The organism is Lysobacter sp. Soil_C_15 (genome assembly GCF_057657315.1).
Window position 1 is genome coordinate 152,940 of sequence record NZ_JBDGIR010000002.1, and the last position, 41,523, is coordinate 194,462.

The 41,523-nt window shown below is 70.1% G+C and carries 37 protein-coding genes; 20 read left to right on the forward strand and 17 right to left on the reverse strand.

Annotated elements, in window-relative coordinates; translation table 11 throughout:
* Positions 1–411 precede the first annotated feature (411 nt).
* The gene (locus AC3A57_RS04725) at positions 412–4,890 is read right to left on the reverse strand and encodes a DEAD/DEAH box helicase (RefSeq protein WP_487577843.1); all 4,479 of its coding nucleotides are present in this window, start codon (positions 4,888–4,890) and stop codon (positions 412–414) included.
* A gap of 389 nt (positions 4,891–5,279) precedes the next feature.
* Between AC3A57_RS04725 and AC3A57_RS04730 the strand changes: the two genes are divergently transcribed.
* On the forward strand, positions 5,280–7,772 hold the full coding sequence (locus AC3A57_RS04730; RefSeq protein ID WP_487577844.1) for a heavy metal translocating P-type ATPase: 2,493 nt from the start codon (positions 5,280–5,282) through the stop codon (positions 7,770–7,772).
* Entirely contained in the window at positions 7,769–8,239 is a 471-nt protein-coding gene (cueR, locus tag AC3A57_RS04735; RefSeq protein ID WP_487577845.1) for a Cu(I)-responsive transcriptional regulator, read from the forward strand. Before AC3A57_RS04730 ends, cueR begins: the two co-directional genes overlap by 4 nt.
* A 359-nt stretch (positions 8,240–8,598) precedes the next feature.
* Here cueR and AC3A57_RS04740 read toward each other — a convergent pair whose 3' ends face one another.
* The 3 genes from AC3A57_RS04740 to AC3A57_RS04750 form a co-directional block, all read right to left on the reverse strand.
* Positions 8,599–8,886 (reverse strand): hypothetical protein, encoded by a 288-nt coding sequence (locus AC3A57_RS04740; protein ID WP_487577846.1) that lies wholly within the window; start codon positions 8,884–8,886, stop codon positions 8,599–8,601.
* Between the two features lie 9 nt (positions 8,887–8,895).
* A complete protein-coding gene (locus AC3A57_RS04745) occupies positions 8,896–9,051 on the reverse strand; it encodes a hypothetical protein (RefSeq protein ID WP_487577847.1) in 156 nt (51 codons plus the stop codon).
* A 1,278-nt stretch (positions 9,052–10,329) separates the two neighbouring features.
* Positions 10,330–11,160: a TorF family putative porin gene (locus AC3A57_RS04750; protein ID WP_487577848.1), complete on the reverse strand. Its 831-nt coding sequence runs from the start codon at positions 11,158–11,160 to the stop codon at positions 10,330–10,332.
* 201 nt (positions 11,161–11,361) lie between these two features.
* Here AC3A57_RS04750 and AC3A57_RS04755 point away from each other — a divergent pair, with 201 nt between their 5' ends.
* From AC3A57_RS04755 to AC3A57_RS04775, 5 genes are all read left to right on the forward strand, one after another.
* Positions 11,362–12,504, forward strand: coding sequence for a polyamine ABC transporter substrate-binding protein (locus AC3A57_RS04755; RefSeq protein ID WP_487577849.1), 1,143 nt, complete (start codon positions 11,362–11,364; stop codon positions 12,502–12,504).
* A 3-nt stretch (positions 12,505–12,507) separates the two neighbouring features.
* Positions 12,508–13,668, forward strand: coding sequence for an ABC transporter ATP-binding protein (locus AC3A57_RS04760; protein WP_487577850.1), 1,161 nt, complete (start codon positions 12,508–12,510; stop codon positions 13,666–13,668).
* Between the two features lie 211 nt (positions 13,669–13,879).
* Positions 13,880–14,737, forward strand: a complete 858-nt coding sequence (locus tag AC3A57_RS04765) for an ABC transporter permease subunit (RefSeq protein ID WP_487578396.1) — start codon at positions 13,880–13,882, stop codon at positions 14,735–14,737.
* Positions 14,734–15,549, forward strand: a complete 816-nt coding sequence (locus AC3A57_RS04770; protein WP_487577851.1) for an ABC transporter permease subunit — start codon at positions 14,734–14,736, stop codon at positions 15,547–15,549. Before AC3A57_RS04765 ends, AC3A57_RS04770 begins: the two co-directional genes overlap by 4 nt.
* 123 nt (positions 15,550–15,672) lie before the next feature.
* Positions 15,673–16,560 (forward strand): hypothetical protein, encoded by an 888-nt coding sequence (locus tag AC3A57_RS04775; protein ID WP_487577852.1) that lies wholly within the window; start codon positions 15,673–15,675, stop codon positions 16,558–16,560.
* 543 nt (positions 16,561–17,103) lie between these two features.
* Here the strand turns inward: AC3A57_RS04775 and AC3A57_RS04780 are convergent.
* Together AC3A57_RS04780 and AC3A57_RS04785 are read right to left on the reverse strand one after the other, a co-directional pair.
* The gene (locus AC3A57_RS04780) at positions 17,104–17,535 is read right to left on the reverse strand and encodes a DUF6196 family protein (RefSeq protein ID WP_487577853.1); all 432 of its coding nucleotides are present in this window, start codon (positions 17,533–17,535) and stop codon (positions 17,104–17,106) included.
* Between the two features lie 129 nt (positions 17,536–17,664).
* Positions 17,665–18,414: a SapC family protein gene (locus AC3A57_RS04785; protein WP_487577854.1), complete on the reverse strand. Its 750-nt coding sequence runs from the start codon at positions 18,412–18,414 to the stop codon at positions 17,665–17,667.
* A gap of 256 nt (positions 18,415–18,670) precedes the next feature.
* Here AC3A57_RS04785 and AC3A57_RS04790 point away from each other — a divergent pair, with 256 nt between their 5' ends.
* Positions 18,671–18,934 carry a hypothetical protein gene (locus AC3A57_RS04790; protein ID WP_487577855.1) on the forward strand — a complete coding sequence of 88 codons (264 nt, stop codon included), beginning with the start codon at positions 18,671–18,673 and terminating at the stop codon, positions 18,932–18,934.
* A 30-nt stretch (positions 18,935–18,964) separates the two neighbouring features.
* Here the strand turns inward: AC3A57_RS04790 and crcB are convergent, their stop codons facing one another.
* Both crcB and AC3A57_RS04800 read right to left on the reverse strand, forming a co-directional pair.
* Positions 18,965–19,351: a fluoride efflux transporter CrcB gene (gene crcB, locus AC3A57_RS04795; RefSeq protein WP_487577856.1), complete on the reverse strand. Its 387-nt coding sequence runs from the start codon at positions 19,349–19,351 to the stop codon at positions 18,965–18,967.
* A gap of 75 nt (positions 19,352–19,426) precedes the next feature.
* Positions 19,427–20,827, reverse strand: a complete 1,401-nt coding sequence (locus AC3A57_RS04800; protein WP_487578397.1) for a replication-associated recombination protein A — start codon at positions 20,825–20,827, stop codon at positions 19,427–19,429.
* Positions 20,828–21,132: 305 nt separating this feature from the next.
* Here AC3A57_RS04800 and AC3A57_RS04805 point away from each other — a divergent pair, with 305 nt between their 5' ends.
* Complete coding sequence (locus AC3A57_RS04805; RefSeq protein ID WP_487577857.1) at positions 21,133–21,663, forward strand: glycoside hydrolase family 108 protein; 531 nt, start codon at positions 21,133–21,135, stop codon at positions 21,661–21,663.
* Between the two features lie 110 nt (positions 21,664–21,773).
* Here AC3A57_RS04805 and AC3A57_RS04810 read toward each other — a convergent pair whose 3' ends face one another.
* Positions 21,774–22,766 (reverse strand): hypothetical protein, encoded by a 993-nt coding sequence (locus tag AC3A57_RS04810; protein WP_487577858.1) that lies wholly within the window; start codon positions 22,764–22,766, stop codon positions 21,774–21,776.
* A 472-nt stretch (positions 22,767–23,238) separates the two neighbouring features.
* On the opposite strand from AC3A57_RS04810, the gene AC3A57_RS04815 reads away from it, so the two are divergent.
* Positions 23,239–23,727 carry an N-acetyltransferase family protein gene (locus tag AC3A57_RS04815; RefSeq protein ID WP_487577859.1) on the forward strand — a complete coding sequence of 163 codons (489 nt, stop codon included), beginning with the start codon at positions 23,239–23,241 and terminating at the stop codon, positions 23,725–23,727.
* Between the two features lie 39 nt (positions 23,728–23,766).
* Here AC3A57_RS04815 and lolA read toward each other — a convergent pair whose 3' ends face one another.
* Positions 23,767–24,414, reverse strand: a complete 648-nt coding sequence (gene lolA, locus AC3A57_RS04820) for an outer membrane lipoprotein periplasmic chaperone LolA (RefSeq protein ID WP_487577860.1) — start codon at positions 24,412–24,414, stop codon at positions 23,767–23,769.
* 287 nt (positions 24,415–24,701) lie between these two features.
* Between lolA and AC3A57_RS04825 the strand changes: the two genes are divergently transcribed.
* On the forward strand, positions 24,702–24,926 hold the full coding sequence (locus AC3A57_RS04825; RefSeq protein WP_221672622.1) for a DUF6289 family protein: 225 nt from the start codon (positions 24,702–24,704) through the stop codon (positions 24,924–24,926).
* 190 nt (positions 24,927–25,116) lie between these two features.
* Here AC3A57_RS04825 and AC3A57_RS04830 read toward each other — a convergent pair whose 3' ends face one another.
* Both AC3A57_RS04830 and AC3A57_RS04835 read right to left on the reverse strand, forming a co-directional pair.
* Complete coding sequence (locus tag AC3A57_RS04830) at positions 25,117–27,480, reverse strand: DNA translocase FtsK (protein WP_487577861.1); 2,364 nt, start codon at positions 27,478–27,480, stop codon at positions 25,117–25,119.
* Positions 27,481–27,865: 385 nt separating this feature from the next.
* Positions 27,866–28,936, reverse strand: a complete 1,071-nt coding sequence (locus AC3A57_RS04835; protein ID WP_221672620.1) for an alanine dehydrogenase — start codon at positions 28,934–28,936, stop codon at positions 27,866–27,868.
* A 399-nt stretch (positions 28,937–29,335) separates the two neighbouring features.
* On the opposite strand from AC3A57_RS04835, the gene trxB reads away from it, so the two are divergent.
* The 5 genes from trxB (at position 29,336) to AC3A57_RS04860 (ending at position 33,999) form a co-directional block, all read left to right on the forward strand.
* On the forward strand, positions 29,336–30,289 hold the full coding sequence (gene trxB, locus AC3A57_RS04840; RefSeq protein WP_487577862.1) for a thioredoxin-disulfide reductase: 954 nt from the start codon (positions 29,336–29,338) through the stop codon (positions 30,287–30,289).
* Positions 30,290–30,387: 98 nt separating this feature from the next.
* The gene (locus AC3A57_RS04845) at positions 30,388–31,581 is read left to right on the forward strand and encodes a GNAT family N-acetyltransferase (RefSeq protein ID WP_487577863.1); all 1,194 of its coding nucleotides are present in this window, start codon (positions 30,388–30,390) and stop codon (positions 31,579–31,581) included.
* Complete coding sequence (gene aat, locus AC3A57_RS04850) at positions 31,578–32,342, forward strand: leucyl/phenylalanyl-tRNA--protein transferase (RefSeq protein ID WP_487577864.1); 765 nt, start codon at positions 31,578–31,580, stop codon at positions 32,340–32,342. The genes AC3A57_RS04845 and aat overlap by 4 nt, the downstream gene beginning before the upstream one ends.
* Before the next feature lie 148 nt (positions 32,343–32,490).
* Positions 32,491–32,709 carry a translation initiation factor IF-1 gene (gene infA, locus AC3A57_RS04855; RefSeq protein ID WP_031372296.1) on the forward strand — a complete coding sequence of 73 codons (219 nt, stop codon included), beginning with the start codon at positions 32,491–32,493 and terminating at the stop codon, positions 32,707–32,709.
* A 933-nt stretch (positions 32,710–33,642) separates the two neighbouring features.
* Positions 33,643–33,999 carry a hypothetical protein gene (locus tag AC3A57_RS04860; RefSeq protein ID WP_487577865.1) on the forward strand — a complete coding sequence of 119 codons (357 nt, stop codon included), beginning with the start codon at positions 33,643–33,645 and terminating at the stop codon, positions 33,997–33,999.
* Between the two features lie 131 nt (positions 34,000–34,130).
* On the opposite strand, the gene AC3A57_RS04865 is transcribed toward AC3A57_RS04860, so the two are convergent.
* The 5 genes from AC3A57_RS04865 to clpS all read right to left on the reverse strand — a co-directional run bounded on the left by AC3A57_RS04865 (position 34,131) and on the right by clpS (position 37,871).
* Entirely contained in the window at positions 34,131–34,337 is a 207-nt protein-coding gene (locus AC3A57_RS04865) for a hypothetical protein (RefSeq protein ID WP_221672614.1), read from the reverse strand.
* A gap of 39 nt (positions 34,338–34,376) precedes the next feature.
* Positions 34,377–34,574 (reverse strand): hypothetical protein, encoded by a 198-nt coding sequence (locus AC3A57_RS04870; protein ID WP_487577866.1) that lies wholly within the window; start codon positions 34,572–34,574, stop codon positions 34,377–34,379.
* A 105-nt stretch (positions 34,575–34,679) separates the two neighbouring features.
* Positions 34,680–34,874 carry a hypothetical protein gene (locus AC3A57_RS04875; RefSeq protein WP_487577867.1) on the reverse strand — a complete coding sequence of 65 codons (195 nt, stop codon included), beginning with the start codon at positions 34,872–34,874 and terminating at the stop codon, positions 34,680–34,682.
* 302 nt (positions 34,875–35,176) lie between these two features.
* Positions 35,177–37,459 carry an ATP-dependent Clp protease ATP-binding subunit ClpA gene (gene clpA / locus AC3A57_RS04880; protein WP_487577868.1) on the reverse strand — a complete coding sequence of 761 codons (2,283 nt, stop codon included), beginning with the start codon at positions 37,457–37,459 and terminating at the stop codon, positions 35,177–35,179.
* 91 nt (positions 37,460–37,550) lie between these two features.
* On the reverse strand, positions 37,551–37,871 hold the full coding sequence (gene clpS, locus AC3A57_RS04885; protein ID WP_221672610.1) for an ATP-dependent Clp protease adapter ClpS: 321 nt from the start codon (positions 37,869–37,871) through the stop codon (positions 37,551–37,553).
* Between the two features lie 149 nt (positions 37,872–38,020).
* Here clpS and AC3A57_RS04890 point away from each other — a divergent pair, with 149 nt between their 5' ends.
* Genes AC3A57_RS04890 through hflD form a run of 4 tightly spaced genes read left to right on the forward strand, consistent with a single transcriptional unit; the run spans position 38,021 to position 40,818 of the window.
* On the forward strand, positions 38,021–38,560 hold the full coding sequence (locus AC3A57_RS04890) for a type III secretion system chaperone family protein (protein ID WP_487577869.1): 540 nt from the start codon (positions 38,021–38,023) through the stop codon (positions 38,558–38,560).
* 1 nt (position 38,561) lies between these two features.
* On the forward strand, positions 38,562–39,068 hold the full coding sequence (locus AC3A57_RS04895) for an NUDIX hydrolase (RefSeq protein ID WP_487577870.1): 507 nt from the start codon (positions 38,562–38,564) through the stop codon (positions 39,066–39,068).
* A 35-nt stretch (positions 39,069–39,103) separates the two neighbouring features.
* The gene (gene mnmA / locus AC3A57_RS04900) at positions 39,104–40,210 is read left to right on the forward strand and encodes a tRNA 2-thiouridine(34) synthase MnmA (RefSeq protein ID WP_487578398.1); all 1,107 of its coding nucleotides are present in this window, start codon (positions 39,104–39,106) and stop codon (positions 40,208–40,210) included.
* On the forward strand, positions 40,210–40,818 hold the full coding sequence (gene hflD, locus AC3A57_RS04905; protein ID WP_487577871.1) for a high frequency lysogenization protein HflD: 609 nt from the start codon (positions 40,210–40,212) through the stop codon (positions 40,816–40,818). The genes mnmA and hflD overlap by 1 nt, the downstream gene beginning before the upstream one ends.
* The last annotated feature ends 705 nt before the right edge of the window (positions 40,819–41,523 follow it).

Below are 41,523 nucleotides of genomic sequence, written 5' to 3' on the forward strand. Positions count from 1 at the left end.
GCGACAGCCGCAGCGACGGACGCGAGCGATGCGGCCGAAGCCCGGCAAGACGGTCGCGTATTGCAGTCGCGTACCGAACGGCTTGGCGTTGCGCGTCTTCGGCTTGAGCGCTCGCGTGCACCGCTGCGGTTGGTCGCGGCTTACGCCGCTCCTACAGGGGGGCGCGTCCGGACGATCTAACCGCCGCGACCGCTGGCGTCAGCCGCGACCGATTTTGTAGGAGCGGCGTGAGCCGCGACAGCCGCAGCGACGGACGCGAGCGATGCGGCCGAAGTCCGGCAAGACGGTCGCGTATTGCAGTCGCGTACCGAGCGGCTTGGCGTTGCGCGTCTTCGGCTTCAGCGCTCGCATGCACCGCTGCGGTTGGTCGCGGCTTGCGCCGCTCCTACAGGGGCGGCGCGGGCGTGGCGGTCACGGCCGGGCTAGATTGCGCAGCGCTTCGTCCAGGCTGGCCGCGGCCGCGGCGGCGGCGCCGCTGGGGCGGCGGGTCAGGCGCTGCTGCACTTCGCGCCGCAGCTCGGCCGGCAGCGGTTCGAACTCCTCGACTTGCCCGGCCAGCAGCGCGGCGATGGCGACGCCGTCGCGGAAGGCGATGCGCGCGCCCGGGATCCGCGCCACCTTGGTGCCGGCCAGGACGCTGCCGGTGAGGTTCAGCGGGTCGGCCGCGGACACGCAGACGATCTCGCCGTCGCGCTCGCGCTGGCGCACTTTGCGCAGGGCCGCGACCGCGTCCGGCAGGGCGAACTGTTCGCCGCTCATGCCGGCGACGAAACGGCCGCCGCGGATCTCGCCGCGCGCTTCCAGGCGCCGATAGACCCGCAACAGGTCCCGCCACGGCGGCAGCCAGCCGGCCTCGCGCTGGATCAGGCGCCAGAACACCACTCCGTAGCGCTCGAGCAGGCGCCAGGCGATGTGCTCGATCGCTTCGCCGCGACGCGCAGCGGCTTGGGCGGGGCCGTCGCCGGCATCGGCGACGGCATCCTCCTGCGGCCGGGTCAGGGACCAGCGCCCGGCATCCTGCAGGTCGGTCAGCATCGCCCGCCGGCGGCGGTGACCGTGGGTGGCCGCGCGCTTGGACGCCGGCACCAGCAGGCCGCGCAGGCCGGCGAAACTGTCGCAGGTGATGCGGCCGCGCACCACCAATTCGCCCAAGGCCTCTTCCAGCTCGGTGCGCAGCAGATGCGCGGCGCGTTCGAGCTCGTCGAAGAACGAGGCCCCGCGCGCCTGCAGCACGTCGAGCACGCGCTGCGCGCGCGAAGACACCGGCGCCGGGTCGGACCCCGCGTCGGCGCTGAGCCGCCAGTCGCCGAGCGCGCGCCGCGGCAGCAGCACGATCGGGGTCTGGCGCACGCTGGGCACCCCTTGCGGCGCGCTGTCGGCGCCGGCGGCCTGCGGACGCAGCCTGGCCCAGGTCACCCGTCCGGCGGCGCACAGCTCGTCCAGCCATTGCGAGTCGTAGTCGGCGACGCGCGCCGGCAGCAGCTCGCTTTCCCACACCGAAGCCGGCGCCTCGAAACCTTCCAGTTGTTCCAGCACCGCGCGCAGCGCCTGCGGCCCGTGCATGCGCTCGGCTCGGGCCAGGTGTTGCCAGTCGAACGCGAAGCGGGCGAAATCGCGCGGTTCGACCGGCTCGATCTCGCGCCGCAGGCGGCCGACCGTGTAGCGGTGGATACGCGCGAGCAAATGCCGTTCGCACCATTCCTCCTCGCCGCCGAGCAGGCTGTCGCGGCCGAACCGGCCGCGCATTACGTAGCCTTCGCTCTCCAGGCGCAGCAGGGCCAGGTCGAGCTCGCCGCGCGGCCGCCGCATCGCCGCGGCCAAGGCGGGCGCGGTGACCGGCCCCAGCGCGGTCAGGCGCGCGCGCAGCAACTCGGTCAACGCGTCCTCGCCGCTCCAGGCCGTGGCCAGGAACTCGGCCGGCACGGTCACCGCGGTCTCGGCCGCCGCCTGCGGGAACAGCGCCTGCGCCTGCGGCAGGGTTTCGGTCGCCACCCAGCCGCCGATCGCGTCGTCGGCGCCGTGCAGGCGCAGGGCGGTGGCGCGGCCGGCGCCGGCCAATGCTTCCAGCCAGCCGTTCCAGTCGTGCGCATCGGCCTCTTCGACGGCGACGAAACCCAGCCCCATCAGCGCCTCGTGCATCTCGTCGGCGTCGCGCACCTCCGGCCAGGCCTCCTCGCGCACCGCCTCGATCGCCTGCGGGTCGAGCCGGCCCAGGTCGCCGGCGCCGTCGGCGTCGGCATAGCGCCGCGCCATCACCGCCTGAGTGCGGCGCTCTTCCAGCGGCGCATCGTCGAGGAAGGCATAGGGGCGCGCATTGATCGCCTCGGCGGCGATCGGCGACGGCGCGGCCACGTCGCGGCCGACCACCCGCACCTCGCCGGCCTCCAGCCGTTGCAGCAGGCGCAGCCAGCCGGCGCTGTCCATCGCCTCGTACAGGCAGTCGTGCAGGGTCTGCGCGACCAGCGGATGGTCGGGCACCTCGCGTTCGCCGGCCAGGTTCTCGGCGCAGGCGACCTGATCGGGGAATACGGTAGCCAGCAGGTCCTCGCTCTTCATCCTTTGCAGCTGCGGCGCGACCTTGCGTCCGCCGACGAAGCGCGGCAGCGCCAGCGCGGTGGTCGCGTTCCAGCGCCAGCGCACCGGGAACAAGGGCGCGTCCAGCAGGGCCTGGGTCAGCACGTCGAGCGCGCTGGCCGAATGCAGGTAGCGCGCGACCTCCTCCAGCGGAAAGCTGTGGCTGGTCGACAGCGACAGCACGATCGCGTCCTCGGTCGCCGCCGCCTGCAGTTCGAAATTGAACTTGCGGCAGAAGCGCTTGCGCAGGGCCAGGCCCCAGGCGCGGTTGATCCGGCTGCCGTAGGGCGAGTGGATCACCAGCTGGGTGCCGCCGGACTCGTCGAAGAAGCGCTCGAACACCAGCACGTCCTGGCTCGGCACCACGCCGAGCGCGGCGCGGGTGCGGCCCAGGTAATCGATCAGCTGGACCGCGCTTTCGCCGTCGCAAGCGTAGCGCTGCTGCAGCGCCTGCGCCGCCGCGGCGGGATCGGGATGCTGTTCGAGCGCGGCATCCACTCCGGCGCGCAGGCGCGACACCGAATGGGACAGCTCGTCGCTGCGCCCGGGCGCCTCGCCGAGCCAGAACGGGATGTTCGGCGGCTGGCCACGGGCGTCCTCGACCCGCACCCGCCCCGGCTCGACGCGCAGGATCTTGTAGCTGGCGTTGCCGAGCTGGAACACGTCGCCGGCCAGGCTTTCGATCGCGAAATCCTCGTTGACCGTGCCGATGCTGTGCGCCTCCGGCTCCAACAGCACCGCGTAGTCGCCGGTGTCGGGAATGGTGCCGCCGGACATCACCGCGGTCATCCGGCTGTCGCGGCGCGCGCGCAAGCGGCCGTGCACGGCGTCGCGGTGCAGATAGGACGAGCGCGGCCCGCGCCGGGTGGTGAAGCCGTCGGCGAGCATGCGCACGATCGCGTCGAACTCGGCCCGGTCCAGCCCGGCGTAGGGCCAGGCGCCGCGCAGGCAGTCGTACAGCGCGTCCTCGCTCCATTCCCGCGCCGCGACCTCGGCGACGATCTGCTGCGCCAGCACGTCCAGCGGCGCGCGCGGAATCTGCAGCGCGTCGAGTTCGCCGCGGCGGACGCTGTCGAGCAAGGCCACGCATTCGACCAGGTCCTCGCGCGACTGCGGGAACAGCCGCCCCTTGGGCACGCCGCCGACGTGGTGGCCGGCGCGGCCGACGCGCTGCAGCAAGGCGGCGATCGAACGCGGCGAACCGAGCTGGCAGACCAGATCGACGTCGCCGATGTCGATGCCCAGCTCCAGCGACGCGGTCGCCACCAGCACCCGCAGTTCGCCGCGCTTGAGCCGTTGTTCCGCGTCCAGGCGCAACTCGCGCGCCAGGCTGCCGTGGTGCGCGGCGACCGCGTCCTTGCCCAAGCGTTCGCCGAGATGGCGCGCGGCCCGTTCGGCCATGCGCCGGGTGTTGACGAACACCAGAGTGGTACGGTGTTCGCGCGCCAACGCGGCGAGGCGGTCGTAGACCTCGTCCCATTGTTCGTGCGACATCACCGCGCTCAGCGGCGAGCCCGGCAGCTCCAGGGCCAGGTCGCGGCGTTTGGCGTAGCCGATGTCGATCACCGCGCAGTCCGGCGCGCCGTCGGCGCCCACGCGTCGCGTGCCGACCAGGAAACGCGCGACTTCGTCGATGGGCTTTTGCGTCGCCGACAGGCCGATCCGCTGCGGCCGCGCTTGGCCCAGCGCGCCCAGCCGCTCCAGGCTGAGGCTGAGGTGGCTGCCGCGCTTGTCGTCGGCGACGGCGTGGATTTCGTCGACGATCACCGTGCGCACCGCGCCGAGCATGGCCCGGCCGGATTCGGAGCCGAGCAGCACGTACAGCGATTCGGGCGTGGTGACCAGGATGTGCGGCGGCTTGCGGCGCATGCTCTGGCGCTCGCCGGCCGGGGTGTCGCCGGTGCGCACCGCGGTGCGGATGCCGGGGTCGCCCAGGCCCATCGCCTGCAGCGCCGCGCCGATCCCGGCCAGCGGCGCTTCCAGGTTGAGGTGGATGTCGTTGGACAGCGCCTTCAGCGGCGAGACATAGACCACCGCGACCTCGTCGCGCAGCCCCTGCTCCAGGCCTTCGCGGACCAGGGCGTCGATCGCGGCCAGGAAGGCGGTCAGGGTCTTGCCCGAGCCGGTCGGCGCCGCGACCAGGGTGTCGCCGCCGGCGCGGATCGCCGGCCAGGCCAGGGCCTGGGCCCCGGTCGGAGCCGGAAAGGCCGCGCGGAACCAGGCCGCGACCGCCGGATGGAAGGCGTCGAGCACGGCGGCGTCGATGGCCGCGGCGGCAGGGGCTGCGCTGTCGGGAATATCGCTGTCGGAAACCATGCGTTCGCCGCGTCGCCGCGGCCCGGTGAGGACGGAGCGGGCCGCCAGGGCGGCCCACGGGAGCAAACTGGCTGGAGCGGACTGCTAGTAGCGGGCGCGTGCGGCGAACTCGCGGGACCGAGCGGCCGGATCCGGTTGCGCGGTCGAACTCCACGCCGGATCGGCTGCAGCGTAGCGCCGCCCTTCCGGCGGAGCGGCGGGTCGGCTGAGGAAGCATCCCCGCCCCGCTCAACATTGGGCCGATTCTGCGCCGCAAAACCGCCGCCGCTGCCTGCCGGCCGGCACCGCTGAACGGTTCAGCGCCGGCCCTGGCGAATCCGGCTTGACCTTCCCATCATGGGAAGCCCAAGACTGCCTCGCAATCCGAACCGTCAGCGAAGGACCCTGCGATGCCATCCGCCGCGAACCCCACCGTCACCGCCACGCCGCCCGGCGCCCACGCCGCCGCCCCCACCGTCCGCCTGCGCTTCGGCGTAGCCGGCATGACCTGCGGCTCGTGCGTGGCGCGGATCGAAAAAGCCTTGCGCGCCATGCCCGGCGTCAGCGAGGCCAGCGTCAACTTGGCCACCGAAACCGCCGAGCTAGCCTCCGCCGGCCCAGTCTCAGCCGTTGAGATCGAACGCGCGGTGGCCGCGGCCGGCTATTCCGTGACCCGCGACGAAACCGAACTGGCGCTGCGCGGCATGACCTGCGGCTCCTGTGTCAGCCGGATCGAGAAAGCCCTGAACGCCGTGCCCGGCGTGCTGTCCGCCGAGGTCAACCTGGCCACCGAGCGGGCGCGGGTGCGGCACTTCGGCGGGCTCGATCCTGCGACGCTGATCGCCGCGGTCGAGCGCGCCGGCTACGCCGCCGCCGTGGCCGATGCCGATGCGGCCGACGGCGACTCCGGCGCCGCGGCGGCGGCGGGCAGCGGCGAGGCCGCGCCGCGCGCGCCGCTGAGCCGCGAGACCCGGCACCTGTGGCTGGCCGCGGCGCTGACCTTGCCGCTGGTGCTGCCGATGGCCGGCCTGCTGTTCGGCCGGCACTGGATGCTGCCGGGCTGGCTGCAGCTGGCCCTGGCCACGCCGGTGCAGTTCTGGCTCGGCGCGCGCTTCTACCGCGCCGGCTGGCACGCCCTGCGCGCCGGCAGCGGCAACATGGACCTGCTGGTCGCGCTCGGCACCAGCGCCGGCTACGGCCTGAGCCTGTACCACCTGTGGCGCGGCCACAGCCAGGCGCTGTACTTCGAGACTTCGGCGGTGATCGTCACCCTGATCCTGCTCGGCAAGTGGCTGGAAGCGCGCGCCAAGCGCCAGACCACCGCGGCGATCCGCGCCCTGCAGGCGCTGCGCCCGGCACGGGCGCGGGTGCTGCGCGACGGGATCGAACGCGAGCTGCCGATCGCCCAGTTGCGGGTCGGCGACCTGGTGGTGACCCTGCCCGGCGAGCGCATCGCCGCCGACGGCCGCATCCGCGAGGGCCGCAGCCATGTCGACGAGTCGCTGATCACCGGCGAATCGTTGCCGGTGCCGCGCCACGAAGGCGACCGCGTCACCGGCGGCGCGATCAACGGCGAAGGCCGGCTGATCGTGGAAACCCTGGCGGTCGGCGCCGAAACCGCGTTGGCGCGGATCATCCGCCTGGTCGAGGACGCGCAGGCCAAGAAGGCGCCGATCCAGCGCCTGGTCGACCGGGTCAGCGCGGTGTTCGTGCCGGTGGTGATCGGCCTGGCCCTGATCACCCTGCTCGCCTGGGGCCTGGGCACGGGCGACTGGAACCGGGCCATCCTCAATGCGGTCGCGGTGCTGGTGATCGCCTGCCCCTGCGCGCTGGGCCTGGCCACGCCGACCGCGATCATGGCCGGCACCGGCGTGGCCGCGCGCGCCGGCCTGCTGATCAAGGACGCCGAGGCCTTGGAGATCGCCCATCGCATCGACACCGTCGCCTTCGACAAGACCGGCACCCTGACCGAAGGCCGGCCGGTGCTGGCGCAATGGATCGCCGTCGACGGCGACCGCGACGCGCTGCTGGCCCAGGCCGCGGCGCTGCAACGCGGCAGCGAACACCCGCTGGCGCGCGCCACCCTGGACCGCGCCGAGGGCCTGCGCCTGGCCGAGGCGAGCGAGTTGCGCGCGGTGCCGGGGCGCGGCCTGCGCGGCCGGATCGGCGAACGCGGGTTGCTGCTCGGCAGCGGCCGCATGCTGGCCGAGGCCGGCATCGCCGGCGATGCGCTGGCGCAGGATGCGCAGCGCCTGGCCGACAGCGGCCACAGCGTGTCCTGGCTGGCCGCCGACGACGCGCACGGCAAGCGCCTGCTCGGCGTTCTCGGCTTTCGCGACACGCCGCGGCCGCAGGCGCGCGCGGCGATCCAACGCTTGCAGGCGCTGGGGCTGCGCACGGTGATGATCTCCGGCGACGCTCCGGGCGCGGCGCAGGCGGTCGCGCGCGAACTGGGCATCGACGAGGTGCGGGCGGAGGTGCTGCCGGAGCAGAAGGCCGAGACGGTGACGCGACTGCGCGGCAACGGCGCGGTGGCGATGGTCGGCGACGGGGTCAACGACGCGCCGGCCCTGGCCGCGGCCGACGTCGGCATCGCCATGGGCAGCGGCACCGACGTGGCCATGCAGGCCGCCGGCATCACCCTGATGCGCGCCGAGCCGGGCTTGGTCGCCGACGCGATCGACATCTCCCGCCGCACCACGCGCAAGATCCGCCAGAATCTGTTCTGGGCGTTCGGCTACAACGTGGTCGGCATCGCCCTGGCCGCATTCGGCTGGCTCGACCCGATCGTCGCCGCGGCGGCGATGGCGTTCTCCAGCGTCAGCGTGTTGGCCAATACCCTGTTGCTGCGCCGCTGGCGCCCGTCGGCCCGCTCGACGCTTACCGATGGAGCCGCCGCATGAGCCGTACCGCGCGCACCGCGCCGCCGCCCGAACTGGCCCAGGCCAAGGCCGAAGGCCTGCACAACATCGGCGAGGCCGCCGCGCTCAGCGGCGTCAGCGCCAAGATGATCCGCCACTACGAGGGCATAGGCCTGATTCCGCCGGCCGGACGCAGCGTCGCCGGCTATCGGCTGTACAGCGACAACGACCTGCACCGGCTGCGCTTCATCAAGCGCTCGCGCACCCTGGGTTTCTCGATGCGCCAGATCGAAACCCTGCTCGGCCTGTGGGACGACCGCGCCCGCGCCAGCGCCGAGGTCAAGCAACTGGCGCAGGCGCATGCGCGCGAACTCGGCGAGAAGATCCGCGAGATGCAGGCGATGCAGCGGACGTTGGAAGCGCTGGCCGAACGCTGCCACGGCGACGACCGGCCGGATTGCCCGATCCTCGACGACTTGGCGGCGGAGTGCTGCGGCCCGCCGAAGTGATGCTTCTTGTAGGAGCGGCGTGAGCCGCGACACCCGCAGCGGTGTACGTGAGCGCGCCGGCCGAAGATCGCGGATACGCGGGCACAGGCAGTGCCGCAACCGACCCAGCGCCCGGGCTTCGGATAGCGCGCGTCGAACACCGCCTGGATGGTCGCGGCTGACGCCGCTCCTACAGTCCAGCGACGCGGCGAAAGAAAAAGGACCGGACGCGGGCTGCGTCCGGTCCTCGCGCATCGCCGACAGGGCCGGTCGGCAACGCGGGTCGCCGCTCATGGCCGGCGACGGGCCCCTCATGCCGCGGCAGCGGCACGGTCGAGCTCAGGCGCGCGGTGGCGACGCCAGCGCGCAGCGCGTCGGACTCAGACGCGCCGCTCCAGCGCCGCCAAGGCCTGGCGCGTCTCCTCGCCATCGCGCCGGCCCATCGCTTCGGCGGCATCGGCCAGCCAGCGGTTGGCCGGCGCCTCGCCTTCGCTGCTCAGGCGCCGGCGGTACTCCGGCACCAGTTGCGCCAACTCCTCGCGCAGCCGCTGGGCGCGTTCGTCGTACTGGCGGATCAACGCGTGCTCGTCGGCATCGTCGATCGCACCGGCCTCGCGCAGGCCGCGCACGCGTTCCAGCCACTGCTCGCGGCGTTGTTCGGAGTCCATGCGCGGCGCTCAGCGGAAGCCGAGGTCGTAGGCCGCGCCGAACACGTTCTTGGCCACTTCGGGCAGGTCCGAATCCTGCGCCGCGTCGTTGGCCAGGCCGAGGTACTGGGTCGCCGCATCGGCGATGAAATCGCCCAGCATGCCGCCGAGCTCGCGACCGATCATGGTCCCGAGCGGTCCTGCGATCGATCCTAGTCCTGCGCCCAACGCTTGACCGATGCCGCTGGCGAAATCACCGAACAAAGACATGGCGAGCTCCTTTCCGTGGGTGACGCCGCCAGTGTCTTCGCGCGGGAATCCCGGTCAATCTGGGAATGACCCTAGGAAAATCATGAACAGGGCCGTCTTTTTGGGGCAGCAGCAGCGCGAGCCGCGACCGCGGACCGTATGCGGCGGCGAAAGCAACGGCAGAGCAAGAGCAAATCCCCCCGTCCTCTTTTTCAAAAGGGGGGAACAGCGAAGGCGAGGCAGGCTGTCGTAGGAGCGGCGTAAGCCGCGACCGTCGCAGCGGTGTTTCGATAGCGAGGCATCCGAAGCCAGCTACGCCTTGGCGGGAGGCCGTCCGGTTGCCGCGCACTTCGGCGGCTACGCTCGCGCGCACCGCTGCGGTGGGTCGCGGCTTACGCCGCTCCTACAGGCGCAGCGACCGGCTCGCCTCAGAACGCAAAACGCAAAGAGCAAAAGCAAATCCCCCTGCCCCTTTTTCAAGGAGGGAACAGCGAAGGCGAGGCAGGCTGTCGTAGGAGCGGCGTAGGCCGCGACCGTCGCAGCGGTGTTTCGATAGCGAGGCATCCGAAGCCAGCTACGCCTTGGCGGGAGGCCGTCCGGTTGCCGCGCACTTCGGCGGCTACGCTCGCGCGCACCGCTGCGGTGGGTCGCGGCTTACGCCGCTCCTACAGGCGCAGCGACCGGCTCGCCTCAGAACGCAAAACGCAAAGAGCAAAAGCAAATCCCCCTGCCCCTTTTTCAAGGAGGGAACAGCGAAGGCGAGGCAGGCTGTCGTAGGAGCGGCGTAAGCCGCGACCGTCGCAGCGGTGTTTCGATAGCGAAGCATCCGAAGCCAGCTACGCCTTGGCGTGAGGCCGTCCGGTTGCCGCGCACTTCGGCGGCTACGCTCGCGCGCACCGCTGCGGTGGGTCGCGGCTTACGCCGCTCCTACAGGCGCAGCGACCGGCTCGCCTCAGAACGCAAACGCAAAGAGCAAGTGCAAATCCCCCCGCCCTCTTTTTCAAAGGGGGGAACAGCGAAGGCGAGGCAGGCTGTCGTAGGAGCGGCGTAAGCCGCGACCGTCGCAGCGGTGTTTCGATAGCGAGGCATCCGAAGCCAGCTACGCCTTGGCGTGAGGCCGTCCGGTTGCCGCGCACTTCGGCGGCTACGCTCGCGCGCACCGCTGCGGTGGGTCGCGGCTTACGCCGCTCCTACAGGCGCAGCGACCGCCTCGCCTCAGAACGACCAGCTCAGCGCCAGCGCGACGCGGCCGTCGGCCAGGCGGGCATCGTCCAGCGCCTCGGACAACTCGGGGCCGTAGCTGGAGGTGTCGGTGTACTGCAGCTGCGCCTGCACCGGGCCGAATTCGCGGGTCAGCGCGATCAGATAATCCTGGTAGCTGTCGCCGGCCGCGTCGTCGAGGTCGTAATGGCCGACCTGCAGCTTGAGGCCGAAGCCGCTCTCGCCCAGCGGCCATTCGCCGCCGGCGTTCCAGTAATAGCCCTTGCCGCCCAGGCCGAAAATGTCCGGCGAATAGGCCAGGCCGACGTGGTAGTGCTCGGCGAAGCTCAGGGTGGTTTCCAACTCGGTGTAGTCGTAGTCGTAACCGCGGCGCGCGCCCGGATAGGCGGCGCGGGTCAGGACCACGTCCAGTTCCAGCCCGGGACGCAGTTCGCCGGCCCAGCCGAGGTAACCGTCGAGTTCGTAGTCGATGCCGTCGTCTTCCTCGCCGGCCGCGGTGAAGTCGATGCTCGACGCCCACAGCCCGGCGTAGAAGCCGCTGCGATGCTCCAGGTTGACCTCGGCCTGCAGCGCCGGGTCCTCCTGGGTCTGGGACACGCCGCGCCAGACGTAGTCGCTGAGCAGGCCGACGCCGCCGTGCACCGCCCACGGCGCCTCGGCCTCGGCCGGCGCGGCTTCTGCAGGCGCCGCCCCGACCGGCGCGGTCGCTGCCGGCTCGACTGCCGTCTGCGCCATCGCCGCCGGCGCGCCGGCCAGCGCAGCCAAGGCCAGCCACCAGGGCGCCAGGCGCGCGGCGGCAGTGCGGGCGGTGGGGAAAGTCGGCATCGGCGGGCTCCGTCGGGCGGTGGGCAGGGTGAGCGGGCTGCGACGATACCGCAAGCTGGCCGGATCGGTGCAGATCCCTGGCAGATGCCGGCCGGATTGGCCGCCGTTCGCCGCCCGGCGCGGCGGGCGCGTTGACACCGCCGGGGCGGGCTCCGAACATCGCGCCCAACGTATCGCCGAACTTCCCTCCTGGAGACTGCCGTGACCCTGCGCCTCGCCCCGCTCGCCTGCGCCCTGCTGCTCGCCGCCTGCGGCGGCAAGCAGCCCGACGCCGCCACCGCGGCCCCGGCCGGCGCCGAGGACAAGGTCCTCAACGTCTACAACTGGTCGGACTACGTCGCCGACGACACGGTCAAGAACTTCGAGACCGCCAAGGGCGTGAAGGTCAATTACGACGTCTACGACGCCAACGAGACCCTGGAGAGCAAGCTCACCGCCGGCGCCTCCGGCTACGACGTGGTGTTCCCCTCGGCGCGGCCGTTCGCCCAGCGCCAGGTCAAGAGCGGCCTGTACGCGGCGCTGGACAAGAGCAAGCTGCCGAACTGGAAGCACCTGGACCCGCAGGTGCTGCAGAACCTGGCCTCGATCGACCCGGGCAACGCCCACCTGGTGCCGTACATGTGGGGCACCACCGGCCTGGGCCTGAACGTCGACAAGATCAAGCTGGCCCTCGGCGAGAACGCGCCGCTGGATTCGTGGTCGCTGCTGTTCGATCCGGCCAACGCCGCCAAGCTGGCCAAGTGCGGCATCACCGTGCTCGACGACGACCAGGAAACCTTCGGCGCGGCGCTGATCTGGCTCGGCCGCGATCCCAACGCCGGCGCCGCCGACGAGATCGAGGCGGTGCGCAAGGTCTACGCCGCGATCCGCCCGCACGTGCGCACCTTCAACAACGCCGAGTACAAGGACGCCTTCGCCAACGGCGACGCCTGCCTGGTGATGGGCTATTCCGGCGACATCGCCCAGGCCAGCACGGTGGCCTTCGACGCCGCCAAGCAGGCCGGCAAGCCGGCGCCGAACCTGCGCTTCGTGATCCCCAAGGAAGGCGCGATCCGCTGGGTCGACGTGATCGCGATTCCCAAGGACAGCAAGCACCCCGGCAACGCCCACGCCTTCATCGATTACCTGCTCGACCCCAAGGTCGCCGCGGCGATCAGCAACCACGTCGCCTACGCCAGCGCCAACCAGGACGCCACCGCCCTGGTCGACCCGGCGATCGCCCAGGACCCGGGCGTCTATCCGCCGGCCGAGGTGCGGGCCAAGCTGGTCGACCCCGCCAGCCTGCCCGAGGACGTGCAGCGCCAGCGCGTACGCGCCTGGACCCGGATCAAGAGCGGGCAGTAAGCGGTGAGCGTCCCGTCCCGCAACGCCGCGCCCGAACCCTGGCGCGACCCGTCCGCACAGCCCTTCGTGCGCATCGAAGGGGTGACCAAGACCTTCGGCAAGGTCTACGCCTGCGACGACATCTCGCTGGACGTCTATCGCGGCGAATTCTTCGCCCTGCTCGGCGGCTCCGGCTCCGGCAAGAGCACCCTGCTGCGGGTGCTGGCCGGCTTCGAGAGCCCGGACCGCGGCCGGGTGCTGATCGACGGCGTCGACGTCACCGCGCTGCCGCCGTACCAGCGCCCGGTCAACATGATGTTCCAAAGCTATGCGCTGTTCCCGCACATGAGCGTGGCGCAGAACATCGGCTTCGGCCTCAAGCAGACCCTGCCCGGCGAAACCCCGCGCAGCGCCGGCGAGATCCGCGACCGGGTCCAGGCCATGCTCGAACTGGTACGCATGCCCCAGCTCGGCCAGCGCAAGCCCGACCAGCTCTCCGGCGGCCAGCGCCAGCGCGTCGCCCTGGCCCGCGCCCTGGCCAAGCAGCCCAAGCTGTTGCTGCTCGACGAGCCGCTGGGCGCGCTGGACAAGCGCCTGCGCGAGCACACCCAGTTCGAACTGGTCAGCATCCAGGAACGGGTCGGCACCACCTTCATCATGGTCACCCACGACCAGGAAGAAGCGATGACGATGTCCTCGCGGATCGCGGTGATGGACGCCGGCCGGATCGTCCAGGTCTCGACCCCGGCGGTGCTGTACGAATACCCCTCGACCCGCTTCGTCGCCGAGTTCATCGGCGGCATCAACCTGCTCGAAGGCCGGGTGCTCGGCCACGATGCGGCCGGCGGCGACCTGCGCATCCACTGCGACGGGGTCGGCGGCGAATTGCTGGCGCGCCATCCCGACCCGCTGCCGGAAGGCACCGCGGTCGGCATCGCGGTGCGTCCGGAGAAGATCGACGTGCACGACACCCGCCCGGCCGGCTTCGACAATGCGGTGGTCGGCAAGGTGCGCGACATCGCCTATCTGGGCGACGTCTCGATCTACCACGTCCAGACCGAGTCCGGCGCGGTGCTGCGGGTGCAGGAGACCCACGTCGCGCGCAGCTCCGAGCCGCATTACGACTGGGACGACACGCTGTGGCTGTCGTGGGACGCGGCCAGCGCGGTGGTGTTGACCTCGTGAGCGCGCTGTTCGCGGATCGCAGGCGCAATGGCGCCGGGGCGGAGCACGGCTCGGCGACGGGGGGTGTACGGTGAGCGGGATGGAGGGAAAGCGCGGCTTGGGGGCTTGGGGTTTCTGGGGGGATGTCGTTGACAATCTCTTCGGTTGGTTCCGCGCCGTAGGCAGCGAGTTCCGCAGCCGCCGCGGCCGCTTGCTGGTGACCGCCGTGCCGATGCTGTGGCTGGCGCTGTTCTTCCTGGTGCCGTTCGCGATCGTGCTCAAGCTGAGCTTCGCCCAGGCCCTGTTCGGCCAGGTGCCGCCGTACACGCCGCTGCTCCAGACCGGCGCCGACGGCGCGGTGTCGCTGCAACTGCACGCATCCAATTACGCCGCGCTGATCGCCGACCCGCTGTACGTCAACGCCTATCTGAAGTCGCTGTTGTTCGCCAGCGTCTCGACCCTGTGCTGCCTGCTGATCGGCTATCCGATCGCCTACGGCATCGCCCGTGCGCCCAAGGTCTGGCGGTTGTTGCTGCTGGTGCTGGTGATCCTGCCGTTCTGGACCAGTTCGCTGCTGCGCACCTACGCCATGATCGGCCTGCTGCGCGCCAACGGCGTGGTCAGCCAGGCGCTGTCCAAGCTGGGCCTGATCGAGCCCGGCACGGCGGTGCTGCACACCGATCTGGCGGTGTATTTGGGCATCACCTACAACTACCTGCCGTTCATGATCCTGCCGCTGGCGGCGACCCTGATCCGGCTCGACTTCACCCTGCTCGAAGCCGCCGCCGACCTCGGCGCCAAGCCCTGGCAGGCCTTCGTCCGGATCACCCTGCCGCTGTCCTTCCCCGGCATGCTCGCCGGCACCTTGCTGGTGTTCATTCCCTCGGTCGGCGAGTTCGTGATTCCCGACGTGCTCGGCGGCCCCGACGCGCTGACCATCGGCCGGGTGTTGTGGACCGAGTTCTTCACCAACCGCGACTGGCCGCTGGCGGCGGCGATCGCGATCGCCATGCTGCTGCTGATCGTGCTGCCGACCCTGCTGTTCGAATACGTCGAGAACCGCCGCGCGGCGCGCGAGGACGGCCGATGAAGCGCACCCCGTTCGCCCTGTACACGATGATGGCGCTGGGCTACGCCTTCCTCTACCTGCCGATCGTCTCGGTGATCGTGTACTCGTTCAGCGGTTCCGACCGCGCCACCACCTGGGGCGGCTTCTCGCTGCGCTGGTACGGCGAGCTGTTGCGCAACGAGCAGATCCTCGACGCGGTCCAGCGCAGCCTGACCATCGCCGCGATCTCGGCCACCGCGGCGGTCGCGCTGGGCACCGCCAGCGGCCTGGCCCTGTCGCGCTTCGGCCGTTTCCCCGGCCGCGGCGCGCTGAGCCTGTTGAACTCGGCGCCGATGGTGATGCCGGACGTGATGCTGGGCCTGTCCTCGCTGCTGCTGTTCGTCGGCCTGCAGCAGTGGTTCGGCTGGCCCGAGCGCGGCATGACCACGATCACCCTGGCCCACATCACCCTCACCGCCTGCTACGTCACCGTGGTGGTGCGCTCGCGCATGACCTCGCTCGACGCCAGCCTGGAGGAAGCGGCGATGGACCTGGGCGCCAAGCCCTGGCGGGTGTTCTTCGTCATCACCTTGCCGCTGATCGCGCCGGCGCTGCTGGCCGGCTGGCTGCTCGCCTTCACCCTGTCGCTGGACGACCTGGTGATCGCCAGCTTCACCTCCGGCCCCGGCTCGACCACCCTGCCGATGCTGGTGTACTCGAAGGTCAAGCTCGGGGTGACCCCGGAGATCAACGCCCTGACCACCATCATCGTCGCCCTGGTCGCGTTCGGCGTCAGCGTCGCCGGCGCGATCATGTACCGGCGCGAGCGGCTGCGCGAGGCGGCGCAGCGCTGAGGACGGCCTTCCAGGCCCTGATCGCAGCGGCCAGCGCAGGAACAACCGCGGGACATTTGTGCTGCGCGAACCACATTGCAATCGCCCGATGCGGTTATCTAGGATCCAGCTACGGAGGATGGCATGCGCAAGGAAACGCTCATCGCAATTGCGGTCGTCGGCGCCGCCATGCTCTGCGGATGGTGGTACTACGGTGGTTGGAACTCACGCTTAGCCATCAGACCCTCTTCCGAGCCCAACGCTGGCTTGTCGAAACCATCCGGTGCCCCCTCGCTTTCCGCACGGCCGTCGCAGCGACCTAATCCATCGCCGCCCGAAAGGCAAACATTCCCGGACGAGGAAAGCATCCCGGTTCCGTCCGGCGACGCTTCCGACGTGATAGCTCGGCTCGCCCCGCTGGCAGAGTCCGGCGACACGCGCGCCGCGCTGTCCATCTACATGAAGCTCGATTCGTGCAAGCCGCAGAACCTGGCCAATCTTCGCGCAGAAGCCGTTCGCAACCAGACCTTGTTGGATTCGGGGGTACCGATTGGATCCCTGGCGGCGCAGCAAGCGCAGAAGCGCCGCGAATGCGCTTCCGCAGGCGAGGCCGTGCGCACCCGTGGCCAGTGGCTGGAGCGGGCTGCGGCCATGGGTGACGCACGAGCACAACTGATCTACTCGATCGACACCGATGCCGTCCTGGGGGATTCGGCCGAGATGTTGAACGACCCCGACGCAGTCAAGCGGTACAGGGCCACCGCCATGAACTATCTCACCCGGCTTTCGGCCCAGGGCAACATCAGCGCGATGATGCAACTCGCCGGGGTGTACAGCGGCGGAGGCATCGGCCCCAAGGATGCAGTCCGCTCGTACGCCTACTACCGCGCGATCGACCTAGCGAGGCCCGGCTTGATTCCGCCGAGCCTGCTTGAGTCCAGGCGCGCGGACGTACCGCAAAGCCGAGCGGCAGCCAGCGAAGCGCTGGCAAAGCAGATCTATACGGAGTGTTGTTCCCGCAAAGGAGAATAGTATGCGAAAGCCGATTATAGGCGTGGCCGGGCTTGCGTTGGCTTCGGGGGTAATTTACGCCGGCGATGTTTACACCAGGCAGCCTGCCGCCTACGGCCCGTTCAGTTGTAACGACTCTTGCACATTGCGCGCACCGGATCCGGACCCCGGCACATTGGCCTACATCAGGTCGATGGACGACTATTATCTAAACAATCTCCCCAATTACGCAAAAATACCCGGGGATACTTTTCAGGTTTGCAATCCTTCTTATTGCGCCGTCTACACCAGAAGCGCCAGCCTGGATCTGTTCGGCGGTTCTCCAGCTACGCCGAACGCAACTCCTGGCGGGGGTGGAAGCAGCGGCAGCGACGGCGGCAGTTGGGGCACGGACCCATACGCGAACTGTAGGTCGACGACGATGACAGCGTGTACTCGAGTCGGCGGGGAAATGGCCTGCGAGACGATACCGATTCTTGATTGTGGCTGAGTGCCGCGGTATTGCAGTCGAGGACCGCTGACGTGGTCGTGGCTGCGCATCGAATCATTGGCGAAGGCGTTGTCTCACTCTGCCGTTAACGACGCCAGTTCGCGCGCGACCTCGTCGGCCAACGCCGCCGGCACGCCCCAGTAGTCGTAGATCCCGCCGTCGTCGCGGTGGTACCCGCAGACCACGAACACACCGGTGCCGAAGCGCTGCTTGAGGCGCGAGGCCAGCCAGCCGACGAAACCGCTGTTGTCGGCGCCGGCCGGGAAGTGGAAGCGGAACAGCGCGAACAACTCCCGGCCCGGATCGTCGCAGGGCACCAGCTGGCTCCAGACCGCATCGTCGCGGACCAGGGCCAGGGCGTCGGCGCGGACCGCGGCCGGAAAATCCGCCAAGCCGAATTCGAGATAGGCGTAGCTGCCTGGATAGACGGCCAGCCGGGCGCGCCGGGTCACCTCGAGCAGGCGGCGCTCGGTCGCCTGCGGACTCTCGTGCGAGATATCGACCATCGGGTTTTCCTTATCGAGCGACGCCGGCGCGGGGACGGCGTCGCAGCGGCGGAGGCAAGCGCTCGCCCAGGAACGCCGGCCGCCGCGCAGCGCAACGGCCGACCCGAACGCCCGAGCCGGCCAGCGACCTCAGTTGGGCGCGCCCTGCGGCACGTCGGTCTGCTCGGCCGCTTCCTGCGCCAGCGCCGACAGGCGCTCCAGGTTGCGCATCGACACCAGGTGGGTGTGGATCAGGCGCATCGCGCCGGTGCGCACCAGTTCGGCCAGGGTAGCGTCGTCGAGCTTGTGCAGGCGCTCTTCGGATATCACGTGGACGCCGTTGATCTCGTGCGGGGCCTCGCCTTCGCGACCGAAGCGCACCACCTGCTGCTCGAGCAGGTCCAGCGCCTTGAGCCGCTCGGTGAAGGCGGCGGTGCGTTTGAGTTCGTGGTGGAACTCGGTCAGGAAGCCCAGCGCCCGGGTCAGGTTGGGCGTGTCTTCGCCGGCATCGTCGAACAGCGCTTCGCCCTCCTCTTCCGACAGGCCGTCGTAGGCCATGTCGACGCACACGGTGAGGTTGCCGGTTTCGCGGTCCTCGGCCAGCACGAACGGGTACTGGCGCAGGAACGCCGGCACGTAGCCGCGGCGCCAGTGCGACTCGGCGTCGACGTACAGGTTCTGCTGCGGCTTCAGCCCGACCATGATCGCCGGCAGGTAGTCGCCGTTGTCGAGCCGGGCGAACACGATCGCGTACTCCGAGGCGGCGGGCAGGAATTCGATCGCCGCCAGCGGCACCGAATTGAGCGAAGCGGCGAAGCGGGCGTTGTGCAACTGCGCATTGATGCGCAGGTGCCGATGGGTATTGCGGTTCAGCGGAACGACGCGGTCGTAGATCAGCATGGAAATCCGGAGTCCAGTGAAATGCCCGCCGGCGCGGCGGGTGCGGCGAAGATGCGCCATCGGGCCGACATTGACAACGGCGCCGGCCGGGCGGCCATACGCCCGCCCCGCCGCGATGCCAATTTTCGCCTGCATGCGTGCCAGTCAAAGCTGTCATCACATCGCCTCCCATATCGTGATCGCCGGCACACAAGACGGACGTGCCGGGAAGAGGGGAAAGGCTTTGTTCAAAGTGTCGTTGCGAGAACACGCTCTGTTGAGCGTCCTGGTCGGGCTGCAGCGCGGCGTGCAACCGGAAACCAGCCATATGAAACACGCCCTGATCGAGGACGGACTGGCGCTGAGCCAGGACGGCCGGCTGGCCCTGTCCAGCGCCGGCACCACCCTGCTGCAGGCCCTGCAGCACATGGTCTGGGCCGAGGTCGAGTCGTTGCAGCAGGTGCTGGCCAACAAGTCCTCGGCGCCCAGCGACGAGGTCCTGCGGATGTCGCGGCGGCCGATCGTGCCGCCGCCGGAGTAGTAACCGGCCCGGCGCGTCCGGCGAGCGGATTCAGCCCAGCCGCGCCCAGGCCCGCACGCTGGCCAAGCCGGCGGCGGTCATCGCCAGCGAGCCGAGCAGGTGCAGCGCCGCCGTGCCCAGGGCCCAGCCGAACTGCTGGCGCTCGAGCAGGTGCACGACCTCGCCGGAAAAGGTCGAGAAGGTGGTCAGGCCGCCGAGCAGGCCGGTGATCGCGAACAGCCGCCATTCCGGCGCCAGCGCCGGGTGCTGGACGAACCAGGCCAAGGCCAGGCCGATGCCGTAGCCGCCGATCAGATTGGCCGCCAGGGTGCCCAGCGGCAGCTGCGCGTGCAGCGGATTGAGCCACAGGCTCAGGCCCCAGCGCGCCCAGGCGCCGAGCGCCGCGCCCAGGCCGATGGCAATGAAGGAACTCCACATGGATCGCCGTCTCCCGGTCGGCCTCGCCGGCATCTGCGCGGCCTGGCCGCAGCTGCAAGACGCGCAGGATAGCCCCTAACCGGCCCCGTCCGCGCCGCCCTCGCCCGGGCCCGCCTCGCCCGAGCCTGCCTCGCCCGAGCCTGCCTCGCCCGAGCCTGCCTCGCCCGAGCCTGCCTCGCCCGAGCCTGCCTCGCCGAACTCCGCCGGCGCCTCGCCGCGCGCCTGCGCGCGCAGGCGGCGCAGGCGCTCGAGTTTCTCGCCCAGCTTGATCTCCAACCCGCGCGCCACCGGCCGGTAATAGACCTGTTCGCCCATCGCCTCCGGGAAGCCGGTCTGGTCCAGGGCGATGCCGCCCTCGGCGTCGTGGTCGTACTGGTAGCCCTGCGCATAGCCCAGTTGCTTCATCAGCTTGGTCGGCGCGTTGCGCAGGTGCAGCGGCACGTCCTGGGTGCCGTGCTCGGCGACATCGCGCCGGGCCTGGTTGTAGGCCGCGTAGCCGGCATTGGATTTGGCGGTGCTGGCCAGGTAGATCACCACCTGGGCCAGGGCCAGGTCGCCTTCCGGGCTGCCCAGGCGGTCGTAGGTGTCCCAGGCGTCGACCGCCATCTGCAGCGCGCGCGGGTCGGCCAGGCCGATGTCTTCGACCGCCATCCGGGTCAGGCGCCGGGCCAGGTAATGCGGGTCGCAGCCGCCGTCGATCATGCGCGCGAACCAGTACAGGGCGGCGTCGGGGTTGGAGCTACGCACCGATTTGTGCAGCGCCGAGATTTGGTCGTAGAACTGCTCGCCGCCCTTGTCGAAGCGGCGGGTGCGGTCGGCCAGCACCTGGGCCAGGGTCGCGGCGGTGATCGCGCCGCCCTCGTCCTGGGCCAGCTCGGCGGCGATCTCGAGCAGGGTCAGGGCGCGGCGCACGTCGCCGTCGGCGGCGGTGGCGATCTGCAGCAGCAATTCGTCCTCGACCCGGACCGGCTGCGCGCCGAGGCCGCGTTCGGGGTCGTCCAGGGCCCGGCGCAGGGCCGCGCGCACGTCCTCCGGCGACACCGCCTCCATCACGTGCACCCGGCAGCGCGACAGCAACGCCGAGTTGAGTTCGAACGAAGGATTTTCGGTGGTCGCGCCGACGAAGATGATCGTGCCGCGCTCGATGTGCGGCAGGAACGCATCCTGCTGGGTCTTGTTGAAGCGGTGCACCTCGTCGACGAACAGCACCGTGCGCCGGCCTTCGGCGAAACGGTGCGCGGCCTCGGCCAGCACCTGGCGCACTTCGGGCAGGCCCGACAGCACCGCCGAGATGGCGCGGAACTCGGCGTCGGCGTAACGCGCCAACAGCAGGGCCAGGGTGGTCTTGCCGCAGCCCGGCGGGCCCCACAGGATCATCGAATGGACCCGCCCGGACTCGACCGCGCGGCGCAACGCCGAGCCCGGCGCCAGCAGGCGGCGCTGGCCGACCATCTCGTCCAGGCTGCGCGGGCGCATGCGCTCGGCCAGCGGACGCAGGCCGTCGCGATCGACGCTGAGCAGGTCGCGTTGGTCCTCGGAGGAAGCGGGGTTGCGGCGGGCCACGGGCCAGGACGGATCCGGTGTCGTATCGGCCGACACGATAGCAAGTTAGCGCCGCCGCCGGATCGGCATCGCGCGCAAGACGTTGATCCGGCTCGATTTCGCAAATCCCGACCCGCACCGCGGCCGCCCTCGCCCAGGCCCGCGGCGCGGACGCGGTCACAAGCCCATGGCTCCTGCGTTGTCACCGGTATCCGCCCGCGGCGCAACCGGCAGCCTCCATGGCCTACTTCCAGACCTACCTCCCGCAGCTGCTGCGTTTCGAAGGCGGCTATGTCGACAACCCCTACGACCCGGGCGGCGCCACCAACATGGGCATCACCCTGAGCACGTTCGAGGCGCATTCCCAGACCCTGCTCGGCGTCGCCCCGACCCTGAACGACCTGCGCGCGCTCACTCAGGCGCAGGCCGGCACGCTCTACAAGACCCTGTACTGGGATCCGCTGCACGGCGACGCGATCGCGCTGCAGTACCTGGCCGACATCGTGTTCGACTTCTACGTCAACGCCGGCTTCCACGCGATCGTCCTGCTGCAGCAGTTGCTCGGCCCGCCGCTGTGCGCCGACGGCCGCTTCGGTCCGCAGACCCTGGCGGCCCTGCTCAAGGCCGACCAACCCGAGCTCTATGCGCGCTATCGCGCGGGCCGGATCGCCTACTACTGCCAACTGGCCCAGTCCCATCCGGTGTTGCAGCGCTTCCTGGCCGGTTGGCTGGCGCGGGCGCACTGGTTCCCGGCGCAGGCGCCGGGTTGAGCCTCGGCACGCTCGGCCCACGCGCGGCGTCGAACGACGGGCGATGCGGGCCGAAGCCCGCATCGCCGCGCCCGTTCCGCCGCGCACTCCGGCTTAGCCGAACCGCGCGATCACCACTGCCCCCACGACGAGGCCGGAACATGCCGCTCGACGTAGGCGATCACCGCCGCGACGCTGGTCAGGTGCCCCACCGCGACCAGCCGGCGCGCGGTATGCCACTGGGTGTCGACGATCTGGGTCCCGAAGTCGTCGTCGCCCAGCGTCGTCATCAACCCCAGTTCGTACGGCGCGCCCTGGCGGCGACTGGCGGTGAGCAGCGTCGGTTCGTGCGAATAGAACGCCATGCAGGTGCCCTGGCTGGGCTGCTCGACCATGTCGGGGCGATCGCACAGCGCGATGGCATGGCCGCTGCGATGGTGGTTGACGTTCCAGGGCCATTGCTTGAGATCGTGGCTGGAATCGACGTTCAAGCGCTGGAAATGCGCGCCATCGACGCTGTAGTAGGCGTAACGCAGGAAATCGGCGTCGACGTAAGCGACCGGCAGTTCGGACAACGCCTTGAACAGATGGTCCGCACCCGGGTGATCCTTGCGGATCGACATGTCCACGATCATCGCTTCGCGCGGCATGGCGATGCCGTCGCCGAGGGTGACGCCGAAGGCCATGTCGTAGGGCGCTGGATTCGGCTTGCCGCCACTGCAGGTGCCGGACAGGCCCGGCTCGTCGTAGAGCAACGGGTCGATGCCGAGCAGGATGCCGCGGCTGGCCGGCGTGCCGAGCTGGGCGCCGTTCCAGTCCGGGATCACGCCGGTCAGCAGCGAGGGGCGGCCGGTGCAATCGCCGCCCTGGGTCGGGTTGTACTCGTTGCCCCGGTGGCTGCGGGTGGTCATCTGGAAGCCGGCGCCGACGTTGTCGTTCGGCACCGCCTGGCGGCCGGCGATCCACAAGCTGGTGATCATCGGCGAGTGGCCGATGAGCGGCGGGACTTTTTCGTTGAGCCGGACGCGGATGACGCCGTTGTCCTTCTCGTAGAACTGAGCGGCGGCGACGGCCGGCAGCGACAAGACGATCGACAGCGATAGACGTTCGATGAGGCGCTTCATGCGGTGGCGCTCCTGGCTGGGCGCTGGCGTGGGGAGCGCGCGCATGCGGCCAGCGTCGCGCCTGCGCCGGCTTCGCCGCGGCGAAGCGCGGCGATCATGTCACGCCGCCCAGGCCGGCCCGCATCGCGCGGGCGAGCGCGGCCGCGCTGCGCCGCCCGCAGTGCGCCGAAGGTCCGCAAACCGGGCGACGCACGACCCGCTGCGTTGCGACGCCGCCCGCAAACCCCGTCCCGCGGCGCAGCGCGAACCGATCTTGGTCACGCTTCGCGACATCGGCGCGCCGCGGTCCTCGGCGACGCCGGCGCCCGCCTGCGCTTGCGGCGGGACCGGGCTTCGATGCGCGGGCTGCGACGCGCGGGCTGCGCTGCGCGGATTGCCGGTCCACGGCGCGGCGCCGACAATGCGCACTGTCCGTCGCCCGCGCCTCTCGGCGCGATCCTCTCTACCCGATCCTCTCGCCAGCTCCTCGCCGATGTCCGCCGCACCGATCTCCACTGCGCCGCAGATCCGCCCCGCCCGCGCCGACGACCGCGCCGCGGTACTGGCCCTGCTGGCGGAAACCTTCGCCGACACCTGGCGCCCGCAACTCACCGCCGAAGCGATCGCCGACTACCGGCGCGAGCGCGTGGCCGAACGCTATGTCGACGCGCAACTGCCGCAACTGCTGGTCGCCGAACTCGACGGCGCCGTGGTCGGCTTCGCCGGCCGCAGCGGCGCTTTCGTCGATTCGCTGCACGTCAGCGCGCAGGCCCGCCGCCGCGGCGTGGCGCGGGCGCTGATGCGGGCCCTGGAAACGGCGATGCGCGGCGAAGGCCTGACCGAGGCGAGCCTGGAGACCGACACCTTCAACCGCGCCAGCCAGGCCCTGTACCTGGCCCTGGGCTACCGCGAGAGCGCGCGCTATCCGGACACGGAATGGAACAGCGGGCTGACCACGATCCGCTACGAGAAAGCGCTATAAGGCGCGCGCCACGGCGGTCGTGGCGCGCACGGCGAAGGCTCAGCCTTCGCCGATCACGTCCACGCCCTTGGCCGGCGCGTACTTGAAGGTGCCGGCCGGGAAGCTGGGGTTGCGCTTCCAGCCGCTGAAGCTGATCTCGGTCTTCTGCCCCAGCGCGTCGACGATTTCCATCTTCGCCAGGCTGCCGCCGCCGAAGCCGAGCTTGGCGCTGCGGAAGCTGGCTTCCTGCTGCTTGGGCTGCAACGACAGCCAGTTCAGGCCGTCGGCTTGGCCGGCCTCCTTGACCACGAACATGGCATCGAGCTTGCTCGGGTCGATCAGCGCGGCCAGCGGGCTGTTCTGCTCTTCGACGCCTTGCGGACGCACCGTGGCCTGCTGCAAGTCCGGTTCGTACACCCAGACCTTCTTGCCGTCGGCGACGATCAGCTGCGGATAGGGCTTGGCGTACTCCCAGCGGAACAGCCGCGGCGCCGACAGCGCGACCTGGCCGGTCGAGCTTTCCTTGAGCTTGCCGTTGGGGTCGTAGACCTTCTGCGCGAACTGCCCGTCCAGGCCCTTGAGCCCGCGGGTGAAGACGCCCAGGTCCTCGCGCCCGCCGGCCACCGCCGCGCCGGCGAACATCGCGGTGGACAGCAGCAGCGTGGACAACGTGGCTGCGACGGCGTTGCGGCGAAGGAAGGCAGGCACGGGCGTACTCCTGGAAACGATATGGCGGCAGTGTGCGTGGCGATGTCTGAACGGGCTCGTGACAAGCAAACCGCGGTTCAGAACACATTTTGCCATGCCCGCTAGCCGCTACAGTCTGTGACAGTCGTATCGTTCGCGCCGACCGGCCGAGTCTCCCCCGGGTTCCGCGACGGGCTGCCGCATCGCCCGCCCTGGTTCGTGCGCGTCGCGAACGTTGCGCCTTGCCGGCACGAAGCCGGTATCCGCCCCCCGTCCGTCGGGGCCAACCAACATCACAAGGAGTTTTTATGAGCAAGAAAGCCCTGTTGGCCGCCGCCCTCGTCATCGCCGGCACCCTCGTCGCCGGCACCAGCGCCGCCAATGCGCCGCCGCTGGGTTCGGAGCAGTTCGAGGAGTACTACAACACCAGCGGCCAGTTGGTCGGCTACGTCCATTGGAGCTGCGACGGCCGTCGCACGACCTGGGGTACCCTCAGCGGCGAGCTGGAGGTCACCCGCCGTCGCTGCCAGTAATCGGCCGATGCGCCCAGCCTAGGCGCCTGCGCCTGCCGTCCGCGGACGGCAGGCGCTTCGCTTTGCGGCGCTGGAACGGCCGCGACCGACGGCTGGAACCGAAGGCCGAAGCGGTCCGGCCGCGACCGAGCGGCTTGGAATCCAGCGGCGCGATCGCGAAAGACCGGCGTCGCCCTCGCCCGCTGCGCGCTTACTTCGGCGGCGGCGGCGCCAGCACGCTGCGGTCGCCGTTGTGCTCCGGCGGCGACACCACCCCGGCCGCTTCCATCGCCTCGATCAGGCGCGCGGCGCGGTTGTAGCCGATCTTGAGCCGGCGCTGCACGCCGGAGATCGAGGCGCGGCGAGTCTCGGTGACGATCCGCACCGCCTCGTCGTACAGCGGGTCGGACTCGTCGCCGCCGCCGCTGTTGGCTTCCGGCAGGCCGGTCGCGCCGACCACGGTGCCGTCGCCCATGGTCTGGACCTCGTCCAGCACGCCCTCGATGTAGTCCGGGCCACCGCCGATCTGCTTGAGGTGCTCGACCACCCGATGCACTTCCTCGTCGGAGACGAAGGCGCCGTGCACGCGCTCGGGCATGGCCGTGCCCGGCGGCAGGTAGAGCATGTCGCCGTGGCCGAGCAGGGTCTCGGCGCCGGACTGGTCGAGGATGGTGCGCGAGTCGATCTTGCTCGACACCTGGAAGGCGATGCGGGTCGGGATGTTGGCCTTGATCAGGCCGGTGATGACGTCGACCGAGGGCCGCTGGGTGGCCAGGATCAGGTGGATGCCGGCCGCGCGCGCCTTCTGCGCCAGGCGCGCGATCAGCTCTTCGACCTTCTTGCCGACGATCATCATCATGTCGGCGAATTCGTCGATGAAGATGACGATGAACGGCAGCGTCTCCAGCGGCCGCGGCGCCTCGCCGAGCTCGGCGTTGGGCTTGAACAGCGGGTCCATCAGCGGCTGGCCGGCGTCCTGCGCGTCCTTGACCTTCTTGTTGAAGCCGGCCAGGTTGCGTACCCCGACCGCCGACATCAGCTTGTAGCGGCGCTCCATCTCGGCCACGCACCAGCGCAGGCCGTTGGCGGCTTCCTTCATGTCGGTGACGACCGGCGCCAGCAGGTGCGGAATGCCCTCGTAGACCGACAGCTCGAGCATCTTCGGGTCGATCATCAGCATCCGCAGGTCCTTCGCGGAGGCCTTGTACAGCAGGCTCAGCACCATCGCGTTGACCGCGACCGACTTGCCCGAACCGGTGGTGCCGGCGACCAGCAGGTGCGGCATGCGCGCCAGGTCGGCCACCGTCGGCCGGCCGGCGATGTCCTTGCCCAGGGCCAGGGTCAGCAGGCTGCCGGACTTGTCGTATTCCTTCGAGCGCAGCAGCTCGGACAGGAAGATCATCTCGCGCGAGGTGTTCGGCGTTTCCAGGCCGATCACCGACTTGCCCGGGATCACGTCGACCACGCGCACCGACTTCACCGACAGGCCGCGGGCGATGTCCTTGTCCAGCGAGGAGATCTGGCTGACCTTGACCCCCGGCGCCGGCTGCACTTCGAAACGGGTGATCACCGGGCCCGGGTAGGCGCCGACCACCTGGGCGTCGATGCGGAAGTCCTTGAGCTTGAACTCGATCTGCCGCGATACGGTTTCCAGTGTCTCTTCGCTGTAGCCCTTGGGCTGGGGCTTGGGATCGTCGAGCAGGGCCAGCGGCGGCACGCCGCTGCCGTCGCTGGTGTGGAACAGCGGAATCTGGGTTTCGCGCTTGGCGCGCTCGCTCTTTTCCACCACCGGCGCCGGCGGCGGCTCGATCTTGACCTTCTCGCGCTTGGCGCGCAGCTCGGTATCGACCTTGCGCGCCTCTTCGCGCTCCTCGCGCATGACCTGGGTCTGGCGCCACTCGGTCGCCTGCTGGCTGCCGCGGCGGAACAGCTTGCTCAGGCTCGGGCCGGCGGCCATCACCCACTGGCCGATCTTGTCCATCACCGCGAACCAGGAGATGCCGGTGGCCAGGGTCACCGAAATCAGCAACAGGGCGAGCAGGAACAGGTTGCCGCCGACCGGGCCGAAGCCGGAGTACAGCGAGCGCCCGACCAACTGGCCGAGGATGCCGCCGCTGCCGGCGGAGAAGTCTTCGGCCGGGCCGAAGCGCAGTTGCAGCAGGCCGGTGGCCGAAACCAGGAAACCGACGATGCCGATCAGGCGCAAAGCCGGGCCGAGGTCGGCCTCGCCGTCGCCGTCGCTGTCCATGCCGAACAGGGCGATCCAGGCGATCGCGCCGAGCATCAGCGGCAACAGGAAGGCGACGTAGCCGCACAGGTACAGCAGCACGTCGGCGATCCAGGCCCCGACCCGGCCGCCGAGGTTGTGCAGTGGCGCGGTGATCGAACCCGAATGCGACCAGCCCGGATCCTGCGGCGAGAACGTCAGCAGGCTGGCCAGCAGATACAGCAGCAAAGGCGCGATCAGGATCAGCGCGATATCGCGCATCAGGCGCTGCCGCTTCGGCGACGGCGCGCTCTTGACCTCTTCGGTTGGCTTGGCCTTCTTGCGAGCGGCTGTGGGTGCGGACGCCACCGTGATGTGCTGCCTTAGGTTGCTATCGTTAGTCTTTGAATATACAGGAAACAGCGGGAAACAAGTGCAAAGAGGCCAGGACCCGGCGGCAGCGGCCTCGGCCGATCCGGCCCCGGTTTTGAACGGTATCACCTGAAAGCAGCCTACGGGGATCAGCCTACGGGATCCGGTCCCGCCGGCTGAGACGGCCGGAGCGAGGAACGGGCGCGCAGGGGTGAGCAACGATAGGCCGCCGGGCCTGGGCGCCTCGCCCTGCCCGGCCAACGAAAAAGGGAAGAACCGGCCCGAGCGGCCAACCCGCTCGTTCCTCAGTTCCTCCCCCTCTCTCCTCACACTCCGAAACCCGGGCCGGCCTCAACCGAGTCCCGAGTCCCGAATCCCGGCTTTACAGCGCCATGCCCTGCAGCGCCGGATGGATCAGCTTGCCGCCCTCGACGTTGATGCCGCGCACCAGGGCCGGGTTGTTGCGCCATTCGTTGCCGGCCGCCAGCTTGTTGACCCACGGCAGGATCGCCGCGCAGATCGCCTGCGAGGAGGTCTGCGGCACCGCGCCGGGCATATTGGTCACGCAGAAGTGGGTCACGCCCTCTTCGACGTAGGTCGGCTCCTTCCAGGTGGTCGGACGCGAGGTCTCGAAGCAGCCGCCCTGGTCGATCGAGATGTCGACCACCACGCTGCCGTCTTCCATGCCCTTGAGCATCTCGCGGGTCAGCACGTGCGGGGCGCGGGCGCCGGTGACCAGCACCGCGCCGATCACCAGGTCGGCCGAGGCCACTTCGCGCGCGACCACGTCGACGTAGGGGTACAGCGCGGTGACGTTGTTGCCCAGGCGCATCATCTGGTCCATGCGGTCCTGGCGCATTTCGAACACGGTGACGTTGGAGCCGCCGGCCGCGGCCAGCGCCGCCGACGCGCCGCCGGCCTGGCCGGCGCCGAACACCACCACCTTGCCGCGCTCGGTCGACGGCAGGCCGCCAAGCAGCTTGCCCTTGCCGCTCATCGGCTGGTGCAGCAGGTGGGTACCGACCTGCACGCCGATCTTGCCGGCGATGATCGACATCGGCGCCAGCAGCGGCAGGTCGCCGTTGGGCAGCTCGACGGTCTCGAAGGCGACGCCGGTCAGGCCGATGTCCAGCAGCTGCTTGGTCAGCACCGGCTCGGCGGCCAGGTGCAGGTAGCAGAACAGCAGGTGATCCTTGCGCAGATGCTGCAGGTCGCCGGCGATCGGCTCCTTGACCTTGACGATCATCTCGCCCTTCTCGTACAGCGCGGCGGCGTCCGGCGCGATCTTCACGCCCAGGCGCGTGTAGTCCTCGTCCTTGAAGCCGCTTTTGATGCCCGCGTCCTTTTCCAGCCAGACCTCGTGGCCACGCTTGACCAGGTCGCCCGCGGCGGCGGGAACGAGCGCGACGCGCCCTTCGAGAGTCTTGGTTTCCTTCGGTACGCCGATACGCATTGCAGTCTCCAGTGCGGCCCAGAAAAAACGCCGCATGCGCGGCGCCCCAAGCCCTGTTGTAGTTAGTTCGAGCGGTGTGTGGTGGGTGGTGCGCTAAACAACGGTCTTGTGGATCGCGGTGGCCGATCGTGAAGGCGAGTCGGGGGGGCGGCCGGCCGTCCGGTGCGTCGATGCTGCGTCCGTGCGGCGTCTGGATACACCGGTTGCGGGCGGCGCGTTATCCGGCATCGGGCGATTCGCGCGGGCCGCAACGATGCGTCCGCGCGGTACGCCTTGTTTTGCCGTGACCGCGCCTCCAAGCTATGCCCTGCCCCGGAATCTTCAACACGCCGGCGTATGGCCGGAGTAACGAAGTTTCTTTTTGCGCAGAGCGCGCTCCCAACTGCCGCGATTATATACATGACCCCTTCGAAGCACTCCCGCGTCGTCATCCTCGGTTCCGGCCCGGCCGGCTGGACCGCCGCCGTGTACGCCGCCCGCGCGAACCTGAAGCCGCTGGTGATCACGGGCCTGCAGATGGGCGGCCAGCTGATGACCACCACCGAGGTCGACAACTGGCCCGGCGACGCGCACGGCCTGATGGGCCCGGACCTGATGGCGCGCATGCAGGCCCATGCCGAACGCTTCGACACCGAGGTCGTGTTCGACCACATCCACACCGCCGACCTGTCCAAGCGCCCGTTCCGGCTCAAGGGCGACAACGGCGACTACACCGCCGACGCGCTGATCCTGGCCACCGGCGCCACCGCCAAGTACCTCGGCCTGCCCTCGGAAGAGGAATACAAGGGCCGCGGCGTGTCGGCCTGCGCGACCTGCGACGGCTTCTTCTACAAGGACCAGGACGTGGCGGTGATCGGCGGCGGCAACACCGCGGTCGAAGAAGCGCTGTATCTGTCCAACATCGCCCGCAAGGTCTATCTGGTCCACCGCCGCGACACCCTGCGCGCGGAGAAGATCATGCAGGACAAGCTGCAGGCCAAGATCCAGGCCGGCAAGATCGAGCCGGTGTGGCACCACACCGTCGACGAAGTGCTCGGCAACGACGCCGGCGTGACCGGCGTGCGGGTCAAGTCGGTGCAGGACGGCTCGACCCGCGAACTGGCCATCCACGGCCTGTTCGTCGCCATCGGCCATACCCCGAACACCTCGCTGTTCGACGGCCAGTTGGACATGAAGAACGGCTATCTGGTGATCCAGACCGGCCTGGACGGCAACGCCACCCAGACCTCGGTCGAGGGCGTGTTCGCCGCCGGCGACGTCGCCGACCAGGTCTACCGCCAGGCGATCACCTCGGCCGGCTTCGGCTGCATGGCCGCGCTGGACGCCGAGAAGTTCCTCGACAAGGACGCCTGAGCGATGGGCGGGACCGAAGGCGGCGACGCAGCCGTTCCCGCCCGTTTCGCCGCCCCATCCGGTCCGCCCGCGCGCGGAGCCGGCGCGGCGGCGCCGCCATGAACGCCGCCGGCGCCACCACCGCGCGCCTGCTCGACTCGCTGGCGACGATCGCGCCGGCGCAGTGGGATGCGCTGCACGACGGCCGCAATCCCTTTCTCGCCCATGCCTTCCTGCACGGGCTCGAGCGGCACGGCTGCCTGCGTCCGGACTGGGGCTGGACCCCGCACCATCTGACCCTGTGGCGCGACGAGGAACTGGTCGCGGCGGTGCCGGCCTATCTGAAGCAGAATTCGCACGGCGAATTCGTGTTCGACCACGCCTGGGCCCAGGCCTACGCCCAGCACGGGCTGGACTACTTTCCCAAGTGGCTGGCGGCGGTGCCGTACTCGCCGGTCACCGGACCGCGCCTGCTGGCCCGCGACGAGGCCGACCGGCGCCTGCTGCCCGCCGCGCTGGCGCAGTTGTGCGAGCGCCAGGGCCTGTCCTCGGTGCACGTCAACTTCCATCGCGACGACGAGGACGCCAGCTTCGCCGGCGACGGCGACTGGCTGCAGCGCATCGACGTGCAGTACCACTGGCACAACCCGGCCGACGCGCAGGGCCGGCGCTGGCGCGACTTCGACGGCTTCCTCGCCGCGTTCGACCACAAGCACCGCAAGAACATCCGTCAGGAACGGGCCAAGGTCGCTCGCGCCGGGGTGAGCTACCGGGTGGTCGACGGCCACAGCGCCAGCGACGACGACCTGGCGACGATGCATCGTTTCTACCGCAACACCTTCGCCGAGTACGGCAACCATCCGGCGCTGACCCTGGAGTTCCTGCGCCACCTGGCGCGCGAGCTGCCGCAGGCGCTGGTGATCTTCCTCGCCCAGCGCGACGGCGCCGCGATCGCCGGCGCCCTGTGCCTGCGCGGCGGCGACACCTTGTACGGACGCTACTGGGGCGCCGAGCTGAACCTGCCCGGCCTGCATTTCGAGACCTGCTACTACCAGGGCATCGACTATTGCCTGCGCGAGGGGCTGCACCGGTTCGAGCCCGGCGCCCAGGGCGAGCACAAGATCGCCCGCGGCTTCCTGCCGACCGAGGTGCGCAGCCGCCACTGGCTGGCCCACCCCGGCTTCGGCCGCGCCCTGCGCGAGTGGTGCCGCGACGAGGCCGCCTCGGTGCGCCGCTATGCCGCGACCCTGGCCGCGCATTCGCCGTTCAAGCAGGTCGACGGCGCCGCCGACGGCGCGGAGCCGACGCGGTGAAGCGCCTGCCGGCCCTGCTCTCGCCCGACCCGCTGGCGCCGTTTCCGCCGGCCGAACGCGCCCTGGACGAGCCCGACGGCCTGCTCGCGGTCGGCGGCGACCTGAGCCCGCAGCGGCTGCTCAACGCCTACCGCCACGGCATCTTCCCCTGGCCCTCGGACGGCTATCCGCTGCTGTGGTGGTGCCCGGACCCGCGCACCGTGTTCCGCACCGACGGCGTGCGCCTGGGCGGCAAGTTCCGCCGCGGCCTGCGCCGCTGCGACTGGACGGTGCGCGCCGACAGCGCCTTCGCCCAGGTGATCGCGGCCTGCGCGCGGTCGCCGCGGCGCGGCCAGGACGGAACCTGGATCACCGCCGAGATGGAGGCCGCCTACCTGCGCCTGCACCGGCTGGGCCACGCCCATTCGGTCGAGGTCTACGCCGGCCAGGCCCTGATCGGCGGCATCTACGGGGTCGCGATCGGGCGCATGTTCTTCGGCGAAAGCATGTTCAGCGCGCGCAGCGGCGGCTCCAAGGTCGCCCTCGCCGCGCTGGCCCGGCGCCTGCACGAATGGGGCTGGCCGTTGATCGACGGCCAGGTCGAGAACCCGCATCTGCTCGGCCTGGGCGCCGAATCCATGCCGCGGGCGCAGTTCCTGCAACAGGTCGCGCAGTTGTGCGCGATCGAGGAGACGCCCGGTTCCTGGAGCGCGCGCTTCGGCCAGTGGCCGGCAGCGCGGCTGGCCGATGCGGCCTGCGCGGCGCCCGGCGCGGGGGCCTGAGCGGGCGGCCGCCGCCGGCCGGAGCGGTCGCGGCCGGCGCTGCGATTAACGCATTTTTGCTCTCGCGGCTCCGGCGTGGCAGAATGCGCGGCTTCGCGGGCGCTCGGCGCCCACCCTTCGCGACTGCAGCGATCCTTTCGGGAAACACATGGCAAAAGACGACGTGATCGAATTCGAGGGCACGGTGGCGGAAACCCTTCCGAACACCATGTTCCGCGTGCGTCTCGAAAACGGGCACGAGATCATCGCCCATATCTCGGGTCGCATGCGCAAGAACTACATCCGGATCCTGACCGGCGACAAGGTCAAGGTCGAGATGACGCCTTACGACCTGACCAAGGGTCGCATTACCTACCGCATGAAGTAATTGCGGTAAGTCATTGAAAAAGGCGGCCGCTGGGCCGCCTTTTTCGTACCCGATCGATCAGCGCGCGGCGCAACGGCCGCCGATCCGCCCTGCCGCCGCGGTCGCGGCTTGCGCCCTCCTCCCGGACCACTGCCCCCTCGCGGAGCGGCGTCAACCGCGGCAGGAAACGGGCAGCGATTGCACGAACTACGCCGCCGACCGAAGCCGCCCTTCGGGCGCGGGAGCGACTGCCCACGCGATGTCCTCGCACCGCGAGTCGCGACCCACCGCAGCGGTGTTCGCAAGCGCAGTCTCCGCAGCCCGGCCCGCCGGCCTGCCACGCCCCCCCCCTCGTATCGAACGCCGCCTTTGGCGACGGGCGCTTGTGGCCCGCGCGACGATGGAATGGCAACCGATGCCGCGCCGCAGGGCGGAATCGCCCGGAAGCGACGACGACGCCCCGAACCCGCGGCCAGCCGCGAGCGGCCGCGGCCGGTCGAACTCACCCCGCGCGTTCGGCGAAACGACAGCGCACGCTCGCCATCGCCGCGTCCGTCGCGCACCGCATTCGGCGGCGCGAGTGCGACGCCGGCAGCGACACTTCGCTTGCCGCCGCGCCGCGGTAAACATCGCGCCATACATCGCGCGCATGATGCCGCCCGCCGCGCCGGCTCCGGCGGCGCAGGGTCGGGTTTCGTCGCCCGCTCGCCGCGATTCGTCGCAGCGGCGAGCGCGGCCGCCGCGAACCGATTAAACAAGTCCGCCAAGCGCTGCAACCGATCGCGCGCTCGCTGCATCAATGGAACCCAGATGCACGCAGCAGGCGAAACGTTTAGGCCGAAGGTCATGCAGTGACGAAGGTCATAGCGACTTCCTCCAGATTTCGCCCGCGTCGTGTTCGATCAAACTTCGCCACAAGCTCAATAACGAGCCGGCACAACCGAGGATGCCCCCATGTCGCTGTTCCGCAAGATCGCCCTGACCAGCCTGCTCTGTCTGTCCGCCACCGCGGCCAATGCGGCGCAACAGAAGCTCGATGCCTGCATCGACCTGGGCAGCGAATCGCAAGTCGCCCGCGCCGGCGCCCAGTTCGTCGTGGTCAAGAACGCCGACGACTACTACCGGGTGGGCTTCCGCCAGACCTGCGCCGACCTCAGCATCACCAACAAGATGGAGATCTCCAGCGAGCAGCAGGCCAACCGCCTGTGCCCGAGCGGCAGCGTGGTCAAGACCCAGCGCGACACCTGCGCGGTCGGCGCGGTCGACAAGATCGACCAGGAAACCTACGACCGCTACCGCCGGCGTCGCTGATCGGCCGATCGGTTGATCGCAGCGCATGAAGAAAAGGCGGCCGAATGGCCGCCTTTTCATGTCCGGGCTCGATCCGGCAAGCCGGATCGACCGCCCCGCTCTACCAATCCCGAATCGCCAATCCCCGTCGCTCAGAACGGCGGCGCCGGGCAACCGGCCGCGGCCAGGCACTGGGTCACCCGGTATTCGCAATAGCCCGGGTCGGAGCCGACCTCGATGCAGCGGTTGTAGCGCTGCCAGCAGGTGTCGCAAGGATCGGCGGCGACCGCGCTCAGGGTCGCGGCGCTGGAGAATACGAAGGCCGCGACGGCGGCCAGAGTCACACGGCGTAGCTTCATGGCGAACTCCCTCTCTATCGAGCGTTGGAAGAGGCGGACTTATTCGAGCGGACAGCCGGCCTGGATCAGGCAGCGGCTGAATTCCGATTCGCATTCCAGGGTCGGGTCGAGCATGCACTGCTGGTAGGCGGCGCGGCAGACCTGGCACGGCGAAACCGGGATGCGGGTCGCGGCGACCGCCGAACCGGCGAACACGAGCGCGGCGACGGCGGTCAGCGACAACTTGCGAAACGACATGCGATGGCTCCTTCCTTGTGAGTCTTGCGATGGCGTCGTCCTGCGCACGGCGCGACCGGCAGGCACGTCGCCGCGGACGCGCCGGACGCGGACCGACGGTGGCGTTTACTGCAACGGACAGTTGTTGCGGCGCAGGCACAGGTCGAGCCTGGCCTCGCAGTTCTCCAGACCGAGCCGTTGGCAGCGGTCGTAGGTCGCATAGCAGGTTTGGCAGGGGTTCTCGGCGGAAAACGCCGTCGCCGCGCTGCAGGCGAACACGAAGGCGGCCAGCGCCGCCCGGCACAGCATGGACACTCTCATAAACCGGCTCCCGATCGCAGTGGACGATCCGTCGTGGACCGTCGGTCCGCGTGATTGCGCGACCAGCGGCGACGCTAGCACCGCCGGGGCGGCCGATTTACGGCCTACTGCGCATTTGCACAGGTGCCCGCGCCAAAGCCGCGACCGGCGTCCGGCTACGGCGATCGCGCGGGCGGCAGCGACGGCGAGCGCTTGGCGCGCAAACGCTTGCGGCCGCGCACGGCGGCCGCAAGGGGCGGTTTGCGGACGGCGGCCGCGTCGCGACGGGCGCTAACCGCCAAACGCGGCAAAGCGGGCCCGGCTCAGACCGAGACCGGCAACAGCCGCTCCGGCTCGGCCTGGGTACGCACGACCAGTTCGTCGTCCTGCACGTCGATGGTGACCCGGCCGCCGTCGACCAGCTTGCCGAACAGCAGTTCGTCGGCGAGCGGCCGCTTGACCTTGTCCTGGATCACCCGCGCCATCGGCCGCGCGCCCATCAGCGGGTCGAAGCCGTGCTGGGCCAGCCAGTCGCGCGCGGTGGGGGTCGCGGTCAGGGTGACGTTCTTCTCGTGCAGCTGCGCTTCCAGTTCGATCAGGAACTTGTCGACCACGCGCAGGATGTGCTCGAACGCCAGCGCCTGAAACTGCACCACCGCATCCAGGCGGTTGCGGAATTCCGGGCTGAAGCTCTTGCGGATGGTCTCCATGGCGTCGGTCGAATGGTCCTGCTTGGTGAAGCCGATCGAGCGCCGCGCCGCCTGGGCCGCGCCGGCGTTGGTGGTCATCACCAGGATCACGTTCTTGAAGTTGGCTTCGCGGCCGTTAGTGTCGGTCAGCGTGCCGCGGTCCATGACCTGCAACAGGATGTTGAAGATGTCCGGATGCGCCTTCTCGACCTCGTCCAGCAGCAGCACGCAGTGCGGGGTCTTGACGATCTTCTCGGTCAGCAGGCCGCCCTGGTCGAAACCGACGTAGCCCGGGGGCGCACCGATCAGGCGGCTGACCGAATGCGGCTCCATGTATTCGGACATGTCGAAGCGCACCAGCTCGATGCCCAGTTGCAGCGCCAGCTGCTTGGTGACCTCGGTCTTGCCGACGCCGGTCGGGCCGGCGAACAGGAAGTTGCCGATCGGCTTGTCCGGATTGCCCAGGCCCGAGCGCGCCAGCTTGATCGCCGAGGCCAGGGTCTCGATCGCCGGATCCTGGCCGAAGATCACCATCTTCAGGTTGCGCTCGAGGTTCTTGAGCACGTCCTTGTCGCTGGCGGAGACCTGCTTGGTCGGGATGCGCGCCATCTTGGCCACGATCATCTCGATCTCCTCGATGTCGATCAGCTGCTTGCGCACGCCCTCCGGCAGCAGCCGCTGGCGCGCGCCGGCCTCGTCGATGACGTCGATGGCCTTGTCCGGCAATAGGCGATCGCCGATGTGCTTGACCGACAGGTCGACCGCGGCCTGCAGCGCCTCGTCGGCGTAGGTCACGCCGTGGTGCGACTCGTACTTGGGCTTGAGCCCCTGCAGGATCTGGTAGGTCTCGCCGACGGTCGGCTCGACGATGTCGATCTTCTGGAAGCGCCGCGCCAAGGCTCGGTCCTTCTCGAAGATGCCGCGGTATTCCTGGAAGGTGGTCGAACCGATGCAGCGCAGTTCGCCGGAGGACAGCGCCGGCTTGATCAGGTTGCTGGCGTCCATGGTCCCGCCGCTGGCCGAGCCGGCGCCGATGATGGTGTGGATCTCGTCGACGAACAGGATCGCCTCGGGTTGGCGCTTGAGCTGGGCCAGCACCGCCTTGAGCCGCTTCTCGAAGTCGCCGCGATACTTGGTGCCGGCGACCAGCGCGCCCAGGTCGAGGGCGAAGATGGTGGCGTTGCGCAGCACCTCCGGCACCTCGCCGTCGACGATGCGCTTGGCCAGGCCTTCGGCGATCGCGGTCTTGCCCACGCCGGCCTCGCCGACGTAGAGCGGGTTGTTCTTGCGCCGGCGGCACAGCACCTGGATGGTGCGCTCGACCTCGTCGGCGCGGCCGACCAGCGGGTCGATCTTGCCGTCGCGGGCGAGCTGGTTGAGGTTGCTGGCGAACTCGGCCAGGGCATCGGACTTGCCCTCGCCCTCGCCGCCTTCGGCCGGCTTGGACTCGCCTTCCTCGTGGTGGCCCGGGCCGTCCTCGGCGCTGTGCTTGACGATGCCGTGGGACAGGTAATTGACCACGTCGAGCCGGGCCACGTCCTGCTGGTTGAGGAAGTAGACCGCGTGCGAGTCCTTCTCGCCGAAGATTGCGACCAGCACGTTGGCGCCGGTGACTTCCTTCTTGCCCGAGGACTGGACATGGTAGACCGCGCGCTGCAGCACGCGCTGGAAGCCCAGGGTCGGCTGGGTGTCGCGGTCGACGTCGTCCGGCAATACCTGGACCGAGGTCGCGATGGCCTGCTCCAGGTCGGTGCGCAGGCGGGCGAAGTCGGCGCCGGTGGCCTTGAGCACGGCCTCGGCGGAGGGATTGTCGAGCAGTGCGAGCAGCAGGTGTTCGACCGTCATGTACTCGTGGCGCGCCTCGCGGGCGCGCTTGTAGCACTGGCCGATGCTGTATTCGAGATCCTTGCTGAACATGGGGCGGAGCCTCCAGAACGTATGCACGCTACGTGGGGGCGCTCGCCGGCTTTTCCATGCCCCGCCCCAACGGGACCCTTACAGCCCCCTTTTAGGCCTTTTCCATCGTGCACAGCAAGGGGTGCTGATGCATCCTTGAAAATTCGTTCACCTGTGCAACCTTGGACTCCGCCACTTCGCGCGTGAAGACGCCGCAAACGCCCCGCCCGCGGGTATGGACGTGGAGCATGATCTGGGTGGCTTTTTCGACGTTCATGGGGAAGAACCGCATCAGGACTTCGACCACGAAGTCCATCGGGGTGTAGTCGTCGTTGAGCAGCATGACGGAGTACAGCGGCGGCCGGGCCAGCTCGGGTTTTCCCGGCTCCACCAGCACGCCATGACTATGTTCGTGTTCGGTCTGTTTGGCCATCGCCCGATTATAGACCCCTGTCGCGTCCGGACCATGCGCCCGCGCCGCGTCATGGACGCATCCGCGGCCGCATTGCAAAATGCCGATATGCCGCCATCTCGGGCGGCAGGCCGGTCTCTGAGCGCCGGCGCCGCGACTCAAGGATCCTCATGCCCCGCACCGGCCGACTGTTCTGCGCCCTGACCCTGTCCCTGCTGCCGGCCCTGGCGTTGGCCGCGCCAGCGGCCGAACCGGCGCCGGCCGCCCAGCCGACCGCTCAGCCGACCGCTCAGCCGGCGGCGCAGGCCGATGCGCGGATCCGCGAGCAGCTCGACCAGTTGGGCTACAAGTACCAGGTCGACGAGGACGGCGACTATGCGCTGACCTTCGGCCTGGACGGCGACCGCAGCCAGATGGCCTACGTGCTGTCGCGCACCGAGCGCTACGGCAAGCTGCAGGTGCGCGAGGTCTGGTCGCCGGCCTACCACACCTCGGCCAAGCAGTTCCCGGCCGACGTCGCCAACCGCCTGCTCGAGGACAGCCAGCTCAGCAAGATGGGCGGCTGGGTCAAGCAGGACTCGGTGGCGGTGTTCGTGGTCAAGCTCGACGCGGCCGCCGGCCGCGAGGACCTCGACGACGCGATCGATTACGTGGTCCGCGCCGCCGACGAGATGGAAGCCGAACTCTCCCCCGGCCAGGACGAATTCTGACGTGAGCTACCGCCAAGGCCGCTTCTGGCAACCCGACGTCACCGTCGCCACGGTCGTGGTCGACGGCGGCCGCCTGCTGATGGTCGAGGAGTCGGTCGGCGGCCGGCGGGTGCTGAACCAGCCGGCGGGCCACCTGGAGCCCGACGAAAGCCTGATCGAGGCGGCGCTGCGCGAGACCCTGGAGGAAACCGGCTGGGACGTGCGTCTGACCGCCTTCGTCGGCGCCTACCAGTGGAAAGCACCGTTGCAGGCCGACGGCAGCGGCGGCCGCCATTACCTGCGCTTCGCCTTCGCCGCCGAACCGGTCCGCCACCATCCCGGCCGCGCCCTCGACGAGGGCATCGTGCAGGCCCTGTGGATGAGCCCGGCCGAGCTGCAGGCGCGTGCGGACCAGCACCGCAGCCCCTTGGTCTGGCGGGTCGCGGCCGACTTCCTCGGCGGGCGCCGGCACTCGCTGGACCTGCTGCAGCACCTGGCCGTGCCCGGCGTGGGCGACGTCGCGGTCTGATCGTCATGGGCGGGTCGGTGCGCACCATCGTAGGCATGTCGGGCGGGGTCGACTCCTCGGTCGCGGCGCTGCGCCTGCGCGACGCCGGCGAGCCGGTGGCCGGGTTGTTCATGCAGAACTGGGCCGACGACGGCAGCGGGGACTGCCGCGCCGAAGACGACCGCCGCGACGCGGTCGCGGTGTCCGGCCGGCTTGGCCTGCCGATCCATTTCCGCGATTTCTCCGGCGAGTACTGGGCCGGGGTGTTCGAGCACTTCCTGGCCGAATATGCGGCCGGGCGCACGCCCAATCCGGACGTGCTGTGCAACCGCGAGATCAAGTTCAAGCATTTCCTCGACGCCGCGCGCGAGCTGGGGGCGCAGTTCATCGCCACCGGCCACTATGCCCGGGTCGAGCGCGACGGCGACCGCTACCGCCTGCTGCGGGCGGTCGACCGCAGCAAGGACCAGAGCTATTTCCTGCACCAGCTCGGCCAGGCCCAGCTGGCCGCGACCCGCTTCCCGCTCGGCGACCTGCTCAAGCGCGACGTGCGCGAGATGGCCCGCGCCGCCGGCCTGCCGACCGCGGCCAAGAAGGACTCGACCGGGATCTGCTTCATCGGCGAGCGCGACTTCCGCGAGTTCCTGTCGCGCTACCTGCCGGCGCGCGAGGGTGAGATCCGCAGCCCGGACGGGCGCACGGTCGGTCGCCATCCGGGGGTGTTCTATTTCACCCTGGGCCAGCGCGAGGGCCTGAACATCGGCGGGGTGCGCGGCTTCGAGCCGGCGCCGTGGTACGTAGTCGGCAAGGACGTCGCCGGCAACGTGCTGTACGTCGATCAGGGCAGCGACAGCCCCTGGCTGCGCTCGCAGACCCTGTGGTCGGAGACCGCGCACTGGATCGACGGCGCGCCGCCGGCGCGGCGCTTCGCCTGCACCGCGCAGACCCGCTACCGCCAGCCCGACCAGGCCTGCGAGGTCGAAGTGCTCGACGACGGCCGCCTGCGGGTGCGCTTCGCCGAACCGCAGCGCGCGGTGACCCCGGGCCAGTCGCTAGTGCTCTACGACGGCCAGGCCTGCCTCGGCGGCGCGGTGATCGCCGCCACCGACGCCCCGGCCTGCGGCCCGGCCTCCCCTCATTCGAACCAGGATCCGACCCCGTAATGGCCGATCTTTCCGAACGCGTCCTCGCCCTCGCCGGCCTCGCCCAGGCCCTGGCCCAGGTACGGCGCATCGCCGACACCGGCCAGGCCAACGCCGCGGTGCTGTCGACCGCGCTGGATTCGGTGTTCCGCATCGACGCGTCCTCGCCGGCGGCGGTGTTCGGCGGCGCGGCCAATCTGCGCCCCGGGCTGATGCTGCTGCAGGACTACTTCGTCAACCGCCCCGCCGACGAGCACTTGCCGCGGCTGGCGCTGGCGGTGCTGCAACTGGAGCGCCGCTTCGTCCGCGACCGCGCCGTCGCCGACAAGGTGCTGCGCGGGATCCACGCCCAGGCCGGCGAAGCCTATCGCCTGGGCAGCAGCCACCCCGAGGTGATCGCCGCGCTCGGCGCCCTGTACGCCGAGACGCTGAGCCACCTGCGCCCGCGCGTGCTGGTGCAGGGCAACCCGCACTACCTCGGCCAGACCGGCGTGGTCGCCGAAGTGCGCGCCACCCTGCTCGCCGCGGTGCGTTCGGCGGTGCTGTGGCGCCAGCTCGGCGGCAGCTACTGGGACTTCCTGCTGCGCCGCCGCGCCATGCTCGAGGCGATCGAGGCGCGCCTGGATTGAGCGGCTGAGCGGCGGCGTCCAGCGCCACGACGCGGTCGCGGCTTGCGACCGGAGGAAATCCCCGTGGGACGCCGCTCCGATCCTGTTATGGCGCCACCCATCCGAATCGGCGGCCCTTGTAGGAGCGGCGTAAGCCGCGACCGCCGCAGCGGTGGGCGCGAGCGATGTCGCCGGAGCCCGGCCAATCGGCTGCGCATGGACAAGAACCGTGCCGCTCCGGTCTGCGGAGCGAACGCTTGCGTTCGTCGCTGCGGTGGTCGCGGCTTACGCCGCTCCTACAGGGGGTTGGATCGTCGCTCGATGAGGCTGGCGCCGGCTTTCGCCGTGGCGCGGTCGCGGCTTGCGCCGCTCCTACAGGGGTTGGATCGTCGCTCAATGAGGCCGGCGCCGGCCTTCGCCGTGGCGCGGTCGCGGCTTACGCCGCTCCTACAGGGGTTGGATCGTCGCTCGATGAGGCCGGCGCCGGCCTTCGCCGTGGCGCGGTCGCGGCTCGCGACCGGAGGAAATCCCCGTGGGACACCGCTCCGATCCTGTTATGACCTCACTCGTCCGAATCGGCGGCCCTTGTAGGAGCGGCGTGAGCCGCGACAACCGTAGCGGTGGGCGCAAGCGGTGTCGCCGGAGTCTGGCCAATCGGCTGCGCATGGACAAGAACCGTGCCGCTCCGGTCTGCGGAGCGAACGCTTGCGTTCGTCGCTGCGGCGG

Coding starts and splice junctions, on each gene's coding strand:
- AC3A57_RS04725 (WP_487577843.1), bottom strand. CDS start 4,890: ATGGTTTCCGACAGCGATATTCCCGACAGCGCAGCCCCTGCCGCCGCG.
- AC3A57_RS04730 (WP_487577844.1), top strand. CDS start 5,280: ATGCCATCCGCCGCGAACCCCACCGTCACCGCCACGCCGCCCGGCGCC.
- cueR (WP_487577845.1), top strand. CDS start 7,769: ATGAGCCGTACCGCGCGCACCGCGCCGCCGCCCGAACTGGCCCAGGCC.
- AC3A57_RS04740 (WP_487577846.1), bottom strand. CDS start 8,886: ATGGACTCCGAACAACGCCGCGAGCAGTGGCTGGAACGCGTGCGCGGC.
- AC3A57_RS04745 (WP_487577847.1), bottom strand. CDS start 9,051: ATGATCGGTCGCGAGCTCGGCGGCATGCTGGGCGATTTCATCGCCGAT.
- AC3A57_RS04750 (WP_487577848.1), bottom strand. CDS start 11,160: ATGCCGACTTTCCCCACCGCCCGCACTGCCGCCGCGCGCCTGGCGCCC.
- AC3A57_RS04765 (WP_487578396.1), top strand. CDS start 13,880: ATGCTGTGGCTGGCGCTGTTCTTCCTGGTGCCGTTCGCGATCGTGCTC.
- AC3A57_RS04770 (WP_487577851.1), top strand. CDS start 14,734: ATGAAGCGCACCCCGTTCGCCCTGTACACGATGATGGCGCTGGGCTAC.
- AC3A57_RS04775 (WP_487577852.1), top strand. CDS start 15,673: ATGCGCAAGGAAACGCTCATCGCAATTGCGGTCGTCGGCGCCGCCATG.
- AC3A57_RS04780 (WP_487577853.1), bottom strand. CDS start 17,535: ATGGTCGATATCTCGCACGAGAGTCCGCAGGCGACCGAGCGCCGCCTG.
- AC3A57_RS04785 (WP_487577854.1), bottom strand. CDS start 18,414: ATGCTGATCTACGACCGCGTCGTTCCGCTGAACCGCAATACCCATCGG.
- crcB (WP_487577856.1), bottom strand. CDS start 19,351: ATGTGGAGTTCCTTCATTGCCATCGGCCTGGGCGCGGCGCTCGGCGCC.
- AC3A57_RS04800 (WP_487578397.1), bottom strand. CDS start 20,827: ATGCGCCCGCGCAGCCTGGACGAGATGGTCGGCCAGCGCCGCCTGCTG.
- AC3A57_RS04805 (WP_487577857.1), top strand. CDS start 21,133: ATGGCCTACTTCCAGACCTACCTCCCGCAGCTGCTGCGTTTCGAAGGC.
- AC3A57_RS04810 (WP_487577858.1), bottom strand. CDS start 22,766: ATGAAGCGCCTCATCGAACGTCTATCGCTGTCGATCGTCTTGTCGCTG.
- AC3A57_RS04815 (WP_487577859.1), top strand. CDS start 23,239: ATGTCCGCCGCACCGATCTCCACTGCGCCGCAGATCCGCCCCGCCCGC.
- AC3A57_RS04825 (WP_221672622.1), top strand. CDS start 24,702: ATGAGCAAGAAAGCCCTGTTGGCCGCCGCCCTCGTCATCGCCGGCACC.
- AC3A57_RS04835 (WP_221672620.1), bottom strand. CDS start 28,936: ATGCGTATCGGCGTACCGAAGGAAACCAAGACTCTCGAAGGGCGCGTC.
- trxB (WP_487577862.1), top strand. CDS start 29,336: ATGACCCCTTCGAAGCACTCCCGCGTCGTCATCCTCGGTTCCGGCCCG.
- AC3A57_RS04845 (WP_487577863.1), top strand. CDS start 30,388: ATGAACGCCGCCGGCGCCACCACCGCGCGCCTGCTCGACTCGCTGGCG.
- infA (WP_031372296.1), top strand. CDS start 32,491: ATGGCAAAAGACGACGTGATCGAATTCGAGGGCACGGTGGCGGAAACC.
- AC3A57_RS04860 (WP_487577865.1), top strand. CDS start 33,643: ATGTCGCTGTTCCGCAAGATCGCCCTGACCAGCCTGCTCTGTCTGTCC.
- AC3A57_RS04865 (WP_221672614.1), bottom strand. CDS start 34,337: ATGAAGCTACGCCGTGTGACTCTGGCCGCCGTCGCGGCCTTCGTATTC.
- AC3A57_RS04870 (WP_487577866.1), bottom strand. CDS start 34,574: ATGTCGTTTCGCAAGTTGTCGCTGACCGCCGTCGCCGCGCTCGTGTTC.
- AC3A57_RS04875 (WP_487577867.1), bottom strand. CDS start 34,874: ATGAGAGTGTCCATGCTGTGCCGGGCGGCGCTGGCCGCCTTCGTGTTC.
- clpA (WP_487577868.1), bottom strand. CDS start 37,459: ATGTTCAGCAAGGATCTCGAATACAGCATCGGCCAGTGCTACAAGCGC.
- clpS (WP_221672610.1), bottom strand. CDS start 37,871: ATGGCCAAACAGACCGAACACGAACATAGTCATGGCGTGCTGGTGGAG.
- AC3A57_RS04890 (WP_487577869.1), top strand. CDS start 38,021: ATGCCCCGCACCGGCCGACTGTTCTGCGCCCTGACCCTGTCCCTGCTG.
- mnmA (WP_487578398.1), top strand. CDS start 39,104: ATGTCGGGCGGGGTCGACTCCTCGGTCGCGGCGCTGCGCCTGCGCGAC.
- hflD (WP_487577871.1), top strand. CDS start 40,210: ATGGCCGATCTTTCCGAACGCGTCCTCGCCCTCGCCGGCCTCGCCCAG.